Here is a 56,034-nt window from a genome sequence, read left to right as displayed (position 1 = left end):
ACGATCCGGTCGTCGAGCTGCACCTCGCCGGTCTTGCCGTCGATGTGCCAGCGCCGCTCCAGCCGCGCCGGGGCACCCTCCGTCATACGCACGTCAACGACGGCATGGCATTCGGCACCGCCATTTTCGCGCTTGTTCGACACGATGGTGGCCGGATGGGCGGCAAAGGCGCCGTGCAGCGGATATTTGCGACCCGCCGCATCACCCTCAATCGGTTCGGGATGCCGCAGGTGATCCGGGCCGCAGGTAAAGAGAAAGCCCTCGAGCGAATGGTCGATACGCGGATCACCGTCGTCGGGAATGGCCCGTCCCGGCGCCAGGTTCTCGCCGTGGACGATGCAGGCGCCGATATCCAGAACCGAGGTTGGATCAAGCGTCAGGCGCGGTCCCCTGGTGGCCGAAAATTCGATCATGATAATCCTCCCTTGCCCGCCGGAGCGGGCATCTCCACCCTGCGTTCGAACACGGTTCGAACCGCCATCCCAATCGCATAGTGGCTGCAGTGTCGTTGCGTCAATCGCAAAGGACGGCTTTCGCCGCCGTCACGCCTTTTTGCCAAGGCGTCGGGCAGGCATTGCGAGAATCAGCTGCAGTCACCAAATGCTAACCATAAGGACACGTGCCCGAAACCTTTGGCCACCACCCCGCGTTCGAGAGACAAAGACAAAGGTGTGCGACCATTCGGTCCCTGGTCATAAACACGCCGGATTCAAATTTAATGGAACGTTCACCACAGATTCATGATTTTCACACTAGGGTCAAATTTGGAGTGTCTGTGGCTTGGAAAGCGCTGCTTCGAGGATCGCCAAAACCGTGAGAAACGTTGTTAAAATTGCTGTATCTGCCGCCACCATGGTTTCGGTCATGGCGATTGCAGCCGCGGACGCGGAAGCCCAGCAGAGATACCGCCGCTATCAGAGCGAAACCGTGCTGGTCACGCCCGAAGGGTCCATCCTCGACTTCATGCCCGAGGAAAGCGAGGTCATGGTGCGGATCGACAGCCGTGGCCGCCGCGTGCTGATCGACAATTATGGCAACCTGGTCGCCACGGAAATGCCGGCCGATGTCTATTTCGCCCGCAACGAGCAGCCGCGCTACGAAGATCCCTACCGCGACAATGGCGAGGGCTTCGACAATGGTGAAAGCTTCGACGGTTTCGATGCCCGCGATCCGGGCACGATCACCGGCACCGTGCCGCGCCATGGCGACGTGACGCGCCTGCCGCTCGAAGAACAGTCCCTGCCCGGCTTCGAAAACGACAATGCCGACGGCGAACTGCAGAACACCGCCCCTGCCGACAACCAGGACGTCACCTCGCTCGACCCGCAGGCTACCCAACCGACTGTTCAGGACACCGAGCCGGCCATCGTGCTCAACAACAAGTCGCGCGCCGAAATCACCGCCCTGCAGGTCTTCCTCGATCGCGAAGGCGCATCGCCGGGCGTGATCGACGGCAAGATGGGCATGAACGTCACCAAGTCGATCCGCGCCTTCGAAAAGATCAGCGGCGAAACGCTCGATCCGAACGACACCGAAGCGATCCTCGAACGCCTGCGGCTTTCGGGTGGCATGCCGATCATCAGCTACACCATCACGCCGGCGGATGCCGCCGGGCCGTATGTCGCGGAAATCCCCGAGGATTATGCCCACAAGGCATTGCTGCCGCGCCTTTCCTTCACCTCCACGACGGAAATGCTCGCCGAGCGTTTCCACATGGACGAAGCCTACCTGAAGGAACTCAATCCCGGCATCGATTTCAGCATTCCCGGCACCATCGTCAAGGTGGTCAACCCCGGCGAGGCGCGTACCGGCATCGTTGCCCGCATCGTCGCCGACAAGGGCCGCAAGCAGGTGCTTGCCTATGGCGAAGCCGGCGAACTGATTGCAGCCTATCCGGCCAGCATCGGCTCGTCCGATACGCCGTCACCCTCCGGCACCGTGACCGTGGAGCGTATCGCTCTCGATCCCGGCTATACCTACAATCCGAAGATCAACTTCCAGCAGGGCAGCAACGACAAGATCCTCGAAATTCCGCCGGGTCCGAATGGTCCGGTCGGCACCGTGTGGATTGCGCTGTCGAAACCGACCTATGGCATCCACGGCACGCCGGAACCCTCGAAGATCGGCCGGACCCAGAGCCATGGTTGCATCCGCCTGACCAACTGGGACGCGACCGAACTGGCCAAGATGGTCAAGCCGGGCGTGACCGTCGAATTCATCGAGTAAGCCTCAGCTTTCGCAAGCATGGAAAAGCCCTCCGGAAAAACAATTCCGGAGGGCTTTCATTTTACGCACTACAGAAGGCGGATATCAGGCTGCGTCGGAGAGGCGGCGGAATGTCGGCCGGCCGCGGCGCAGCGGAACGTAGCGCGTGACTTCATCGGCAAACTGCCGGGCATTTTCCATGGCCTTGTCGAGATTGCTGACCTTTACCGGGTCCATGCCCGAAAGCGTACCGCCGCAATCGAAGATGTCGCGGAAGGCGGAGCGTTCGATGATGGGCGTGCCGAGCACGTGCACCTGGCGCTCGGCGAGCAGCATCTTCACCGAGAGAAGCGCGCGCGTCGTGACGAGTGAGTTGACGCGGGTGAGAACGACGGAGTGCGGGATCTCAATGCCCGCCTTGTCGGAAAGATATTTCAGCAGTTCCAGAACCTGTGCGCCGCCGCGGGCATCCATGGCACAGCCCTGGATCGGGATCAGCACGTGGTCGGACAGGCCGAGCGCGGTGGCAAGCAGCGGGTTGCGGGTGCCGGGCAGATCGATGATGAAACAATCGGTCCGGTCCTGGTTTTCGGTGATGTGCTGCTGGATCGACGCCATGGTGACGTAGGAGATCACCGAAAGGTTCGGGATGGAGCCCGAAATATCATGCCAACGCGAAATCCAGTGTTGCGGATCGGCATCGAGGATGGTGACGCGATATCCCTGGCGGGCAAGCTCGGTTGCAAGGATAAGCACCGCAGTGGTTTTGCCGGCGCCGCCCTTTGTGTTGGCAAATGTAATGACTGGCATGTTCGATCCTTGATGTGGCAGAGCAGTCCATCGCTCTGAAGCAGCACCTCGGAAGAGCATGGTGCGTTTCATACATCTTTTCCAAATATGGTTAATGAAGTGGAAATTTCCCGACCGGTTTTATCATCACAATTTCTTGGGTCGCTTTGGAGCGGCAAGAAAAAAGCCCGGAAACTCAAGAGCTTCCGGGCCAGGCCTATTGCAGGGGCAAAGGGTCTTCAGAAGCAATCGAGGAAAAGCTTCTTGGTATTTTCCGCTGTCATCTTAACCGGATTGCCGCCGACGCTCGGGTCTTCCAGCGCCATGGCGGTCAGTTCGTCGATGCGATCCGGCTTGATGCCCATCGCCGTCAGGTTTTCCGGCACGCCGAGTTCCGAGCGCAACGACAGGACGAAATCGTAGAAGCCGTCGAACCCGCCCGCGATGCCGAGATAGGCGGCCGCGCGCTCGATGCGGCTTTCGATCTCCGGACGGTTGAAGCGCAGCACCGGCGGCATCACCACCGCATTGGTCATGCCGTGGTGGGTGTTGTAGACCGCGCCGATCGGGTGCGACAGCGCGTGGATGGCGCCAAGCCCCTTCTGGAAGGCGACGGCGCCCATGGCGGCGGCCGACATCATGTTGGCGCGGGCTTCGAGATCCGTGCCTTCCTTGTAGGCGCGCGGCAAGAATTCCTTGACCAGCCGCATGCCTTCCAGCGCAATGCCGGCCGACATCGGGTGATAGAAGGGCGAGCAATAGGCTTCCAGGCAATGGGCGAAGGCGTCCATGCCGGTGCCGGCGGTGATCATCTTCGGCATGCCGACCGTCAGTTCCGGATCGGCGATGACGACGCCGGGCAGGAATTTCGGATGGAAGATGATCTTCTTCACATGGGTTTCGGAATTGGTGATGACGCTGGCGCGGCCGACTTCCGAGCCGGTGCCGGCCGTGGTCGGCACGGCGACGATCGGGGCGATGCCCTCGACATTCGCCCGCGTCCACCAGTCGCCAATATCCTCGAAATCCCACACCGGACGGGTCTGTCCGGCCATGAAGGCAACACACTTGCCAAGGTCGAGGCCGGAACCGCCGCCGAAGGCGACGACGCCGTCATGGCCGCCATCCTTGAACGCCTTGATGCCGGCTTCGAGATTCTTCTCGTTCGGGTTCGGATCGACATCGGCGAAGATCGCCCGGCCGAGGCCGGCTTCCTCCAGGATGTCGAGCGCCGTCTTGGTGATCGCCATCGAGGCGAGGCCCCGGTCGGTGATCAACAGCGGCTTCTTCATGCCGAGGCTCTTGCAGGCGTCGGCGAGTTCCTTGATACGGCCGCGTCCGAGCTTGAAGGCGTTCGGATAGCTCCAGTTGGCGGAAATGTTGAGGCTCATGCGGTCACCTTCTTGAGATGATAGGATTTTGGGCGGGTCAGGTTGTGGAAGCCGAGCACGGAGAGCGAGCCGCCACGGCCGGTTTCCTTGCAGCCGGTCCAGACCAGCGCCGGGTCGAGATAGTCGGCGCGGTTCATGAACACGGTGCCGGTCTCGATGTCGCGGCCGATGCGGGCGGCGCGCTCCGGATCCTTGGTCCACAGCGAGGCGGTGAGGCCGTATTTGCTGTCGTTCATCAGGTCGAGCGCTTCGGCATCCGACGTCACCTTCATGATGCCGACGGCCGGGCCAAAGGTTTCTTCGCGCATGAACTCCATGGAGTGATCGACGTTCACGAGGACCTGCGGTGCCAGATAGGCGCCGCCGTCATCGGCCGGGAAAAGCTTCGGATCGACCAGTGCCTTGGCGCCCTTGGCGACGGCATCGGCGATCTGCTCGCGCACCACCTTGGCGAAACGCTTGTTGGCCATCGGGCCGAGCGTCGTTTCGGCGTCGAGCGGGTTGCCGAGCTTGTAGTTCGATACCCAGGCCACCGACTTCTCGACGAAGGCATCATAGAGCGACTCGTGTACGTAAATGCGCTCGATGCCGCAGCAGCACTGTCCGGAGTTGAAGGTCGCACCGTCCATCAGCGTATCGACGGCGGCGTCGAGATCGGCATCCTCCATCACGTAACCCGGGTCCTTGCCGCCGAGTTCGAGGCCGAGGCCGGAGAAGGTGCCGGCGGCGGCACGCTCGATCGAGCGACCACCTTCCACCGAACCGGTGAAGTTGATGAAGTTGAAGTTGCTGGCGGCAATCAGCGCCGATGTCGTCTGGTGGTCAAGGAAGAGGTTGACGAAGACGTCGTCCGGCACGCCGGCCTCGACGAAGGCACGCACCATACGTTCGCCGACTAGCAGCGTCTGGCTGGCATGCTTGATGACGACGGTATTGCCGGCCATCAGCGCCGGAGCAATCGTATTGATCGCCGTCATGTAGGGATAGTTCCACGGCGCGATAACGAAGACGACGCCGTGCGGCTCGCGTTCGATACGGCGCTCGAAGCGGTCGCTTTCCTCGATGATCAGCGGCTTCAGTGCATCGGCGGCTATCGAGGCGACGTAGTTGGAGCGCTCGTTGAAACCGCGGAATTCGCCGCCGTACTTGATCGGCCGGCCCATCTGCCAGGCGATTTCCGGCACCACCTCGTCGACCATTTCGTTGAGGCGGGCAACGCCCTTCAAGACCAGCTGGACGCGCTCTTCGAGCGGCCGCTTGGCCCAGCTCTTCTGCGCCTTGCGTGCCCGGGCCACCGCAGCCGATGCGGCCTCCAGCGACATCACCTCGCGCTCGGCGTAAACCTCCCCGTTCACGGGGGAAATGCATTGGATCATTGTCATGATCTGTTCCTGTTCTCGTCTACAAATTCTTGCGGGGGCGCGGCGGCCCCTTATCGTCTCTTGAGCGCTTGGCGGCCCCTCATCCGCCTGCCAGCACCTTCTCCCCACATGCGGGGAGAAGGGGTTATGCCGCACCGTTTCCGGTTACTCGACGTCGGGTGTGGCAGGTCCCCTCTCCCCGCAGGCGGGGAGAGGGTTAGGGTGAGGGGCAAATCAGGCGTAAACCAGGAAAGCCTTACGCCCTTTCGAAGCCGCGTGCCACTTCCCAATCGGTGATGCGACGATCGTACTCTTCCTGCTCCCATTCGGCAGCGCGGGTGTAATGATCGATGACGTCATCGCCAAAGGCGTCGCGCAGCATCTTCGATTCCGTCATCGCCTTCGTCGCATCGCGCAGCGTGCGCGGGATTTCGCGAACACCCTTGCCGCCATAGGCATCACCGACGAAGGCCGGTTCCAGTTCCAGCTTGTTCTGGATGCCGTCGATACCGGCGGCGATCAGCGCCGCCATGGCTAGATAGGGGTTGAGGTCAGAACCGCCGACACGGCATTCGACGCGGATCGCCTTGGTGTCCTCGCCGCAGAGGCGGTAGCCGGCGGTGCGGTTGTCCTTGCTCCAGACCGCCTTGGTGGGCGCAAAGGTGCCGACCATGAAGCGCTTGTAGGAGTTGATGTAGGGCGCCAGGAAATAGGTGATTTCGCTCGCATGCGACAGCAGGCCGGCCATGTATTGTTGCATGGCTTCCGACATGCCGTATTTGCCCTTCTCGTCGAAGAACAGCGGCGTCTTGCCGTCGGCGGTCCACAGCGACTGGTGGATATGCGACGAGCTGCCGGCGGCATTGTAATGCCACTTCGCCAGGAAGGTGATCGCCTTGCCCTTCAGGAAGGCGATTTCCTTGCAGCCGTTCTTGATGATGACGTGGCGGTCGGCCATGGTCAGCGCATCGGCGTAACGGACGTTGATTTCCTCCTGGCCGGCGGACGCCTCGCCCTTGGAGTTTTCCACCGGAATGTCGGCGCCCTGCAGACCCTTGCGGATGGCGCGCATCACATCCTCTTCCTTGGTGGTCTGGAAGATGTGGTAGTCTTCATTATAGGCGCTGGCGAGCTTGAGGTCGCGATAGCCGGAGGCCTGCGCCGCTTCATAGCTCTGGTCGAAGAGGAAGAATTCCAGCTCGGTCGCCATGAAGGCCTTCGTGCCGAGCGATTCCAGGCGCTTGACCTGCTTCTTGAGGATGGCGCGCGGCGAATGCGGCACTTCCTCATGGGTATGGTGATCGAGAATGTCGCAGAGGACCAGCGCCGTGCCTTCCAGCCAGGGAATGCGGCGCAGCGTCGAAAGGTCCGGCTTCATCGTGTAGTCGCCGTAGCCTTTTTCCCAGCTGGTCGCCTTGTAGCCGGAGACGGTGTCCATCTCCATGTCGGTCGCCAGCAGGTAGTTGCAGCTGTGGGTTTCCTTATAGGCGCCCTCGACGAAAAACTCCGCCTGGAAACGTTTGCCCATCAGGCGACCCTGCATGTCGACCTGGCAAGCCAGAACGGTGTCGATGCGCCCCTCGGCGACATCCTTCTTCAGTTCGTCGAACGTATAGGTCATGGTCTATCCCTCTCGAGGTCGAAGGCCGATGCGCCTTCGCTCTTTTGTGTTTCTTGCTATGCCGTGCAGTCGGCACAGAACGGTCGGTAGAAAGCCGCCGCGCGGGCAGCGGCTTTCTCTTTTTGGATTTGATGCGAACGCTTTCAGTGCTCGCCAACGGCCTTTTCGGCAGCGGCGATTTCAGCCTGACGGCGGGCAACTTCGTCGCCGATCGGCGGGCCACGGAAGCGGCGGCTCTCGAAACCGAACCAGATGACGCCGGTCAGCACCAGGAAGCCGACGGTGATGTAGAGCGCCCATTCGTTCGGCGGCTGGATGCCGAGGACGAAGATCAGGATCATGGCGAGGACCGTCAGCACGGCAAACAGCTTGAAGACACCGCCCCCAAGGTTCCACGGACCCATCTTGTCCCACTTCGACGTGCCCCAGGCGAACAGGCCGAGCGTGATCGGGATCGCGAAGGAGAAGAACAGGAAGATGACCGTGCACGAGACGACGATGGTGTAGACGGGCGTTTCGCCGATCGAGACCAGCGACGAACCCCAGACGAACAGCACCGAAAGGATGGAACCCGTCCAGATTGCTGCAACCGGCGTACGATAGCTCGGGCTGACCTTGGCGAGCGCCTTGGAGGCCGGCAGGCCGCCGTCACGCGAGAAGGCAAAGATCATGCGCGAGACCGAGGTCACCGTCGCCAGACCGCACAACCACTGGCACACCAGGATCGCGAAGTAGAGGATGTCCTTGACGACCGCATTGACCTGCGTGTCCATCGCCCAGAAGAAGACGTTCCAGCCCTGCTTGGCGGCATCGTCCATGTTCGGCAGCATCAGCACGAAGGAGCAAAGCATGATGTATCCGAAGATCGCCGACCACAGCACCGAGCTCACCATGCCGCGCGGCACGGAATGCGCCGCCTTGATGGTTTCTTCCGAGGTATGAGCAGAAGCGTCGTAGCCGGTGATCGTGTAAATCGGCAGAAGCAGGCCGAGCAGGAACACCCAAGTGCCCGATGTCGTCGGCCAGACGTTGCCGCCGGCCTCGCCGGAATAGTTGGCGAACGTGAACAGACGGCCGATTTCGTAGCTCGGAGCGGCAATCAGGCACACGGCGGCAAGCGCGATCGCCGTGACGAAGATCAGGTAGCCGGAGAAATCGGTAAGCTTGGCCGTCAGGCCGATGCCCATGTGGTTCACCAGTGCCTGCAGGCCGGTGATGATCGCAAGGAAGACGATCCGCGTCACCGTGCTGTCTTCCATGCCGAAATATGGCGTGCCGAAGGAACCCATGAAGAAATAGTAGGTGCCGACGTTGATGGCGCCGAGCACGGTGACGAGACCAAGCAGGTTGAACCAGGCGGTCAGCCAGCCGGTGAAGCGATTGCCGAGGATCGAACCCCAGTGATAGAGACCGCCGGCTGTCGGATAGGCGGAGCTGATCTGCGCCATGGCGATGGCGAAGACGGCGGATACGAAGCATCCGAGCGGCCAGCCGATGCCGATCGCAGCACCACCGGCGCCGGATGTTGCCTGGGCGAGCGAATTGATGCCGCCTGACAGAATGCAAATGATCGAGAAGGAAACGGCGAAGTTCGAAAACGAACTCATGCGCCGTTCAAGCTCCTGGGCATAACCCATGGAGTGGAGGACGCTCATGTCCTCCTTCTTATCGGTATCGGTATAGTTTGACATCGTGCCCCTGCTCCTCGCGGCCTTGCGCGGAATTGCGCTGGCCGTCTCCAATTGATTGCCAAAAGACCCGCCGGCTTTGCCTTGACGGATCGACCGCAGCTTCCACTGCTCCCCGGGGTCGGTTGTTATGACAGGGCTGGCAGGCTTTCCTGCAGCAGTCCCGTCAGAAAATCGGCCGCGACCCCCTGGCCGTTTTCATCTCGAATAAGGTCGTTCCTGACCTCGATCATCACGTTCAACAGCCCGTTGGCGAGACCGTGAAGCTTGAGGCTGTGCGTGACGCCGTCCTGCGGGCCGTAAGGCTCGTTGCGGGCCACCCGGTAAAGATCCGTTCCAGCCGCGGCGTCGAGCATGGCATCCGCCAGCCTGCTGTCGGTGTCGTGAAGAATGCCTATCTCGACCGCGCGCGCCACGCCGTTGTAGACCGGCGTGAAGCTGTGCATGGTGACAATAACGGTTTTTTGCCCCCGCGCAGCGCGCTCCGCGACGATTGCGGCAATGCGATCGTGGAAAGGCCGGTAGAGCCCATCCGTGCGCTCGTCGCGCTGCTCGTCCGTCAGGTCGCGATTGCCGGGAATCTCGTAGATCTCGCTGGTAACCGGCATGGCGCCCGGTGCTTCCGGCGGCCGGTTGCAATCATAGGCAAGCCGCGAAAACCGCTGGTAGACTAGCGTCGCATCGAGGCTCTTCGACATGATCTGGGCAACGGCCAGCGCACCCGGATCCCAGGCGATATGGCTGACAAGCGCTTCATCCGAAAGGCCGAGCGTGCCGAGACGCTGCGGCAGGGTTCGCGATGCATGCTCGCAGACGAGGAGCACCGCACTGCGGGAATCCCCCCTGACCACGGCGACCGGGTCACCTTCCGCCTGCGTCAATAACCCGGATTGCACCAGCATCGGCAACGCTCACTCGAAACGTTAATAAAAACTTATAAAGAAGAGAATTCTTCACCGTGAGACAACTGTCAATCGAAATCTGAAAATTTCTCTTCAAAACACAGATTGACACCCGCATGACGGAGAGTGTTACAATTCCGTGAAAGCCGGCGAAGACCGGAAGGGGAACCATAGGCCTGTGCCAACGACACCAAGAACCGTATCGGACGTCATCCGTGCGCGCTACGACGCGTTGACGCGCGCGGAAAGGCGGCTGGCGGAAAGCCTTCTGGAAAACTATCCGGTCTCCGGTCTCGGCAGCATCACCGCCGTCGCCGAAAGCGCCGGCGTGTCGACGCCGACCGTTGCGCGCATGGTGCAGAAGCTCGGCTACAAGGGTTATCCGGAATTCCAGGCGAACCTGCGCGGCGAGCTGGAAGAAACCCTGTCCAATCCGATCGCCAAGCACGACCGCTGGACGGCAAGCGCGCCGAACGCCCATGTTCTCAACCGCTTCGCCGACGCGATCATGGCCAACATGCGCCAGACGCTTTCGGACCTCGACCCGCAAAGCTTCGACGAAGTCGCGGCCCTGCTTTCCGATCGCAAGCGCAGCGTCCACTTCGTCGGCGGCCGCATCACCGGGGCGCTGGCCGAATACTTCTTCACCCATATGCAGGTCATCCGGCCCAACACGATGTTGATGTCGTCGGGCGCCAGCACGTGGCCGCAATATGTGCTGAACATGAATGCCGGCGACCTTCTCGTCGTCTTCGACATCCGCCGCTACGAAACCGAGATGATCAAGCTGGCCGAAATGACCAAGGCCCGCGACGGCACGATCATCCTGTTCACGGACCAATGGAGTTCGCCGGTCGCGAAGTTCGCGCACCATATCTTCCGGATCCATATCGAGGCACCGTCAGCCTGGGATTCTTCGGTCGTCACCCTTTTTGTCGTCGAGGCGCTCATCGAGGCGGTGCAATCGACCACGTGGGACGAAACGCGCGAGCGCATGAAAACGCTTGAGGGTCTTTTCCAGCAGACGCGGCTGTTCCGCAAACCGAACGAATAGGAGGGCCGACACCGGAGCCGCTCGCATGAGCGGCGGACAGCAGAAATGCCTCTCTTGACCGGCAGGTCCGTTGCTGGTTGGATGTGTCACAATCCGGTAAGGAGGGGACAGTTCAAAGAGTATTTTCAAGCCTCTGACACCATTTTCTGCAGCGTCACAATCGGGACGTCGACAACAGGATGTGGTTAAGGATCGATTATCGTGATGGTCTCGCGCATTTTTCAAATCCGGGAGCAACCGCCCCGGCGATGAGCAAAAGATCGTCACACAAGCTTCATGTAACGTCATTAACAGCGTCGCCAGACGCTGAAAAAACCAAGAGGAGAAGACAGTGATCTCGACCATGACCCGCCTGCTTTCGCTTTCGACCGCAATGGTCATTGCGACCACCGCCATCGCAACTGCCGAGCCGAGCCAGGAACTGATCGATGCCGCCAAGAAGGAAGGCATGCTGACCACGATCGCCCTGCCGCACGACTGGTGCGGTTACGGCGACGTCATCGCCTCGTTCAAGGCAAAGTACCCGGAAATCACCGTCAACGAACTGAACCCCGACGCAGGTTCGGCTGACGAAATCGAAGCCATCAAGGCCAACAAGGACAATGCCGGCCCGCAGTCGCCCGACGTGATCGACGTCGGTCTCGCTTTCGGCCCGCAGGCCAAGGCCGAAGGCCTGATCCAGCCGTACAAGGTCTCCACCTGGGACGAAATCCCGGAAACCATCAAGGACGCCGAAGGCTACTGGTACGGCGACTACTACGGCGTCATGTCGCTTCTCGTGAACAAGGACCTCGTCGCCAACACGCCGAAGGACTGGGCCGATCTGCTGAAGCCGGAATATGCCGGTCAGGTCGCGCTCGCCGGCGATCCGCGCGCTTCGAACCAGGCCATCCTCGGCGTTCTCGCCGCTGGTCTCGGCAAGGGTGCGAAGTCGGGCAAGGAAGCCGGTGAAGCCGGTCTTGCTTACTTCGCCGAGCTGAACAAGGCCGGCAACTTCGTTCCGGTCATCGGCAAGTCCGGTACGCTGGCACAGGGCTCGACCCCGATCGTCGTCGCATGGGACTACAACGCCCTGAGCTGGGCCAAGACCCTCAACGGCAACCCGCCGACCGAAGTCGTCGTTCCGACGACGGGCGTTCTCGCCGGTGTTTACGTCCAGGCGATCTCGGCCTTCGCGCCGCACCCGAACGCTGCCAAGCTTTGGATGGAACACCTGTACTCCGACGAAGGTCAGCTCGGCTGGCTGAAGGGCTTCTGCCACCCGGCACGCTTCAATGCCATGGTCAAGGCCGGCAAGGTTCCGCAGGAACTGATCGACGCCCTGCCGCCGGCAGCATCGTATGAAAAGGCCTACTTCCCGACCCTCGAGGAAGTCGATGCCAACAAGGCTGCCGTGACCGGCGCCTGGGATAGCGTCGTCGGCGCGAACGTGCAGTAAACGACATCCTTCGTCGCCCCGGCCAGCGAGCCGGGGCGACGATTGCGGTATGCCAATAATGGCAACCCCTTCGAGGTTTTCCTAATGTCATCAGACAGTTCAGCTTCCCCACAGCCGACGCGCGCGCCTTTTCGCCTGCCGCTGCATTGGCTTGGCGCGTTGCCGTTCGCGATTTTCGTCCTGCTGTTTCTGATCCTGCCGACGATGCGCATCGTCTTCGGCGCCTTCCAGACGCCCGAGGGAAGCTTCACCCTGGAGAATATCCGGGGCCTGTTCACGACCTCGATCATGTCGGCCTACTGGATCTCGATCAAGATCAGCATCGCCTCGGCGCTGCTCGGTTGTCTGATCGGCTTTTCCGTCGCCGCTGCCGTGGTGCTTGGCGGTCTGCCGAAGTGGATCCGCGGGCCGCTGCTGACATTTTCGGGTGTCGCCTCGAACTTCGCCGGCGTGCCGCTCGCCTTCGCCTTCCTGGCAACGCTCGGCCCTGTCGGCCTTCTCACGGTCTTCCTGAGAACCGAGCTCGGCATCGACCTGCGTGCGCTCGGCTTCAACATCCTGTCCTTCTGGGGCCTGACGATCACCTATCTGTTCTTCCAGATCCCGCTAATGATCCTGATCATCACGCCGGCGCTCGACGGGCTGAAGCGCGAATGGCGCGAAGCGGCCCAGATCCTCGGCGCCACCAACGCGCAATACTGGCGCATGGTCGCCTTCCCGATCCTGCTGCCGTCCTTCCTCGGCACGCTGGCGCTGCTCTTTGCAAACGCCTTCGGCGCCGTCGCCACCGCCATCGCGCTCACCGGCTCGTCGCTCTCCATCGTCCCGATCCTGCTGTTCGCGCAGATCCGCGGCGACGTGCTCGGCAACCCGCACCTCGGCTATGCGCTCGCCTTCGGCATGATCGTCATCACCGGCATTGCCAACACGATCTACATCTGGCTGCGCGCCCGTAGCGAAAGGTGGCTGAAATGAAGAAGTTCTGGGCCTGGGGCGCCCTCATCATCGGCCTGCTCTATTTCACCCTGCCGCTGGTCGGCATGACCAACTTCTCCCTGAAGATGCGCCGCGGCGTCTATTCGCTCGATGCCTATGCCGTGGTGCTGGGCGATCCGCGCTTTCAGGAAACGTTCGTCTTCTCGATCCTGATGGCGCTGGCGACCATCGTCTTCGGCGTGCTGCTTGTGGTACCCACCGCCTACTGGGTGCGCCTCAAGCTGCCGGGCCTTCGCCCCTACATCGAATTCATCACGCTGTTGCCGCTCGTCATCCCAGCCATCGTCATCGTCTTCGGTTACATCCGGCTCTACAACACCTCGAGCTGGCTGCCGCTCACAGGCTCGGTCACCGGCACGAACATCCTGCTGATGTTCGGGTATGCGACGCTGGCCCTGCCCTACATGTATCGTTCCGTCGATACCGGGTTGCGCTCCATCGACATCGCCACGCTGACGGAAGCGGCCCAGAGCCTCGGCGCCGGCTGGACGACGATCCTGGCCAAGATCATCCTGCCCAACGTGCTCGTCGCCGTACTCTCGGGCGCCTTCCTGACCTTCGCCATCGTCATCGGCGAGTTCACCATGGCCGCCTTGCTGAACCGTCCGGCCTTCGGTCCCTACATGCAGCTGCTCGGCGCCAACCGGGCTTACGAACCCGCGGCACTTGCGGTGATGTCCTTCGCGCTGACCTGGGGCTGCCTCGGCCTGATCCAGCTAGTTTCCCGTTTCCAGAAGGGCGTGCAGAGCGCCGCCTAAGGATCTTTCATGAGCTTCCTCACCCTCACCCACGTTCAAAAATCCTTCGGCCCGGTGCAGGTGGTCAAGGATTTCAACATGTCCATCCAGAAGGGCGAGTTCATCTCTTTCCTCGGCCCGTCGGGCTGCGGCAAGACCACCGTCCTGCGCATGATCGCCGGCTTCGAGACGCCGTCCGGCGGCACGATCTCCATCAACGGCAAAAGCCAGCAGAACCTCCGGCCGAACCAGCGCAACATCGGCATGGTCTTCCAGGCCTACGCGCTGTTCCCGAACATGAATGTTGCCGAAAACGTCGCCTTCGGCCTCAAGGTCGCCGGCACCCCGAAGGCGGAAATTGATGCCCGCGTCAAGGAAATGCTCGGCCTGATCCGCCTCGATCACCTCGCCGATCGTTACCCCTACCAGATGTCGGGCGGCCAGCAGCAACGCGTGGCGCTCGCCCGCGCGCTTGCCCCCAAGCCGCAGGTGCTGCTGCTCGACGAACCGCTCTCGGCGCTCGACGCCAAGATCCGCGTGTCGCTGCGCGAGGAAATCCGCGCCATCCAGCAGAAGCTCGGCATCACCACCGTCTTCGTCACCCATGACCAGGAAGAAGCCCTGTCGATCTCCGACCGCATCGTCGTCATGAATGCCGGCAAGGCTGACCAGATCGGCACGCCGTTCGAGGTCTACAACACGCCGGCGACCCGGTTCGTCGCCTCCTTCGTCGGCACCCTCAATGTCATCGAGGCGAAGGTCGTCGATCCCGCAGCCAACCGCGTTGCCATCGGCGACCAGCAGCTGACCCTCAAGCATTCGATCGCCACCTTCAAAGCCGGCGACCCGATCTCACTTGCCATGCGCCCGGAAACCGGTTCTCTGGCCGAGTCCGCCACCGGCGACACGGCGCTGACCGGCAAGGTGGTCTCCGCCCACTTCCTCGGCTCGGTCATCCGCACCCGCATGGATATCGGCGGCAACATGATCTCCTTCGACATGTTCAACAACCCCGGCGCCGTGCCACCCGCCGCCGGCGAAATCGTCACGCTGCGTTTTGCCGCCAGCGATCTGCTCGTGCTGCGCGACTGATCCACGTCACGCGACACAGTGTTTACCAGCGCCGGACAATGTCCGGCGTTTTTCTTTTGATTTTTCGTTTTCACCCGGTCTATAGTCATGCCGTTCTCAGGGCGGGGTGCAATTCCCCACCGGCGGTATCGGGCGCGAGTCCGGAGCCCGCGAGCGCTTCCGGCACCCGCCGGAAGGTCAGCAGATCCGGTGAGATGCCGGAGCCGACGGTATAGTCCGGATGGAAGAGAGCACGCTGACCGATACCCGCGACACGTGGGATATCGCGTCCATGCTGTTCGCCCAAGGGATGCTTGGGATCGGACCGCCGTCTGCGGCAATCCGGTTCAAATCACAAACTTTGCACGGACCGCCAGGGAAGGCGGCGCCGGCAAACCCTTGAAAGGCAAGAGACTTATGACGATCGCCGTCAATCCGCTAGGAAACAAAATCGCCGTCATCCGTGCCCGCTGGCATTCCGATATCGTCGATCAGTGCGTCAACTCCTTCGTCGCCGAATGGGAAAAGCTCGGCGGCAAGGCCAGCGACATCGAGATCTTCGATGTGCCCGGCGCGCTTGAAATCCCGTTGCATGCCCAGACGCTGATCAAGACCGGCCGCTTCTCCGCCGTTCTCGGCACCGCCTTCGTCGTCGACGGCGGCATCTACCGCCACGATTTCGTTGCCGGCACCGTGCTCGACGCCATGATGCGCGTCAGCCTCGACACTGGCGTGCCGGTGCTCTCCGCCGTGCTGACGCCGCATAACTTCCAGGAATCGGAAGCCCATATCGGCTTCTTCAAGAACCACTTCGTCATCAAGGGTCGCGAAGCCGCCAACGCTGCCAAGCAGATCCTCGCCGAGCGCGGCAAGATCGCCCTCGTCAACGCCTGAGGTTTTTCGAGGGCTGCCGAACGCTCGGCAGCCCTTACCCCTCCTCCTGAGGCCGTCCCTATCCCGACGACTTCAAATTCCCCAGATACAGCGACAGCAATTGCGTCTGCGACGAGATACCGAGCTTGCGGTAGACGTTGCGCCTGTGAACCTTCACCGTCCCTGTCGAAATCGATAGCCTCAGTCCGATCGATTCGGATGAATGCCCCTGCAGCACCAGATCGATGATCGACGCCTCGCGGCTGGTGAGATTGAGGCTGCGCCAGATGCGGTCGGGCACCTCACCGCCTTGCCGGCGGGCATGATGGCGCGCATCGGCTTTTGCCGCATCGAAACGCTCCGCCGTCTGCCCCCAGAACTGCCGCACCATGGCATTGACCAGTGGTTCGGCCTGCTGCAGCAGCGCGAACTCCGCCGCCGAAAACACCCCCGTGGCTTCCTTGCGCATCAGCGACAGAACGATCGTCACGCCGTCGTCGTCGGGCACGAAGAAGCCGATCTCCTCGGCCAGCCCGGTCTTGATATAGTAGGTGCGATAATATTCGCCGGCAAAGAAGCGGTCAGGCGCCAGTTCCCGCATGCGAAAAACCCCCGCAAGGCTCTCACGGGCATTGTGATGGAAGGGATCGAGGAGATAGGCGCCGTCCTGGTACAGGCTGACGAAGATGACGTGCTCTTCCGGATTGAAGGTGCTGAAGAGTTCAATCGGCCGCTCCTCGCCGCGATTGGCGAAGACGACGACATGATCGAAATCGACCAGTGCCGCCATCAGGGCGCGGAACCGTTCGCCCGTGGCAGCGTCGTCGCCCGGCGGATCGGCGATCAGCGAGCCTGCAGCCCGGCATAACATGTTGAGATCGAGCCGCATTCTCCCCGCCTCCCGCAAACCCATGGCTGGGCGCCTTTCGGGATATATTCCTCCCACAGAACGAAATCAGTCAAAATACCACTTTCGGGGTATATATCTTTGGGGAGACGGGATTAGTCTTGTTTTCCAAGCGACGGTGGCAAGGCAGCGACAGACTGCCACAAAAAACCCAATCCAGCCGCAGGGAACAGAGAGTGACATCCGCGTCCGTTAACGACATCGAATTCCGTTCGGTCACCAAGCGTTATGGCGCGGTGACGGCGGTGACCGACATCAATCTCGCCGTGCCGAAAGGCGCGTTCGTGGCCCTGCTCGGCCCGTCCGGCTGCGGCAAGACCACCTGCCTGCGCATGATCGGCGGCTTCGAGCAGCCGAGCGAGGGCGAGGTGCAGATCGGCGGCGCAGCCATGGCCGGCATTCCGCCCTATCGCCGCCCGGTCAACATGGTGTTTCAGCACTATGCGCTCTTCCCGCATTTCGATGTCGAGGCGAACGTCGCCTATGGCCTGAAGCAGATGCGGCCGAAGATCGAAGCAGCCGAGATTTCCCGCCGGGTCGGCGCGGCGCTGGAGATGGTCCGCCTCAACGGTTTCGGCAAGCGCCGCATCCACGAGATGTCCGGTGGCCAGCAGCAGCGCGTGGCGCTTGCCCGCGCTCTGGTCAACAAGCCAAAGGTTCTCTTGCTCGACGAGCCACTCGCCGCGCTCGACAAAAAGCTGCGCACCGCCATGCAGATCGAGCTGCAGACGCTGCAGCGCGAACTCGGCATCACCTTCGTGCTGGTCACCCACGACCAGGAAGAGGCACTGTCGATGAGCGACAAGGTCTGCGTCATGAGTGCCGGCCGCATCGTGCAATTCGCCAGCCCCCAGGAGGTGTACGACCGCCCGGCCGACATCTTCGTGGCCGATTTCGTCGGCAAGACCAACCGGTTGTCCGGCACGCTCGAAAACGGCAATGCCGTGCGCCTTTCCTCCGGCGCCCTGATGCCGGTTCGCGATACGTTGCTGGCGCCCGGTACGGCCGTGACGCTTGCGGTCCGTCCGGAAGCGATCCGCCTCACCAAGGTTGCAGAAGCGGCGGGCGGTATCGCCGGCACCGTCACCCACCGCATCTTTCTCGGCTCCAGCGTCGAATATTCCGTTGCCGTTTCCGGTCTCGGCGACCTGCTCGTCACTGCGGAACGCCAGTCGCTTCTGGCGGACGGCCTTGCCGAACCAGGCGATGCCGTCCAGTTCGCCTTCGACCCCTCGGGTGCCCACGTCTTTCCAGCATGAAATCGTAAAGCAGCCAAAATATAAAAGGGAACAACGACATGAGCAAAGACTACAAGGATAACCTGCCGATCTCCGCCAGCCGCTTCATGGAGGAATTCATGCGGCTGAAACGCGGTTCGGTCAGCCGCCGCCATTTCCTCGGCGTCACCGGCCTGGGGCTGGCCGCCGCCGTCATGGCCCGCGCCCCCGGCCTGCAGGGCGGCATCGCCCATGCCCAGGATCTCGGCACGCAGATGTCGATCGCCACCTGGCCGAACTACCATGACCCGGCCACCTTCGAAGCCTTCACGGCGGCGACGGGCGTTGCCGTCGAGGTCAACGTCTTCGGCTCCAACGAAGAAATGCTGGCGAAGCTGCAGGCCGGCGCCTCGGGCTGGGACCTGTTCGTGCCGACCAATTATACGATCTCCACCTATGTGAAGCTCGGCCTGATCGACGAACTCGATATTTCCAAGGCGCCGAACTTCAGCCCGTCCACCCAGAACACCCGCTTCACCAACGAAGGCATGGTCGACGGCAAGACCTATGCGCTGCCGAAGAACTGGGGCACGACAGGCTTTGCCGTGAACACCGGCAAGATCAAGACGCCGATGACCTCGTGGAAGGATTTCTTCGAGCTCGCCCAGACCGAGGCCGACGGCCGCGCCATGGTGCATGACTACCAGCTGACCACCATCGGCAACGCGCTGGTTTCGCTCGGCCACTCCTTCAACTCCATCAAGCCGGAAGAACTTGCCAAGGCCGAGGAGCTGCTGATCAAGGTCAAGCCGCACCTCTATGCCATCAACAGCGACTACCAGCCCTCGATGCGCGCCACTGATGCCTGGCTCACCATGTGCTGGACCAATGACGGTGCCCAGCTCAACCGCGACATGCCGGAGATCGCCTACATTCTCGGCAAGGACGGCGGCGAGATCTGGACCGATTTCTACGCCATCCCCAAGGATGCGCCGAACAAGGCGGCCGGTTATGCGCTGCTCAACTTCCTGATGGACCCGGCCGTCGCCGTGAAGGAGCACATCGCCAACGGCGCGCCGACCACAGACAGCCGCGTTCTGGCGCTGCTGCCGGCCGAGGTGACGTCGAACAAGATCGTCTATCCGGATGAGGCAGCGCTGACCCCGCTCGAATTCGGCGCGGCGGTGACGCTGACCGATCCGGGCCGCGCCGAGTTGATGGCACGGTTCAAGTCGGCCTGACGCCATCCCGGATGCCGGGTTTCCCTGAAATCCACCGGCGAAACGGTCGAATAGGATGTTATCCTCGCCCGTTTCGCCGGTGAACCTCAGGAGCGGACCATGGTAGACGAACAGCAAAAGCAAAGCCTGAACCAGATCTATGGACTGACGGACGAAGAAAACCGGCTCTACTACCCGGAACTCATCGTAGAGGCTGCCCGGAAACCGATCGACCAGCTTGAACCGGAAGAGATACGCCTTCTCGTCGGCCAGCAGATTTTCCTGGAACCGGTTCTGCCGTTTGCCATGGCGATGCTCGAAGAAGACCCGCTTGCGGACACCGAATATTATGCCGGAGACCTGCTTTCCGCCTGCATCGGCATCGACGAAACGTTCTGGCAGAAACACCCGACGGTTCTGTTCAGGCTACAGGAACTGGCAACACAGGTTCTCCTCCATCAGAGGGATAGCATTGAGGGATACAAGAAACTTGAACTTGAAGACAAAATCCGCGCCTTCCTCAATCGTCTCCCTCCCGCCGTGCCCTGAACATGGCGGGGTCGTCGTGCGCAGCGACGTGGCGGCCGCCACGGACCGCCCATCTGCTTCCGGCGGCGTCTGGAAGATGATGGCCCGTGACGTCATCGCCCGGCTGATGTTCCGAACCCGCAAACCGGTACCCCTTCATTGCAAAGCCAGCCTGGAGCATGGACGATGCCCTTGACGCCTGCCACGAAACGAAACCTCGTCACCTCGGCGCTTGTCGCGCCGGCGGCGGCGTGGCTGTTCGTGTTCCTGGTGCTCCCTTTTATCGCCATCCTGGTCTTCGCCTTTGGCGAGCGCGCACCTGAGGGCGGCTATCAGGCGGCCTTTACCTTCGCGCAGTTCGCCAATCTCGGCTCGCGCGCCGCCGCCTTCCGCAACACGCTGATGATCGCCCCGGTCGGCGCCTTCTTCTGCCTGATCGTCGCCTATCCCGTTGCCTATTACCTCGCCGTCAAGGCCAGTCCGAAATACCGGCTGGTGCTGGTGTCGCTGGTGGTCGTGCCCTTCTGGACCAGCCTTCTGGTGCGCACCTATGCGTGGATGTACATTCTCGGCTCGCGCGGCCTGCCCAACCTGCTCGACATGGTGGGCATCAGCGACGTCAGGATGCTGAACACGCCCGGCGCCGTGCTGCTCGGCATCGTCTATGGCTACCTGCCGCTGATGATCATGCCGATTTATGTCAGCCTCGAAAAGCTCGACCTGCGCCTGCTGGAAGCCTCCGCTGATCTCGGCGCCAGGCCGCTCTCGACCTTCTTCGGCATCACCCTGCCCTTGTCCCTGCCCGGCGTCATGACCGGCACCGCGCTGGTCACCATCCTGCTGCTCGGCGAATACCTGATCCCGCAGTTGCTCGGCGGCGGCAAGGTGTTCTTCATCGGCAACGCGCTGGTCGATCTCTTCCTGCAATCGCGCAACTGGCCGTTCGGCTCGGCAATCGCCGTGACGCTGGTTGCCGTCGTCGTTCTCGTGCTGCTTGTCGCCATGCGCATCGCGTGGCGGTTTGCCGGCACCCGCCAGGTGGATCTCGTCTGATGCGCGCCCTCGTTTCCGCCGTCTACCTGTTCCTCTACGCGCCGATCGCCCTCGTCGTGCTGTTCTCGTTCAATGCCGGGCGCAATGCCAGCGAGTTCACCGGCTTCTCGACGCAGTGGTACGGCAAGGCGCTGTCCAACGGCTTCCTCACCGACGCCTTGATCAACAGCCTGATCATCGCCTTCACCAGCGCCACGCTCGCCGCCGTGTTCGGCACGATGGCGGCACTCGGTATGGAGCGGCTGACGCCACGTATGCGTGCCGTCTTCGACGGGCTGTTCGCCGCGGCAATCGTCGTTCCCGGCGTCGTCATCGGCATTGCGACGCTGGTGGCGCTGGTTGAGGTCTTCGCCTTCATCAATCCGGTGCTGGCGAGCCTCTGGCCGGGCGAACAGCCACCGAAGATCGGCCTCGGCTACGGCTCGATCATCGCCGCCCACGGGCTGTTCTCGATGGCGCTGGTGACGATGATCGTCAAGGCGCGTATCGCCAGCCTCGGCCGCGACATCGTCGAGGCCTCCGGCGATCTCTACGCCACGCCGCTGACCACCTTCCGGCAGATCGTCCTGCCGCAGATCCTGCCGTCGATCCTCGCTGGCTTCCTGCTCGCCTTCACCTTTTCCTTCGACGATTTCATTGTCGCCTTCTTCGTCGCCGGGTCGAAGACGACTCTGCCGATGTATGTCTTCGCCTCGATCCGCCGCGGCGTCACGCCGGAAATCAATGCCATCGCCACGCTGGTGCTCGTCGCCTCGCTGGTGATGATCGTCGTCGCCCGCGTACTGATGCGCGAACGCAAGGCGAAGACCGCCGCCACGGAGTAACCCCATGATCCTCAAAGACCGCGTTGCCCTCGTCACCGGCGCCGGCTCCGGCATCGGCCGCGCCTCCGCCGCCATTCTCGCCCGCGAAGGCGCGCATGTCGTCATCGTCGACCGCCAGGCGGAAAGTGCTGCCGCGTCGCTTGCCGTCATCGAGGCGGAGGGCGGCAAGGCCGAAACGCTGGTCGCCGACGTCACCGACGACGGTGCCCTCGAAGCCGGCATCAACGCCGTGCTCGCCCGCCACAGCCGCATCGATATCCTGCACAACCATGCCGGCGCGCAGGTGGAGGGCGACCTCGAAAGCGTGTCGCTCGACGGCTTCGACCGCTCCTGGGACTTGAACGTCCGCTCGCATTTCCTCGCCGCAAGGCTGGTGGTGCCGGCGATGAAGGCCGCCGGCAAGGGCGTCATCCTCAACACCTCCTCCTCCTCCGGCATCCTCTACGACCGCGAGATGATCGCCTATACGACCACCAAGCACGCCGTCATCGCCATGACCCGGCAGATGGCCGGCGACTACGGAAAATTCGGCATCCGCGTCAACGCGCTCTGCCCCGGCTGGGTGGACACGCCTTTCAACGACCCCTTCATCCGCCAACTCGGCGGCCGCGAGGCGCTGGAGGCATATATTCGTGATCGCGTACCCCTCGGCCGCTGGGGCAGCGTCGAGGAAATCGCCGAATCCGTGCTGTTCCTCGTGTCGGACCGCTCGTCCTATATGACGGGACAGGTGCTGGTGGTAGATGGCGGGGAAACGGTGGTGTAGCGAGGCGACGGAAAGCCGCCTCGCCTCAAAATTGTATGTAGTCTCAACCACATTGTTTCAATCCACGCCTCTTCCATCAGAAAAGGCGCCATACACAAACAACTAGCGTCTTGAAAGCAATACCAAGCCAACCAACATCGACAGAACAAAAAGCAACGCAATACGCAGACGGAACTCATATTCTTCGGATCGAGGAATACGCATGGCAACCTCCACCTGTGATTTACGATCTATATGAATACACGTAAAAGTCACTTTGTTCAATGTAGTTGATAAAGAAATCACCCCTGCAACCGCCGCCGCGTCTCCGATGCACTCTCCCTGAAATGCGCCTTGTAGCTGCGCGCAAAGGCCGAAGCCGAATTGAACCCCGTCGCAAGGGCGATGTCGGCAAAAGGGAGCCGGCTTTCGATCACCTTGCGACGCGCCGCATTCAGCCGCAGCGCCAGGTAATGGACATGCGGCGGCACGCCGATGCTTTCCTGAAAGAGCGCCTGCAAATGGCGAGCGCTGACGCCGATGCGGCGGGCAAGGCGGGCGAGCAGAAGCGGCTCGTCGATATGCTCCTCCATCAGCTTCACCGCCTGGGCGACGCGCTGGTCCACCACCCGCATGCTTCCGGTCGACGGCATGGCCGAAACATCATCGTGACGCCGGTCCGTCTGTTCGTAGATGAACTGGCGTGACACCTCCAGCGCCAGCGAATAGCCCTGCCGCCGCCGGATGATCTCCAGCATCAGATCGACGGTCGGCAGAGAACCGCCGGTGGTGATCCGCTTGCCATCGATGACGAAACGTTCGCGCACCATCTCGATCTGCGGGTAGGCACTGGCAAAGTCGTCGAAATCCTCCCAGTGCGTCGTCGCCCGCACGCTATCGAGCAGGCAGGTTTCGGCCAAAAGCCAGGTGCCCGATTCGATGCCGGCGACCATGATCCGGTGACGCGCCGTCTTGGAGAGTGCCATCTTGAGCCCCGGCGTCGTATTGCGTCGCCAGTTGTGGCTGGAAAGCACGAAGAGGGGCGCCGTCTCCTTTTCGGGACGGAAGGCGCCATCGACGGGAACGGGGATCCGGCTTTTCGTCTCGATCGTCTGCCCGTCCGGACTGAAGATTCGCCAGCGATAGAGGTCACGGCCGACGATGCGGTTGACCACGCGCAACGGCTCGATCACCGAAGCGACGAGGATAAGATTGGTGTCGGGCATGACAAGAATGTCGATGTCGAGCGTTTCGGGGATCGGGGAGAACATGGGGGCCGTCTCGGAAGGATTTCCGATAATGTAAAGCAGCGCTCCGGAAATGCAAAGCACGCCGGGCCGACTTGGCTCGTAATGTCTGGCAAAACACTGGGAGAAAATCATGCCGCTTGCTATGAATCGCGAAGTTTTCATCACCTGCGCCGTTACCGGCTCGGGTGACACGGCCGGCAAATCGCCGCATGTGCCGCGTTCGCCGAAGGATATTGCCGCAGCGGCCATCGATGCCGCCAAGGCGGGCGCCGCCATCGTCCATTGTCACGTCCGCGACCCGGAAACCGGCGCACCGAGCCGTCGCAACGACCTCTACAAGGAAGTCACCGACCGCATCCGTGATTCCGAGGTCGACGTGGTGCTCAACCTCACGGCCGGCATGGGCGGCGACATGATTTTCGGCAACGTCGAAAACCCGCTGCCGCTGAACCCGAAGGGCACCGACATGGCCGGCGCCACCGAACGCGTCTCCCACGTCGCCGAATGCCTGCCGGAAATCTGCACGCTGGATTGCGGCACGATGAACTTTTCGCTTGGCGACTACGTCATGACCAACACGCCGTCGATGCTGCGCGCCATGGCGAAGCAGATGACCGACCTTGGCGTCCGCCCGGAGATCGAGGCCTTCGATACCGGCCACCTGTGGTTCGCCAAGCAGCTGGTCGAGGAAGGCCTGATCGAGGATCCGGTGCTGATCCAGCTGTGCATGGGTATTCCGTGGGGCGCGCCGGACGACCTCAACACCTACATGGCGATGGTCAACAACGTGCCGTCCAACTGGACCTTCTCCGCCTTCTCCATCGGCCGCAATGCGCTCGCCTATCCGGCAGCCGCCGTGCTTGCCGGCGGCAACGTCCGCGTTGGCCTGGAAGACAATCTCTACGTCGGCAAGGGCCAGCTCGCCACCAACGCCCAGCTGGTCGAAAAGGCCGTCTCGGTGATTGAAGGCATGGGTGCGAAAATCATCGGGCCGGAAGAGGTCCGCAAGAAGCTGAAACTGACGAAGCGGTAACGACCGGAAGCGCCGAGGCAGCCCCCTCATCCGCCCTTCGGGCACCTTCTCCCCGAGGGGAGAAGGGAGTGGGCCGCAACGGCCGTGCTTTTTCGGTAGGCTTCCGCAGGATATCGCCCAGGTTATGGGCATTGTGCAGACGGCAAGCAGCAGGTTCCCCCTTCTCCCCTCGGGGAGAAGGTGCCCGGAGGGCGGATGAGGGGGCTTCGCAACAACACGAATTCGAATTTCAAAGGCGCGGAAAACATCATGACCAAGATCAACAAGGCCGCCTGCATCGGCGGTGGCGTCATCGGCGGGGCCTGGGCCGCCCGCTTCCTGCTCGGCGGCATCGACGTCGCCATGTTCGACCCGCATCCGGAGGCCGAGCGCATCGTCGGCGAAGTGCTGGCCAATGCCGAGCGCGCCTATGCGATGATGACCATGGCGCCGCTGCCGCCGAAGGGCAAGCTCACCTTCGTCAAGAGCATCGAGGAAGCCGTGCAAGGCGCTGACTGGATTCAGGAAAGCGTGCCCGAACGCGTCGACCTAAAGCGCGGCGTCATCACCCAGATCGATGCCGCTGCCGACCCCAAGGCGCTGATCGGCTCGTCTACCTCGGGCATCCTGCCGACCGACCTGCAGCGCGACATGAAGCATCCCGAGCGCATGTTCGTCGCCCACCCCTACAACCCGGTCTACCTGCTGCCGCTCGCCGAGCTCGTCGGCGGCCAGAAGACGACACCGGAAACGCTGGAACAAGCCAAGGCCAAGCTCGCCACCATCGGCATGAAGGGCGTCATCCTCAAGAAGGAAATCGAAGCCTTCGTTGGCGACCGCCTGCTGGAAGCAGTCTGGCGCGAAGGCCTGTGGCTGATCAAGGACGACATCTGCGACACCGAAACGCTGGATGACGTCATCCGCTACTCGTTCGGCATGCGCTGGGCGCAGATGGGCATGTTCGAGACCTACCGCATCGCCGGCGGCGAAGCCGGCATGCGCCATTTCATCGCCCAGTTTGGCCCCTGCCTCTCCTGGCCCTGGACCAAGCTGATGGACGTCGTCGACCTGACGCCGGAGCTGGTGGACAAGATCGCCGACCAATCGGACGCCCAGTCCGGCGCCCGCGGCATCCGCGAGCTGGAGCGCATCCGCGACCAGAACCTCGTCGGCATCATGCACGCGCTGAAGGGCGGCGACGAAGGCCGCGGCTGGGGCGCCGGCAAGCTGCTCGCCGAGTTCGAGGATTATCTCTGGGCCAATGCCAAAAAGGTCGACAAGGACCTGGGCGAAGCACAGCCGATCCGCATCATCGACACCAAGGTCAGCGCCGCCTGGGTGGACTACAACAACCACATGACCGAGCATCGCTACCTGCAGGTCTTCGGCGACACCTCGGACGGCATCCTGCGGCTGATCGGCGTCGATCTCGACTATGTCCGCGACGGCCACAGCTACTACACGGTCGAAACCCATATCCGCAATCTCGGCGAAGCCAAGCTGGGGGATGCGCTCTATTCCACCTGCCAGGTGCTGTCGAGCGACGAGAAGCGGCTGCATATCTTCTCGACCATCTACAACAAGGCGACGAACGAGGCGGTTGCCACCGCCGAACAGATGATGCTGCATGTCGACTCCAAGGCCGGCAAGGCGGTTTCGGCACCGGAAAGCGTGCTGTCGAAGCTGCGTGCCATCACCGAAGCGCATGCGACCCTGCCGAAGCCCGAAGGGGTCGGGCGTGCGGTGGGGCAGAAGCGGTAGTTTGCGCTTGCGGCTTTGCCCCTCGCTCTAACCCTCTCCCCGCGCGCGGGGAGAGGGGACTTGCCACACTCGACGGTTATTGTTTGAGGAATACGGTGCGGCATATCCCCTTCTCCCCGCTCGCGGGGAGAAGGGTCCGCAGGACGCAGGCGGATGAGGGGCATTCGCCAACGCCCACACAAGAATACGAGGGAGAACAAAAATGAATTTCGGATTGACCGACGAACAGGAAATGATCGTCAAGACCGTGCGGGATTTCGTCGAGACGGAAATCTACCCGCATGAGGACGAGGTGGAGCGCACCGGCTTCGTGCCGCCGGAACTCGGCCAGGAAATCGCCCGCAAATGCAAGGACATCGGCTTCTTCGGCTGCAATTTCCCGGAGGAAGTCGGCGGCGCCGGCCTCGATCACACGACGTTCACCCTTGTCGAGCGCGAACTGGGTCGCGGCTCCATGGGTCTCACCGTGTTTTTCGGCCGCCCCTCCGGCATCCTGATGGCCTGCAACGACGAGCAGCGTGAAAAATATCTGCTGCCGGCGGTCAAGGGCGACAAGTTCGACGCACTCGCCATGACCGAGCCGGATGCCGGCTCCGACGTGCGCGGCATGAAGTGTTTTGCCCGCAAGGACGGCGACGACTGGGTGGTCAACGGCACCAAACATTTCATCAGCCATGCCAACATCGCCGATTTCGTCATCGTCTTCATCGCGACGGGTGAGGAGCAGACGGCGCGCGGCCCGAAAAAACTCATCACCTGCTTCCTCGTCGACCGCGGTACGCCAGGCTTCGAAATCCGCGAGGGCTACAATTCCGTCTCGCATCGCGGCTACAAGAATTGCATCCTGACCTTCGACGAATGCCGCCTGCCCTCCTCGCAGATCCTCGGCGAGCTGCACAAGGGCTTCGACATCGCCAACGACTGGCTCTACGCCACACGCATCACCGTCGCCGCCACCTCGGTCGGCCGCGCCCGGCGCGTCTTCGACATCGCCCTGCCCTATGCGGCCGAGCGCAAGCAGTTCGGCAAGCCGATCGGCGCCAACCAGGGCGTTTCCTTCAAGCTCGCCGACATGATCACCTCAATCGATGCCGCCGACTACCTGACGCTCGCCGCCGCCTGGCGCCTCGACCAGGGCCTGCCGGCCAACCGCGAGATCGCCTCGGCAAAGGTCTTCGCCACCGAAATGCTCGCCAAGGTCACCGACGAAGCCATCCAGATTTTTGGCGGCATGGGCCTGATGGACGACCTGCCGCTTGCCCGCTTCTGGCGCGATGCCCGCGTCGAGCGCATCTGGGACGGCACATCGGAAATCCAGCGCCACATCATCAGCCGCGACCTGCTGCGGCCGTTCGGAGCGTAAGGCATGGTCAAGCAGCTTGCCCCCGGCTCCCTCGACCGCCTGATCCGCCCGAAATCCATCGCCGTCTTCGGCGGCAAGGAGGCCGGCCGCGTCGTCGAGCAATCCCGGAAGATGGGATACAAGGGCGATATCTGGCCGGTGCACCCGACCAAGGACGAAGTCCACGGTTACAAGTGCTATCGCTCCGTCGCCAATCTGCCGGCAGCACCGGATGCCGCCTTCGTCGGCGTCAACCGCAGCCTGACCATCGAGATCATGCGGCAGCTCTCCGAGCGCGGCGCCGGCGGCGCCATCTGCTACGCCTCGGGTTTTTCCGAAGCCGTCAAGGAACTGCCTGACGGCGACGAGCTGCAGGCGAAACTGGTGGAAGCCGCCGGTGATATGGCCGTCGTCGGCCCCAACTGCTACGGCTTCATCAACATGCTGGACGGCGCGCTTCTGTGGCCCGACCAGCACGGCATGGTGCGCACCGAGCGCGGCGTCGCGGTGCTGACGCAGTCCTCCAACATCGCCTGCAACATCTCGATGCAGATGCGTGGCCTGCCGCTCGCCTACCTGATGACCGCCGGCAACCAGGCACAGACCGGTCTCTCGGCGCTGGCCGTCGCGGCGCTGGAAGATCCGCGCGTCACCGCCGTCGGGCTGCATATCGAAGGGTTCGACGATCTCGAAACGCTGGAACTGCTCGGCCGCCGCGCCCGCGAGCTGAAGAAGCCGGTCGTGGCGCTGAAGATGGGCAAGTCGGAAGCCGCCCAGAAGGCAACCGTGTCGCACACCGCCTCGCTTGCCGGCAACGACACGGTCTCCGGTGCGGTGCTGGAACGCCTCGGCATCGGCCGGGTGAAATCGCTGCCCGAACTGCTGGAAACGCTGAAACTCCTGCATGTCGTCGGCACGCTGGAGAGCAACGCGATCTCCTCGATGAGCTGCTCCGGCGGCGAGGCTTCGCTGATCGCCGACAGCGCAGTTGGCCGCAACGTCGATTTCCGCGACCTGAAGCCGGAACAATACCGGCCGCTGCGCGACACGCTCGGCGCCATGGTGACGATCTCCAATCCGCTCGACTACCACACCTTCGTCTGGGGCAACGGCGAGAAGCAGACACACGCCTTCTCGACGATGATGCAGGGCGGCTATGCGCTGAACCTCGTCATCCTTGATTTCCCCCGCGCCGACCGCTGCGATCCGGTCGACTGGATGACCACCGTCAACGCCGTCATCGCCGCCCACAAGGCGACCGGCGCCAATGCCGGCATCGTCGCCTCCATGGGCGAAAACCTGCCGGAAGACGTGGCGACGACACTGGTCGAAAACGGCGTGGTTCCCTTCATGGGCATCGACGAGGCGCTTGCGGCAGCCGAGACGGCGGCGGCGATCGCCGTCGCCTGGGCAAAACCATCGCAGGAACCGCTTCTCAAGGTGGCATTGGTCGATGGCGACAGCATCACCCTGACGGAAGCCGATGCCAAGGGCGAGCTTGCCGCTGCCGGCATGCCGGTGCCGAAGGGCTGGATCGCCGAGACCCCCGAAGACGCCGCGCGCGGGGCCGAAATGATCGGTTTCCCCGTGGCGTTGAAGGGCCTCGGCGTTGCTCACAAGACCGAGGCGGGCGCCGTAAAGCTGAACCTGGCAACCTGCGAAGCCGTCCAGCAGGCAGCCGAGGCCATGAAGGGCGTCGCAAGCGGTTTCCTGGTCGAAAAAATGGTCGGCAAGCCGGTGGCGGAGATCATCATCGGCGCCATGCGCGATCCGGTCGCAGGGCCGGTTCTGACCGTCGGCGCCGGCGGAATTCTGGTGGAATTGCTGGAAGATGCCGCGCTGCTGACGCTCCCGACGGCACCGGAAAACATCCGCTCCGCCATCGCCGGCCTGAAGATTTCCAAGCTGCTGGGCGGTTATCGCGGCCAGCCGAAAGGCGATATCGACGCTCTTGTCGCTGCCGTCGCATCGGCGGCAGATTATGTCGTTTCAAACGCTTCAAACATCGAAGAACTGGATATCAATCCTATCATGGTATTGCCCGAAGGCCAGGGAGTGGTCGCGGCGGATGCCCTGATCAGGCGAAGGAGGAAAGCATCGTGACCGACCCCGTTCGCACCCGACGCGTCGGCGGCATTCTCGAAGTCACCATGGACCGGCCGAAGGCCAATGCCATCGACTTCCCGACCAGCCGCAAGATGGGCGAGATCTTCCGCGATTTCCGCGACGATCCCGAGCTGCGCGTCGCCATCATCACCGGCGCCGGCGAAAAATTCTTCTGCGCCGGCTGGGACCTGAAGGCCGCGGCCGCCGGCGATGCGCCGGACGGCGATTACGGCGTCGGCGGTTTCGGCGGCATGCAGGAGTTGCGCGACCTCAACAAGCCGATCATCGCGGCGATCAACGGCATCTGTTGCGGCGGCGGTTTCGAGATCGCCCTGTCCACGGACATGATCCTCGCTGCCGAACACGCGACCTTTGCCCTGCCAGAAATCCGTTCCGGCACGGTGGCGGATGCCGCCTCGATCAAGCTGCCGAAGCGCATCCCCTATCACATCGCCATGGACATGCTGTTCACCGGCCGCTGGCTGGATGCGCAGGAGGCCAACCGCTGGGGTTTCGTCAACGAGATCCTGCCCGCCGACAAGCTGATGGAGCGCGCCTGGGAACTCGCCCGCCTGCTCGAAAGCGGCCCGCCGCTGGTTTATGCGGCGATCAAGGAAGTGGTCCGCACCGCCGAAGGCTCGGATTTCCAGACGGCGATGAACAAGATAACGCAGCGCCAACTGCGCACTGTCGATATTCTCTATTCCAGCGAGGACCAGCTGGAAGGTGCGGTCGCCTTTGCGGAAAAGCGCGATCCCATCTGGAAAGGAAAGTAAACGAAAGCTTGACCCCGCAATAAATTTGCGGGCCTATTCACCGGCAAGTCGCCCGAAGAGAAGAGGAAATTCCTCGGGAACAACGGCTTGAAGGTGACCGATCAACATAAAAAGAACAGATCACCACGAAGAAAGGGAACAGGGAATGAACGATTTCACCAAGTATCTCGCAGGTCGCGTGACCGCCGGTGGCATGAACCGCCGCGAATTCATGGGCCGCGCCATGGCTGCCGGCCTGACGCTGACGGCGGCGACGCATCTCTTTGCCGCAAGCGCAGAGGCGCAGGAGCCCAAGAAGGGCGGCACGCTGAAGCTCGGCCTCGAAGGCGGCGCATCCACCGACAGCCTCGATCCGGCCAAGGCCGCTTCGCAGTTCCCCTTCGTCGTCGGCCGCTGCTGGGGTGACGTTCTGGTCGAGTCCGATCCGCTGACGGGTGCGGCCGTGCCGGGTCTGGCCGAATCCTGGGAACCCTCTGCAGATGCCAAGGTCTGGAGCTTCAAGATCCGCAAGGGCGTGCAGTTCCACGACGGCAAGGAACTGACCCCGGACGACGTCCTGAAAACCATGCAGCGCCACACCGACGAAAAGTCGGAATCCGGCGCGCTCGGCGTGATGAAGTCGATCAAGGAATTCAAGGTCGACGGCGACAACCTCGTCGTCACGCTCGGCGAAGGCAATGCCGACCTGCCGCTGCTGCTCTCCGACTACCACCTGCTGATCCAGCCGAACGGCGGTACCGACAACCCGACGGCAGGCATCGGCACCGGCCCCTACAAGCTGGTGAACTTCGAAGCCGGCGTGCGCGCCACCTTCGAGAAGAACCCGAACGACTGGCGCACCGACCGCGGTTATGTCGATTCGGTCGAACTGATCGTCATGAACGACGCTACCGCCCGTATCGCTGCGCTGTCTTCCGGCCAGGTACACTACATCAACCGCGTCGACCCGAAGACCGTCAGCCTGTTGAAGCGCGCCCCGAACGTCGAGATCCTCAACACGTCCGGCCGCGGCCACTATGTCTTCATCATGCATTGCAACACGGCGCCGTTCGACAACAACGACCTGCGTCTCGCCCTGAAATACGCCATGGACCGCGAAACCATGGTGCAGAAGATCCTCGGCGGCTACGGCAAGGTCGGCAACGACTTCCCGATCAACGAGACCTATGCCCTCTTCCCGGAAGGCATGGAACAGCGCGCCTACGATCCGGACAAGGCATCCTTCCACTACAAGAAGTCCGGCCACAGCGGCCCGGTCCTGCTGCGCACCTCGGAAGTCGCCTTCCCGGGCGCCGTCGATGCCGCCGTCCTCTATCAGGACAGCGCCAAGAAGGCCGGCATCAACATCGAGGTCAAGCGCGAGCCGGGCGACGGCTACTGGTCGAACGTCTGGAACGTCCAGCCCTTCTCCACCTCCTACTGGGGCGGCCGCCCGACGCAGGACCAGATGTATTCCACCGCCTATCTCTCGACGGCGGACTGGAACGACACCAAGTTCCTGCGCCCCGACTTCGACAAGATCCTGCTCGAAGCCCGCGCCGAACTGGACGAAGGCAAGCGCAAGGACATGTACCGCACCATGGCAACGCTGGTGCGTGACGAAGGTGGCCTGATCCTGCCGATGTTCAACGACTTCGTGAACGCCTCCACCAAGCAGGTGAAGGGTTACGTCCACGACATCGGCAACGACATGTCGAACGGCTTCGTCGCCAGCCGCGTCTGGCTGGAAAGCTGATCTGAAAGCGGGCTGCCAGGGCCCGCAACACCAGGAACACGTCTGCGGAGAACCTCTCCGCAGACGATCTTCGGTTTTCTTTCAGAGCGAGTGATCCGCCCATGACCATGACGTCAGAGCCCAGCGGCTTGCCTGCGCGGAAATTCCGGGAGCGTTATCCGCTTCTGGCGCTGATCCTTCAGCGCCTGGGGTTGAGCGGCGTGCTTCTGCTTGCCGTTTCCGTGCTTATCTTCGCCGGCGTCGAAGCGCTGCCCGGCGACTTCGCCACAACCTATCTCGGCCAGTCGGCAACGCCGCAGGCGGTCGAAAACATCCGCAGCCAGCTCGGCCTCGACCGGCCGGTGACGACCCGCTATTTCGAGTGGCTCGGCAACGCCCTGCAGGGCGATTTCGGCACGTCGTGGGCGAGCCGCAACTCGGTGAGCGAGCAGATCGGCAACCGGCTCGGCAATTCGCTGTTCCTCGCCTTTTTCGCCGCGCTGGTCTCGGTGCCGCTGGCGATTATCCTCGGCATGGTGGCGGTGCATTTCCGCAACCGTATTCCGGACAAGATCATCAACGTCATCTCGCTGGCGGCGATTTCGCTGCCGGAATTCTTCATCGGCTACCTGCTGATCCTGTTCTTCGCCGTCAATCTCGGCCTCGCCACCTTCCCCTCGACCGTCTTCGAAGGCATGGGTTTCCTCGACAGGCTGAAAGCCATCGCGCTGCCGGCGGCGACACTGGTGCTCGTGGTCCTCGCCCACATGATGCGCATGACCCGGGCGGCAATCCTGTCGGTGATGTCGTCGGCCTATATGGAGACGGCGGAACTCAAGGGCCTCGGTGCCTTCCGTGCCATCGTCAAGCACGCCGCCCCGAATGCCATCGCGCCGATCGTCAACGTCGTGGCGCTCAACCTCGCCTATCTCGTCGTCGGTGTCGTGGTGGTCGAAGTTGTCTTCGTCTATCCCGGCATGGGGCAATACATGGTGGACGCAGTGACGGTGCGTGACATGCCGGTGGTGCAGGCTTGCGGCCTGATCTTCGCCGCCTTCTACATCCTGCTCAACATGCTGGCCGATATCATCGCCATCGTCGCCAATCCCAGACTGAGGCACCCGAGATGAGATTGCGCGATATTCCCATCACTGCCTGGATCGGCATTGCCGGCATCGCGCTGGCCTTCATCTTCGCGATTTTCGCGCCCTGGATTGCGCCTTACGGCGAAGGCGAGATCGTCGCCGGCGTCTGGGAGCCGATGGGGGACATCTACCTCCTCGGCACCGACAATCTCGGCCGCGACCTGCTCTCCCGCGTCATCTACGGGGCGCGCACGACACTCTTCGTGGCGCTCGCCGCGACGATCATTTCGTTTTCTCTCGGCATCCTCCTCTCCTTCACCGCTGCCGTTTCCCGCGGCATCATCGACACCGTCTTCTCGCGTTTCAACGATCTGATGATGTCGATCCCGACGCTGATCTTCGCATTGGTGGTGCTGGCGGTGCTGCCGCAGAGCCTGCTGATCCTGATCCTCGTCATGGCGGTGCTCGATAGTACCCGCGTCTATCGCCTCGGCCGCGCCGTGGCGCTCGATGTCGCCGTCATGGAATTCGTCGAGGCCGCCAAGCTGCGTGGCGAAGGGCGGCTCTGGATCATCTTCCGCGAAATCCTGCCGAATACGCTGTCGCCCCTCTTGGCCGAATTCGGCCTGCGCTTCGCCTTCTCGATCCTGTTTCTCTCCACTCTCTCCTTCCTCGGCCTCGGCATCCAGCCGCCGGCCGCCGACTGGGGCGGCATGGTCAAGGACAACAAGGACGGCATCATCTTCGGCATCCCGGCGGCGCTCGTGCCCGGCGGGGCGATCGCGGCGCTCGCCGTCTGCGTCAATCTCGTCGTCGACTGGCTTTTGAAACGGACTTCCAGCCTCAAGGGAGGGCGCGGCGATGCCTGAGCTTCTGTCGATCCGCAACCTGAAAATCGAGGCGACCAGCTATCCGCCCGGCGAACCGCCGAAACGGGTGACCATCGTCGATGGCGTCTCGCTCGACCTGCAGAAGGGCAAGGTGCTCGGCCTCATCGGCGAATCTGGCGCCGGCAAGTCGACCATCGGCCTGTCCGCCCTCGCTTATGGCCGCGGCGGCGCCGAAATCACCGGCGGCGAAGTGCTGCTCGACGGCCAGAATATCCTGGCGATGGGCAAGGGCGGCATCCGCACGGTGCGTGGCGCCCGTGTCTGCTACGTGGCGCAATCGGCCGCGGCTGCCTTCAACCCGGCCCACAAGCTGGGAGACCAGGTGATCGAGGCCACCGTCAAACACGGCCTGATGACCAAGGAGAAGGCGCGCGAACGAGCGCTCTATCTGTTCCGCGTCCTCGGCCTGCCCAATCCGGAAGGGTTCGGTGACCGGTTTCCGCATCAGGTCTCCGGCGGCCAGTTGCAACGTGCCATGACGGCGATGGCGCTTTGCTCCAACCCGGCGCTGATCGTCTTCGACGAGCCGACCACGGCGCTCGACGTCACCACCCAGATCGACGTGCTGGCGGCCATCAAGCACGCCATCGAAGAAACCGATACCGCCGCTCTCTACATCACCCACGACCTCGCCGTCGTCGCGCAGATCTCCGACGACATCATGGTGCTGCGCCATGGCAAGACGGTGGAATACGGCACGGCGAAACAGATCATCGAGGAACCGCGCCAGGATTATACCCGCGCCCTCGTCAATGTCCGCCAGACCGGCAAGGAGGAAGCGCAGGACCAATCCGGTACGCTCTTGAAGGTCGATAACGTCACGGCCGGTTATCCCAACGGTTTCAAGGTGCTGCACGACGTCTCGCTGCATCTGCCGAAGGGCCAGACGCTGGCCGTCGTCGGCGAATCCGGCTCCGGCAAGTCGACGCTCGCCCGCGTCATCACCGGCCTTCTGCCGCCGCTTGCCGGCACCGTCACCTTCGATGGCAAGCCGATGTCTTCGGCCCTCTCCGGCCGCTCGCGCGACGACCTGCGTCGCATCCAGCTGATCTACCAGATGGCTGATACGGCGATGAACCCGCGCCAGACGGTGCGCGACATCATCGGCCGGCCGTTGACCTTCTATTACGGTCTGCGTGGCGCGGCAAAGACGGCCCGCGTCAAGGAGTTGCTGGAGCAGATCGAGATGGCCTCCGGCTTCGTCGATCGCTATCCGGCCGAACTGTCGGGCGGCCAGAAGCAGCGCGTCGCCATCGCCCGGGCGCTGGCCGCCAAGCCGGAACTCATCCTCTGCGACGAACCGACCTCGGCGCTCGACCCGCTGGTGGCGGAAGGCATCCTGAAACTTTTGATGCGACTGCAAGCCGAGAGCCAGCTCTCCTACGTCTTCATCACCCACGACATCGCCATCGTCCGGGCGATTGCCGATTCCGTCGCCGTCATGCATCGCGGCAAGCTGGTGCGCTTCGGGCCGAAACGCACCGTGCTCTCGCCGCCCTTCGACGACTACACCGACCTGCTTCTGAAATCGGTGCCGGAGATGGAAATCGGCTGGTTGGAGCGGGTGCTGGCAACGCGGCGCATGGAGAGCGCCGGAAATTGACGTTCGAATACCAAAGTCGTATATATGACCATAGTAGTCATCGAAGGATTTAGCATGAGAGAAATTCAGCTAAAGGACGCGAAGGCCACTCTTTCCGCCGTGGTCGATGATGCCGTCAAAGGCAAGGCGGCGATCATCACGCGACACGGACAGCGCACGGCCGTGGTCATCTCGTATGAAGAATACGAAAAACTGAAAAAAGTGCCGTCTTTTGGATGGCTGCTCGCCAATGCGCCGCTGGAAGAGGACGACCTTCCAGAGCGTCAGCCGGCGCGTGCCACCAGCGACAACCATTTCTGATGTATCTTCTGGATACCAACGTACTGTCGGTGACGGCCCCGGCGCGGGCGAACGACCCACAGCAGATGCGGGTCAAGCAATGGCTCGACCGCGCTTCCGCGGCCATATTCCTGTCGTCGATCACGGTCGCCGAAATCGAAAACGGCATTGCCAAGGCCGAAAGAACAGGAGCAGTCCGCAAGGCGGAGGGGTTGGCCCGCTGGCTCGATCTGATCATCTATCTCTATGGTGAGCGCATCATCCCGGTCGACGTACCGATCGCCAAGACTGCCGGCCGATTGCTCGACCAGGCTGTCGGGCGCGGCGGCAATCCCGGCTTCGAAGACGCCGCCATCGCCGCGACGGCGCAACAGCACGAATTGACCGTCGTCAGCAGAAACGCGCGTCATTTCATGCTGATGGACGTGGCGTTCATCGACCCCCACGATCAACTGCCTTCCGACTGAGGCAACGGATGGCGCACAGGCAGAAAATGGAGAGGCCGTGCAGCTCAATTCGTCGTGCAGGTCACGTCGCCAAGCCCCTGCGACGCCTTGTCTTCGACGGTGATGTCGTTGCTCGGCTTGACGGTGCAATTGCCCTTCTCGCCGGTGCTCGGCTTGAATTGCACCATTGGCTGGCCTTCGATCATAACGCTCTGGACGATCTGGTAACTCTCCGGCGGGCAATTGATGACGTCGCTCAGCCGCAAGGCGGGTTTGCCGTTGAACATCACGCTCGTCGCCCCGCTCATGGCGCAGGCGGGGATGGGAGCCGGGGCATCCTCCGCCCAGACGGGCGTCAACATTGCCATCGACATCGCCGCCGCCAAAACCGCCAATTTCCGCATCATATTCCCTCCGCTTTCAAAACCCGGCGCTCATTCGAGCCACCATACCTCTATTGCCCGAAATGGACACGACCATGACCGAATGCAGCTTCACCGTGCTTGAGAACGAATGGATCACGCTGAAGGACGGCACGCGGCTCTCCGCCCGTATCTGGATGCCTGACGGCGCCGGTCAAGACCCGGTGCCCGCCGTTTTCGAATTCCTGCCCTACCGCAAGCGCGACGGAACCTGCCTGCGCGACGAATCCACCTATCCGGTCTTCGCCGCCGCCGGCATCGCCGGTGTGCGTGTCGATATCCGCGGCTCGGGTGAATCGGACGGCGTCATCGACGGCGAATACACGCCGCTGGAACTGGCGAATGCCTGCGAGCTGATCGCCTGGATCGCCGCCCAGCCCTGGTCGAACGGCTCGGTCGGCATGATGGGCATTTCCTGGGGCGGCTTCAACTGCCTGCAGGTCGCAGCGCTCCGCCCGCCGGCGCTGAAGGCGGTGATCTCCATCGCCTCCACCGTCGACCGCTATAACGACGACATCCACTACAAGAACGGCACGCATCTTTCCGCGCAGCTTTCCTGGGCAGCGACCATGCTCGCCTACCAGTCGCGCTCGCCGGATCCGGAACTGAGCGGCAACCGCTGGAAGGAGATGTGGCTGGAGCGGCTGGAAAACGAACCCTTTTTCCTGGAGGAATGGCTCACCCACCAACGTCGCGACGAATTCTGGAAACACGGCTCGATCGGTGAGAATTTCGACGACGTCACCGTGCCGGCCATGGTCATCGCCGGCTGGGCCGACGGTTATCGCAACACGCCGATCCGCGCCATCGAGGGTCTTGGCGACAAGGCCAAGGCGCTGATCGGCCCCTGGGTACACAAATATCCGCATTTTGCCTGGCCGAAACCACGCGCCGATTTCACCGGTGAAGCCATCGCCTGGTGGAACCGCTGGCTGCGCGGCGAGGAAAACGGCATCGACACCCTGCCGCAAATGCGCGCCTATATTCTCGACAGCATCCGCCCTGCCCCGCGCCGCGATTTCGATCCGGGCTTCTGGATCGGTAAGGATCGCTGGCAGGCGCCTGACATGATGAATTTTTACGCCGACCAGTTCGGCATGCTGATCCCCGGCAACCCCATCCCCGGCGCCCACGATCATGACCGCTACATCCGCTCACCACTCGATACCGGCACGGCATCAGGCGAATACTTCACCCTGAAACCCGATGTCGAAATGGCCATCGACCAGCGTGGCGACGATGCCGGCTCGCTCGTCGTCGAAGGCGAGGTGCTGGAGGCCGATCTCGATGTTCTCGGCCGGCCGGTGCTGGCGATGAGCGTTTCCTGCGATGCCGACTGGGCCAATCTTTGCGCCCGCCTCGTCGACGTCCATCCCGATGGCACGGCGACACGCGTTTCCTTCGGCGTCCTCAACCTCGCCCATCGCGACAGCTATGCCGAGCCGAAGGCCGTGCCCAAGGGCGAGAAGGTCTTGATCCGCATCGAGCTCGATGCCTGCGGCTACCGCTTCCGCAAGGGCCATCGCATCCGCCTGTCGATCTCGACGTCCTACTGGCCGATGATCCTGCCGCCGCCCAGCGACCCGGGCGTCACTATCGACATGGCCTCGCTCGGTTTCGCCCTTCCGAAACTCGGCGGCCACGAAAAGATAACCGTGAAGGAACCGGACAATCCCGATCCGCTGCCGAAATATATCGAGCATGCCCCGGGAGCGACGCAGCGCAGCGTCACCCGCAATCTCACGGAAAACCGTACCGAATATCGCATCCATGAAGACACCGGCCTTTTCGAGCACCCCGGCAATGGTCTCGCCACGCGGCAGTTGCGCGAAGAACTGTGGTCGATCAGCCCGGATGATCCCTTGTCGATGACCGGGCTTTCGACCTGGACCTGCGACATGCGGCGACCGAACTGGTTCGTGCGCACCATCTCGACTGCCCGCATCGCCTGCACCGCCACCGAATGGCTGATCAGCGGCGACGTGAAGGCCTATGAAGAGGAGACCCAGATCTTCGAAAAGACCTTCGAGAAACGCATTCGGCGCGACTTCATGTAGCCGCCGACAGCGCTTTCAGCGCCATAACCGCCCGCTCGGCATCCGCCGCCGGGATGAAGATGTGGTCGTGATAATACCCCGCGACCACATTGGCGCTGATGCCTTCTTGTGTCAGTGCCGCGGAAAAGGCGGCGGTCAGGCCGACCGCCTCCAGCGCCGAATGGACGTTGAGGGTGATCCAGCGCATCGGTGTGCCGATCGCAAGTCCCCGTTCCCGCGCAACCTCGACCGGCAGGATCACCGTCACACCCTCGACCTCGCGAAACAGCCCGAGCGGCCGCAGCGGCTGGCAGGCCGCAAACGCCTCTTCCGACAGCGTGCAGAAGGCAAACTCCCCCTCCTGCAGCACCGGGTCCATCGTCGCCAGCAATGTCGCAAGATCGGTCACGGCAGCCATATTTTCCCTTTCGAACAGATGAAGCGCGGCGCGCCGGCAAACGGTCCTCACATGCACGTGTATCACGGCGTTGCGATTTGACCGATGACGAACGATGCGGGAGTTTCGGCGCAAATGAGGAGGCCGCCATGATCAGACCCGTATCCCTCGCCCTGTCCGCAGCGTCCCTCGCGGTGCTGTTGTCCTGCGTGCCGGCAATCGGCGCGGAAGAGGCCATCGTCATCCCGCCGCCTGTCCTCGACGAGGCCCGAACGGCCGGACAGGAAAAGGCCGTGTTTGCCGGTGGATGTTTCTGGGGCGTACAGGGTGTTTTCCAGCACGTCAACGGCGTCACCGCGGCAGTCTCGGGCTACTCCGGTGGCCGGCAGGAGGATGCGGATTACAGCATGGTCAGCACCGGCACGACGGGCCATGCGGAAGCCGTCGAGGTCAGTTACGACCCGGCGAAGGTGAGCTACGGCCAGTTGCTGCAGATCTTCTTTTCCGTCGCCCACAATCCGACCCAGCTCAATTACCAGGGGCCGGATCACGGCACGCAATATCGCTCGGCCTTGTTCGTGATGAACGACGAGCAGGAAAAGATCGCCAAGGCCTATATCGCCCAGCTTGAAAACATCCACGTCTTCGCCGGGCCTATCGTCACCGAGGTCACCGATATCAGCGGCTTCTTCCCCGCCGAAACCTATCACCAGGATTTTCTGACGCTCAACCCGACCTACCCCTACATCCTCTTCAACGACATGCCGAAGATCGAGAACCTGCGGATGCTGTTTCCCGGCGCGTTCCGCAGCGAGCCTGTCCTCGTGTTGAAGGCCAAGGGCTGACGGTTACGGAAAACCAAACCGTCAGAGCGTGCCGGCAAAGCGGCTGACGGCAACCACCAGCGCACGAAAACCGGCCTTGGCACCGTCGCTCATGTGCCGCGCCCGCAACCAGGCATGCACCATCTGTGGTTCGTCGCGGTACCACACTTCCACACCCGCCTTTGCCAGCCGTGCGGCATAATCCGCCCCGTCGTCGCGCAGCGGATCGAAATGCGCGACGGTGATGTAGGTTGGCGGAAGGCCGGCGACTGAGGCCGTGCGCAGGGGGTGGGCAACCTCGGCATCGGCCGGTGCCTTGAGGATGTCGCGGTAATATTTCACATCCGCCGTCGTCAGGCCGGGCGCCTCCGCCATCTCTTCGTAGGAGCCGGAAACGAGATCGCCGCCGAGCGCCGGATAGATCAGTGCCTGGCCGACGATGCCGGAAAGCCCGTCCGCCCGCGCCCGTAATACCAGCCCTGCCGCAAGATTGCCGCCGGCGCTGTCACCGACCAGCACGACCTGCAGCCCTTCGCCGAGCAGGTGTTTCAGGACCGCGTAACAGTCGTCGGTCTGGGCAGGCCACACGTGCTCCGGTGCCAGCCGGTAGTCGACGGCGGTCAGCCGTGCGCCGACACCGTGGCAAAGCTCGGCGCAGATCGCATCATGGCTTTCGAGCGATCCGACGACAAAACCGCCGCCATGCAGGTAAAGCAGCCGCGTCTCGGTGCGCACCTGCGCCGGCGTATAATGGCGGACCGTCACACCGCCGAGGCTTTCGTCGCGCTTCGACAGGCCTTCCGGCAAGGGCGGGGAAAAATCGGCGCAGAGCGCATCGTACCAGCCCCGTTGCTGCTCGATCGTGCCGTTGACCGCATCCGGCGGATAAAAAGCGTCGCAACGCTTGAGGAAAGCCAGAATGCCCTCCTCCGTCGGCATCGGCCGCACCGTCTTGTCCAGCATGTGTTTCTCCCCGTTTGCAAAACGATGCCCGTTTTTCTCTGGAGAAACAAGAGGCTGGCGCGGCGGGCTGAATCAGCTTGCAAACGTGTTGATTCACTGTCGCAAGCCGTTGAATCAATGTCTCAGCAAAGACGGATCGATGTTATTTCGCAGCACCCTCACCGCTCTTTCGAGCCTGCGGCACGATGTGCAGCGCCGGCGCCTCCGCCGGCGAAGCGCCTTCCACCATGACGGTGTTGCGGCCGTTGACCTTGGCGGCATAAAGCTGCTTGTCGGCCCGGGCGATGGCATCGTGCGGCGAGTGATCGCCGCGCGCCACCGCAGCGACACCAAAACTTGCGGTGATCTGGCGATGGAAACCGAGGTCGCTCCAGTCCCGCGCCGCGAGGTTGAGGCGCAGCAGATTGGCCAGTGCGCCGGCTTCTGCGAGGCTATGCTCGGGCAGAAGCACAACGAATTCCTCACCGCCGAAACGGGCAATCGAGACGCCCGCCGGCAGATGTCGGCTCAGAAGCTCGGCAAGGCCGGCAATCACCCGGTCGCCGGTCGCATGGCCATAGGTGTCGTTGATGCGTTTGAAGTGGTCGATATCGCAGATGATGGCGGCGCCCGATTGACGCCAGTCGGCATCGAGATTTGCGATGACCCGCTCGAAGCCGCGGCGATTGAGGAGGCTTGTCAGCGGGTCCTTCTCTGCGGCATCGCGATAATAAAGAATGACGTCAAGCGCGACGCCGGCAAGCGCCGTCAGCCCCAGGACGAGGCCCAGCACGCTTGCCGTAACCTGCATCAGGAAGGCATAATCGGAGGCAAGGAAATCCTCGAAGCTATCGGTCGCATCGGTGATCAGGAAAATCGCAAGACGCGTCAGCGTTTCCAGAACGATGAGCCCTATGACGACGAGCAGAGCCTTGTCGATCATCAGGCGGGCCTTGGGCGCCGAAACGACAAGCGGGAAAGCCAAGAGCAGGATGCAGGCAATGTCGGAAAGCAGCAACTCGGCCCGCAGGCTGTGCTCGACGAAGATCGCATAGGAGATGGCGGCGAAAACCGCTACGGCAAAGCCCGCCCGCAATGCACCATACCGCTTCGCCTCGAACCGCCGCAGCAAGGCTTCTCCGTAGAAATAGAAGCCCGCCAGGAACAGCACGTTGCTGATCGCGGCCTGATAGGGAAACGGCAGGCGAGAGAAGATAATCGGCGTAGCGAATGCAAGCGAAACCAGCAGGAACGCCCATCCCCACGACAGCGCCGGCTGGGCACGCCAGCGGCCAATGATCATGAAGCTGCAGCCGAATGCCAGCATGATAAAGGGCAGCAGATAAGCGAAATTATCCGTTTCCATCTTTTCCCTGCTGTCAACGCGGTCAACGAGATACGGCAATACTTGAAAGGCAGCCTAGGGATAAAACATTAAAAAACCTGCACCCGCCTGACCGGCCGGGCACTGGCCGCCGCCGGAAAATCCGGCAGCGGCAGTGATCAGGCAGCATCATCGACCACGGTGGAAACGGGCACGTAGTTCAGGACCGGCCCCAGCCAGCGCTCCACTTCGGGGAGCGGCATGCCCTTGCGGGCGGCATAATCCTCCACCTGATCACGCTCCACCTTGGCCACGCCGAAATAGTAGCTGGCGGGATGGCCGATATAGAGGCCGGAAACGGACGAGCCGGGCCACATGGCATAACTTTCCGTCAGCGTGACACCCGTCGCCGCCTGGGCGTCGAGCAGCCGGAACAACGTTTCCTTTTCGGTGTGGTCCGGCTGGGCCGGATAACCGGGCGCCGGGCGGATGCCGGCATAGGATTCTGTCACCAGTTCTTCGGCGGTAAAATTCTCGTCCGGTGCATAACCCCAGAATTCGCGACGCACGCGTTCGTGCATCCGCTCGGCGAAAGCCTCGGCGAAGCGGTCGGCAAGCGCCTTGACGAGAATCGACGAATAGTCGTCGTTCGCCCGCTCGAAACGTTCGGCGATCGCAACTTCCTCAATGCCGGCCGTGACGACGAAACCGCCGACATAATCCCGCACGCCGCTTTCGACCGGCGCGACGAAATCCGACAGGGCGACATTCGGCCGGCCATCGCGTTTGGAAAGCTGCTGGCGCAGCGTGTAGAAGGTGGCAAGCTCCACTGAGCGGCTTTCATCCGCAAACAGACGGATATCGTCACCGACAGCACCGGCCGGCCAGAAGCCGACGACGGCGCGCGGGCGGAACCAGTTTTCCTCGATGATCTTCGCCAGCATGGCCTGCGCATCGGCATAAAGCTGGCGGGCCGCCTCGCCCTGCTTTTCGTCGTCGAGGATCGCCGGGAAGCGACCCTTCAGCTCCCATGTCTGGAAGAACGGCGTCCAGTCGATGTAGCGCGCCAGTTCGGCCAGGTCGTAGCTTTCGAAGATGCGGGTGCCGAGGAACTGCGGCGGCGTCGGCTTGTAGGCAGCCCAATCGACCTTTTCGGCGTTTTCACGCGCCCGGGAGAGCGGCAGGCGCACCTTCTCCGCTTCGTTGCGCGCATGCGCCGCCGCCACCTTGGCATATTCCGCCCGGATGGTCTCGATGTAGCCGTCGCGGCTGTCGGGCGAAAGCAGCGCCGAGACAACACCAACGGCACGTGAGGCGTCTGTCACATAGACCGCCTGCCCTTCCTTGTAACCCGGATGGATCTTCACGGCGGTATGCACCCGGCTGGTGGTCGCTCCACCAATCAGCAGCGGAATGTAGAAGCCTTGCCGCTCCATCTCGGCGGCGACATGCACCATCTCGTCGAGCGACGGGGTGATCAGTCCCGACAGGCCGATGATATCGACCTTCTCGGCCACCGCCGTCTCGAGGATCTTCGTTGCCGGCACCATGACGCCGAGGTCGATGATCTCGTAATTGTTGCAGGCGAGCACGACGCCGACGATGTTCTTGCCGATATCGTGGACATCACCCTTCACCGTCGCCATCAGCACCTTGCCGGCCGACTGGCGTTCGCTGCCGCCATTCTGGCGCTTCTCCTCTTCCATGAACGGCAAGAGCACGGCAACGGCCTGCTTCATCACGCGGGCGGACTTCACCACCTGCGGCAGGAACATCTTGCCGGCGCCGAACAGGTCGCCGACGACGTTCATGCCGGCCATCAGTGGTCCCTCGATGACATGCAGCGGCCGTTCGGCGGCAAGGCGCGCCTCGTCGGTATCGGCCTCGATATATTCGGTGATGCCGTTGACCAGCGCATGTTCGAGGCGTTTCGCCACCGGCCATTCGCGCCAGGCAAGATCCTGCGCCTTGGCTTCGCGCGTACCCGCGCCACGAAAACGTTCGGCGACTTCGAGCAGACGTTCCGTGGCATCGGCGCGGCGGTTCAGCACCACGTCTTCGCAGGCCTCGCGCAGCTCCGGGTCGATGGTGTCGTAGACGGCCAGCTGCCCGGCATTGACGATGCCCATGTCCATGCCGACCTGGATGCAGTGGTAGAGGAACACGGCATGCATCGCCTCGCGCACCGGCTCGTTGCCGCGGAAGGAGAAGGACAGGTTGGACACGCCGCCGGAAATATGGACGAGCGGCATCGTCTCGCGGATCGTGCGGGTCGCCTCGATGAAGTCGACGCCGTAATTGTTGTGCTCCTCGATGCCGGTCGCTACGGCAAAGATGTTGGGATCGAAAATGATGTCTTCCGGCGCCAGCCCCGCCTCTTCCGTCAGAAGCTTGTAGGCGCGGCTGCAAATCTCCACCTTGCGGGCATAGGTATCCGCCTGCCCCGTCTCGTCGAAGGCCATGACGACGACGGCGGCACCATAATTACGCACCAGCCGCGCCTGCTTCAGAAACGCCTCTTCGCCTTCCTTCAGCGAGATCGAGTTGACGATCGGCTTGCCCTGCACGCATTTCAGCCCGGCCTCGATGATCGAAAACTTCGAGCTATCGATCATCACAGGCACGCGGGCGATATCCGGCTCGGCGGCAATCAGGTTGAGGAACTCGACCATCGCCTTTTCGGAATCGATCAGCCCCTCGTCCATGTTGATGTCGATGACCTGTGCGCCGCTTTCCACCTGGTCGCGGGCGACGTCGAGGGCCGCGGTATAGTCGGCATTGGTGATCAGCTTGCGGAATTTCGCCGAGCCGGTGACGTTGGTGCGCTCGCCAACATTGACGAAAGGAATATCCTTGGTGAGCTCGAAGGGTTCGAGGCCGGAGAGCGACATGAACGGCCGGTGTTCCGGAACCTGCCGGGGTTTGCGGCCGGCCACCGCCTCGGCAATGGCGCGGATATGTTCGGGCGTCGAGCCGCAGCAGCCGCCGACGACGTTGACGAGCCCATCGGCAGCAAACCCCTCGATCTGCCGTGCCATATCGTCGGGGCTTTCGTCATACTTGCCGAACTCGTTCGGCAGGCCGGCATTCGGATAGGCGCAGACGAAAGTGTCGGCGACGCCCGACAGTTCCTGCAGGTGCGGCCGCATGGCATCGGCGCCCAGCGCGCAGTTGAGGCCGATGGTGAACGGGTTGGCATGCCGAACCGAATTCCAGAAGGCCGAGGGCGTCTGGCCGGAGAGCGTGCGGCCGGAAAGGTCGGTGATCGTGCCTGAGATCATCACCGGCAGGCGGATGCCCTTTGCCGCAAAACGTTCTTCGCAGGCGAAGATCGCCGCCTTGGCGTTCAGCGTGTCGAAGATCGTTTCGATGAGAATGATATCGGCGCCGCCGTCGATCAGCCCGTCGAGCTGTTCGCCATAAGCAAGCCGCAGATCATCGAAGGTGACGGCGCGGTAGCCGGGATTGTTGACATCAGGGGAGATCGAGGCGATGCGGTTGGTCGGGCCGATGGCGCCGGCGACGAAACGGCGCTTGCCGTCCTCACGCTCCGCCCGCATCGCCGCCCGCCGGACGAGCATCGCGCCGTCGCGATTGAGGTCGTAGACCGCCTTCTCCATCTCGTAATCCGCCTGGGCGATACTGGTCGAGGAAAAGGTATTGGTCTCGAGGATGTCGGCGCCGGCCTTGGCGTAACGATAATGGATTTCCTCGATGGCATCCGGCTGGGTCAGGATCAGCAGGTCGTTGTTGCCCTGCTGGTGGCAGGCGCAACCGATGAATCGCTCGCCGCGAAAATGCTCCTCCTGGAAACCCAGACCCTGGATCTGCGTGCCCATAGCGCCATCGAGGATGAGAATCCGCTCGCGGGCTGCCTGGCGCAGTGCCTGCATGATGTCTGCGCCGTCACGCTTCTTCGTCGGCTCGAACAGATGGTCAAACATGGCATACCTCGCTTCTCGAATGAGGTCGGAAAATCACATAAAGATATCTTTATGTCAACATATCTATATATCTACAACAGAATTTCATTCTTGGCTTCGTTGCGAGGGCAGATGACATTGCCGGAGCGGCCAGCTATAGGCATTCAAACGATTAGCATCGGGACGGCACGGGAGGGCTTCGATGACGGACAAGGCGCAGGCGGCGAACGCAACGGCAAAATGGACCGAGCGTCCCTATCATCGCCGCTGGCTCTGGCAGCAGGCCGATGGACTTTTCGATTTCTTCCAGCACCAGGCCGTCAATGCCAAGGGCGGCTTCAACGATCTCGACAAGGCCGGCAAGCCGTTGAACCCGGAAGGCCAGGTGCGCGGCATCCATTCGACGGCACGCATGATCCACTGCTTTGCCATCGGCAGCCTTCTCGGCCGGCCGGGTGCCGACGACATCGTCGACCACGGCATGTCCTATCTCTGGGACCGTCATCGCGACGGCAAGAACGGCGGCTACTTCTGGACCCTCGGCAACGACGGACCGGCCGATTCGAGCAAGCAGGGTTACGGCCATGCCTTCGTGCTGCTGGCTGCCTCATCCGCCAAGACCGTCGGCCACCCGCTTGCCGACCGGATGCTGGCCGACGTCACCGAAATCCTCAATGAAAAATTCTGGGAACCGCATCACGGCGCCATCGCCGAAGAGTTCAACGCCGACTGGTCACCGATCGACGGTGGCAGTTATCGCGGCCAGAATTCCAACATGCACCTGACCGAAGCGCTGATGGCCGCTTTCGAGGTGACCGGCGAACGCGCCTATCTCGACAAGGCGGAAAGCATCGCCGACCTCGTCATTCGTCGCTCGGCCGGCTCGGTCGGCTGGCGTGTCGCTGAACATTTCGATCGCGACTGGACGCTCGACAAGAATTATCGCGGCAACGAGATGTTCCGCCCCTCGGGCACCACGCCCGGCCACTGGCTGGAATGGGCGCGCCTCGTGCTGCAGCTCTGGTCGCTCGGCGGCAAGCGCCACGACTGGATGCCGGAGGCGGCCAAGGGGCTGTTTTCGCAATCCATGGTGCTCGGCTGGGACGACAAAAAGGGCGGCTTCTTCTACACGCTCGATTGGGAGGACACCCCCGCCAAACGGGAAAAACTGTGGTGGCCGGTCTGCGAGGGCGCCGGTGCGGCGCACTTCCTCAACGAGCATGCCCCGAGCGCGTTCCACGAAACCAGCTACCGCAAGATCTGGAACAGCGTCGCCACGGCCTTCCTCGACCATGAAAACGGCGGCTGGCATGAGGAACTGACGGAAGACCTGAGGCCGGCAAACAGCATTTTCCCCGGCAAGGGCGACATCTACCACGCGCTGCAGGCCTGCCTTATCCCGCTCTATCCCGCGGAAGGCAGCCTGACGAAGATGATCCAGGAAACCGGCGGCAAGCTGTAATTCGGCCGCCGGAATACGTCGTTATATGGCGGGACGGATCTCCCTCCCGCCATCGGCAAAACAGCTGCGGCTCACTCCGCCCGCAGCTTCAACCCGTCATGATCCTTGCCGAGCAAGGCCGACAGAGCCTCGACCACCATATTGTGGTCCTCGCGCTGCGGCAGCCCCGAAACGGTAACGGCGCCGATGCAGCCGGTGCCACGGACGTTGATGGGGAACGAACCGCCATGCGGCGCAAAATCCGCCTCCGACAGGCCGTTATCCTCCACCGTCTTGCCCTGCTTCTTCAGCTGCAAGCCACAGGCGTAGCTGCTCTTGAAATAGCGCAGCACCAGGTTGCGCTTGCGCCGGATCCAGTTGGCATTGTCCGGCGTCGAGCCCGGCAGCGCCGCATAAAACACCGGCATCGAATGCAAGGTGACATCGATGGCGACACCGAGGCCGCGTTCCACCGCCATGTCGCGCAGATGCTTGCCGAGGCGCCAGCCGGACCGCAGGTCGAAATGGTCGAAGTGGAGGATCTCCTCCTGCTCGGCAATATCCTTCAAGTCCTGGTCGATCGTCATGCTGCTCAACTCTCCTTTTCTCCACCCGCCCCCAGAGCGGTCGGCGAAAATCATCGTGAACAGGTGAAAATGTAAAGCGGAATCTAGCAGTACCCTCAGGAACGATGCTGCCAGCTCTCCACCGTCGCCGTCAAAGGCCGGTTCCGCGTGTCATCCAGCATCTGGTAGGCGGCAACGCTGCCGAGAATGAGCGCCCAGATGATCAAAGCTTGCAGTGTAAGGATCGGTTCGTGCGCCATGTCAGCACCCTCGCAAACAATGTGATGAGGCGATCATCGCGCCGATTGTTCACTTTCGATAGACCAGTTTCGGTGAACACTGCTTCCAGAAGTGAACGACCTCTTCTTGCAACCCGCATTGAAAAAAGCGGATCGATTTCCGGACTCGTGCGTTTCTTATGGGCAAATCCAAGGAGGATCTCATGATCAATGCATCGCAGATCAAGGAACATGCGGAAATCATCGGCGCCGACGGCGTTCATGTCGGCACCGTCGACCGCGTCGAAGGCAACCGCATCAAGCTGACGAAAAGGGATAGCGGCGAAGGCTCCCACAAAGGCCACCATCACTTCATCCCGCTGGATCTGGTTGCCGACGTGGCAGGCAATCGTGTTCGCCTGTCCGCCAACGGCGCGGTGGCGTTCCAGATGGAACAGGAAAAAGACGGCAAGATGCAGCACTAAGTTGGTGCGCTAAAGACAAACAAAATCCGTCGCAAAGCCGTTCGCGAGGCCGACTTTGCGACGCTTCCATATCAAGAGCTAGATCGGCTGGCCCACATCGATGCGGTTGCCGTCAGGATCTTCGAAAACGAAGGCCCGCAAGCCATAATCCTTGTCCTGCAGGCTTTTGATGATCCTCAGGCCATGTTGCTGGCACAAGGCATGCAAGGCATCGACATCATCGACCATCATGTGCGCAACGTTAAAATGCGCCTGCTTGTGCTGTGGCTGGAGCGTCAGATGCAGTTCGCCAGCATCCCGCTTCAGGATCATGAAGCCGACGGGATTGCCGTTCTCGAACGTCTTTCTGAAGCCAAGCACATTGCAATAAAAATCATGTGCCCTGATCATATCCTTGACGGGCAGCATCACTGCAATTCGCCCGAACTTGACACCATTTTCGGCGATATCGTTCATCGCACAACCTCTCATCCGTGAAGTCGCAGTCACGCTCCAGACGGTGCTTGGTTGGCCATGATGCGTTTCGTTGCTGGAAAACAGGACGGTGCCCGCAAACGCACGTTAACCTATCGATCGCGCTGGGAAAATGGGTGAAGTAAAATTCCGCCAAAAGAAAACCCCGCCTCACAAACGCCAGGCGGGGTTCCTTTGATGCGATCAGCCGGATCAGATTTCCGGGCAGCCGCGCCGGTTGGCAAAGGTCATCCGTTCCGGCCCGGCACGCGTCATCCCTTCGATGACGATTCGACGCTCCGTGACGCGCACGATCTCGGCCCGGCGAAGGCCGGCGTCGCGCGCCAGCGAGCGCGCATATTCGGGATTGCAGCCGCGGCGGCGATCACGATCGAGATCGTCTTCGCGATCCCGGTCGCGAATGCGCGGCTGGATGCCGTCCGGCCCGATCTCCAGTTCGATATCCTGCGCGAAACTCTGACTTGCCGGAACGACGAAGGCGCCAATGCTGATGACAGCGGCCAGACCGCATGTCGAAAGAAGCTTGAACATGATATCCTCCAGTATCGCCTGGGCCACAACCCGTTTGCGGCCCCGAGGCCTTGCTTGGAAATTCCGGACTGCAAACGAAAAACCGCGCGATATTGTTCCATGAGCAGACGCTGCAATTCATGACATCCGGGCCTTCCGCGCGGAACATTTTTCCGCGCGCGGTGTTCGATGTCGGGTAGAAATCCCGAGGAGGAAGTGATGCAACAGCAAGAACGTCCCGAAGCCAGCCAGATCGTCTGGCTCATTCCCGTCGATCTGCATATTGAAGGACAGGGACACCGCATCCTGCGCGGCCCTTGCGACGCGCTGTGCTACCTGGTTCACGAATGGTCCAGCATTCACGGCCTCTATTACGAACGGGCAAAACAAAGCTGCATCGAAGCCCTGCACCATACCCGCGGCGTGGAAGAAGCCCGCAGGGATGTTCTCTCCGCCGTCGAGCACAGTGTGGACCAGACCAGCCACTAGAGCATTTCCAGCCGAAGCGGAATCGCTTCGGCGGAACGGCACGCCCGCCTTGACAACCGTCTCGCGATGACGGAGGCCGAGGCGTGTCAGACGACCGGGAGACCGCCATGCCGCAGACCATGCTCACCCTTTCCACCCGGGGCCAGGGACTCTACGAATTCACGGAGAAGGCCGCCGCCTTCGTCGCGGGGGCAGGACAGGAAGAAGGCCTGCTGACGCTTTTCGTCCAGCACACCTCGTGCTCGCTGCTGATCCAGGAAAATGCGGATCCGGACGTGAAGCATGACCTGAAGGCCTTTTTCGCCCGCATCGTGCCGCCAACCTCGGATCCTGCCATGGGCTGGGTCACCCATCGGGACGAAGGACCGGATGACATGCCGGCACACATCAAATCCGCACTGACGCAGGTTTCCATCGGCATTCCGGTCAGCGGTGGCCGGCTCGCACTCGGCACATGGCAGGGCCTATACCTCTTCGAACACCGCGACCGCCCGCATCGTCGCAACATCATCCTCCACCTCGGCGCCTGATCCGGACCGGATAAACGCAGGATGAACACCCGGTTCCGGGGGCATTCAGTTTCGCCGGCCTATTCTCCAACTCACAATGAAGATCCCGATCACATCAGGGGTCTCGAGGATGGAGAGTTGACATGCCGGTATTATCCGCCAAGACAGGCTTGGCGTTGGTGATCGCGATCGGATCCGTCTGCCTCGGAACCGCCGCCGCGGCCCAGGAAAGCAGCCGCTGGATCGGCATGGTCCTGCCGGGCTTTACTGCCGAGGGCGCCGTCGTCGCCGACCAGCCACGCACCGGGCCTCACCTGGAACGCCGGCGCGGCATCCGTCGCAACTGCTCACCGGAACAGGCCGTCGACCAGGCCCGCGGCCAGGGCCTGCGCCAGGCGGAGATCACCGGCATGGGCCGCCGCCGCATCGTCGTCGAAGGACGCGGCCTCTATGGCTGGGGACGCATGGTTTTCGCCAACATGCCCGGCTGCCCGCTCATCGCCCGTTAACCATCATCGTGAATTTTAGCCGCCGATCGCCGTGTTTCGCCACGATCGCAGCCTAACCAGCAACCATTCCAACCACGGAGGATATCATGTTCAAAATCATCACCAAGACCGGTCTCGCAGCCCTGATCGCCGCCGGCACACTGACCGGCGCCTTCGGCGTCGCATCCGCCGCCGAAGGCTTCCGTGTGACGATCGGTACCGAAATCGCACAGGAAGACTACTACAGCCGCCGCCCGGATCGCCGCCGCGGCTGCTCGCCCCGCCTGGCTGAAGACATTGCCCGCGACTACGGCATGCGCCGCACCCAGGTCGTCGACGTGACTCCGCGCCGCGTCGTCGTCGAAGGCCGCGTTCGCGGCGGCTGGGACCGCATGGTTTTCGCCAATGTCCGCGGCTGCCCGCTCCTGCGTCGCTAAAGCGGCCCCAGGACCGTTGAGCTGAGGCGCGCAAACCCTCGGCCGATGACGGCAAAACGCCAACCGGCCGCAATTCTTGCGTCCGCCTTCCGCCCGGTGGACGGATGCAAGACGCCCCTCGCCCGACCCGTCAGAGGTTCGAGCGGGGGGCGCTTCTTTTTGTCTTACTGTTCCAGCGCGAAGGTGACGTTGACCGTTACCGAATAGCTGTTTTCGCCGGCTGCCATCGGAACGGAGGCATCGGACATTTCTTTCGCCATCGCCGCGGCGCGGTACAGCGGCTGCGGTGCACGCGGCATCGATTCGGAAATCTCGACGATGCGGCCAAGCTTGACCCCGGCGGCTTCCGTCAGCACCTTTGCCTTGTCGAGCGCATCGGCAACGGCCGCCTTGCGGGCTTCGGTGATCAGCGGCTGCGGCTTGTCGTTGGTGAAGGCGACATCGCCGCCCTGGTTGACGCCGAGCGTCACCGCCTGGTCGATGACGGCACCGAGCTTGGTCAGGTCTCGCACGCGCACGGTGAGCGTGTTCGTTGCCTGGTAGCCGATCAGCTCCGGCGGCAGCGCCCGGCCGCCGGTATCGGTCGGGTAATTGAATTGCGGCATGATGCCGAAACCGGAGGTCTGCAGGTCGCGATCGGCGATGCCCGACTGTTTCAGTGCCGACAGCACGTCGCCCATCGCCTTGTTGTTGTCATCGAGCGCCTCGCGGGCGGTCTTTGCCTGTCGAACGACGCTGAGGCTGATCAGCGCCGTATCCGGCACGGCTTTCGCCTCGCCTTCGCCGGAGACCACAATGGTCGCTTCGCGACGCTGCTGGTTATCCTCGGCCCGGGCAACGCCCGCCGCCGCCAGCATTGAAAGGCCGAGAAAGGCGATCGCGGCAAAATCCGCAGTTTTCCGAAGGCGCATGGTCGATCCTCATGGTTGGTGTTGCATTGGCTTCTTGTCTTTTGATTGTGAAGGGAATGCGGCAAGCGCTTGTGGAGAACGGCAAATTACGCTAGAGCGAAGGCCGCTCGCGGGGAAGCCATTGTCCCTGCAGCACAAAGCCGGACCCATCCGGCCGGGGCCTGTAGCTCAATGGTTAGAGCCGGCGGCTCATAACCGCTTGGTTGGGGGTTCGAGTCCCTCCGGGCCCACCATTTCGTTTAAAATCAATGACTTAGATAGTGGTTTTTCTTGGGGAGACATCCAAGGGGAACATTGGTTTGTTCAATCCGGCCTATCTCGTGAAGTCACGATGCGGTGTTTTCTACCTGCGTTGGCCTCTACCGAAGCAGCTACATCCACAGAAAAAAGCATCCACGCTCAAGCTTTCGCTACAGACCCGCGACCCACGAAAGGCATTGCGCTTGTCCCGCTCTCTGAGCCAGATAGGCGAACGATTGAACGAGTATGGAATTGCCCACGGGATGCGGTACGAGGTTGGACGAAGCTAAGACAGAGATGAACGATGCGGGGCCTCTGAGCGAGCTTGACCGGCAGATTTACGAGACCAGCAAGCTTGTCGCCAAGCAGGCAAGGAAAACAGATGCCCCGCTGTCCCTCGTCAAATCCGACGACGATCTATTGGCCCGCTTCATCGAGAAATACGACCTAGACATACAGGAAGGCAGTTCGGAATACGGTTGGTTAGACCGAGAAATGAAGCTGTCCTTCCATGGCTTTACGAAGGCCGTCCTTGCCTACGATAAGTCGCTGCGGCGTTATGATTTCGCAAGCGGCCCAATGTCGCCTACCGGTGACATTCTGCGATCAACGAAAACTGGGGGTATGAACATTGCCGACGTTGCCGCCGCCTACAGCAAAGAAAGACAGCGCGGCGATGCATGGGCCGCAAAGACCATCATCGAGAAAGCGGACCACATCAAGCTACTAGAGGAGATCCTTGGCGGGGATACGGACGTACGCAGAATCACGGCTATGGAAGCCAAGCGGGTGAAAGACACTCTACTTTCTTACCCGCGCAACCGCTCAAAAAACCCGCTTACGCGAGGCAGACCGCTTGCCGACGTTCTAAATCTTCCCAATGTCGAGATTATACAGGTCGCGACCATCAACAAGTACCTGCAAACCTACCACGAGCTGTTCGAGTGGGCGAAACAGAACCATCATACAAATGATAACTTCTTCTCCGGCCTTACGGTCAAGCAGACCAAGAAAAGCAAAGACGGCGACCGGGACGCTTACACAGACGACCAAATCCGCCTGATATTGCGAGCCGTCCTGCAGAATGACGACGGACTAGTTTCCAAGCCCTACCAGAAATGGGCGACCCTCATCGGCATCTACACAGGGGCCCGACTAGGCGAGATCGCGCAGCTACATCTCAAGGACATTCGTCAAGAGAACGGCATATGGGTCTTTGACATGAATGAGGAAGGCGACCGTAAGAGCCTAAAGACGTCTGCCGCTCGTCGTCTTGTGCCAATACACAGCAAGCTTATCGAGGCGGGGCTGCTCGGCTACGTACAGGCCATGAGCGACAAAAAGGCTAGTAAGCTCTTCCCCGACTTCACCTACGATCCGAAGAACGGATGGGGACGTCACCAAAGCCGATGGTTCAACAACACCTTGCTGGTGAAGCTAGGGTTGAAGACTAAGACCCGTGTCTTTCACAGCCTACGACATACGGTCAATACCCGCCTATTGCAGGCTGGGGTGGCTGATCCGTTGGTAAAGTCTATCATCGGCCACGAGCAAGATGGCATGACCCACCGACAATATTTCAAGGAAGGCTTCACGTTGCAGCAACGCAGCGAGGCGATGCAGAAGCTCGACTATGGCATGCCAGCAACCTGAGCCTGCCATGCAGGATTGACAGTGATTCCCGAATGCGGGAAACAGCCCTTGGGGCCGTACGTGCGGCTTCAGGGGCGTAGTAACCCCTACAGCTAGGTATCGTGCTGCCAAATCAGCACCACTCTTCGACCTTATATGGTCGGGGAGCCTGCGGCGTATGTCCAGGTTCTCCGAACTAAAGGCCGTGGGGCCGTCGCTGTACGGTTACTAACTCCCCGATCACCAGAGGATCGAAGGGCTATTCGCGGGGACGAACCGCGCCTACCGCCCTTTGTACGGGGCTCAATTCATGTCAATATTCTTGATCGCCGCCGCCTGCTTTGCTGGCTTTATGTATTTTCGTTGGCGCGGTCCGGTTATCTATGAGGCGGCACGCAGCTATCTTTACCTTGAGGCGCTACGGGCTGGCGCAACTAACCATGAAGCCAATGACCTTGCCGCCCTTAAAGAGAAGGACGTTACCCACGTCATCGCACATCACGCGAAATTCCATCGCTGGAACGCCTACAGGAAACAGGTGCTGGGAAGCTACATCTGGCCGCAGATCGGCGAAGCCTATCGAAGAGGCATGTCCCCGCCGCTCTTACCCGACACCCTTTGGCAGACTGTCTACAATTGGTCGCGTAAGGAAAAGTACCCTTTTCCACCAGTGCTGAGAGCCAAGCTTATCGTCCGTGATGAGACACCATACGAAGCCTACTATTCGAACATATTGACGGCGCTGGCTGCACAGACCGGGATGGATTTCACATATCTAGCAGAGCTCGTTGGACGTATCGATGACGAAGGGTGCCGCAACGCGTTCAACAACCAAGTTCCGGCAACAGAGTGGGCAAACACCTTACACGATATGTACATCCG

At 62.0% G+C, this 56,034-nt stretch carries 54 protein-coding genes, 1 tRNA gene and 1 riboswitch (1 of these 56 only partly in view); of the genes, 36 read left to right on the top strand and 19 right to left on the bottom strand.

Annotation, left to right across the window (positions count from 1 at the left end; genetic code table 11):
• Positions 1-413, bottom strand: the beginning of a protein-coding gene (locus ACSQ3I_RS25680; RefSeq protein WP_436003658.1) for an aldose 1-epimerase family protein. 421 nt of this gene lie to the left of the window's left edge; only the first 413 of its 834 coding nucleotides appear in the window; the start codon lies at positions 411-413; its stop codon lies off the left edge, out of view.
• A gap of 451 nt (positions 414-864) precedes the next feature.
• Between ACSQ3I_RS25680 and ACSQ3I_RS25675 the strand changes: the two genes are divergently transcribed.
• Positions 865-2,226, top strand: a complete 1,362-nt coding sequence (locus ACSQ3I_RS25675; RefSeq protein WP_436003656.1) for a L,D-transpeptidase family protein — start codon at positions 865-867, stop codon at positions 2,224-2,226.
• A gap of 84 nt (positions 2,227-2,310) precedes the next feature.
• On the opposite strand, the gene ACSQ3I_RS25670 is transcribed toward ACSQ3I_RS25675, so the two are convergent.
• The 6 genes from ACSQ3I_RS25670 to ACSQ3I_RS25645 form a co-directional block, all read right to left on the bottom strand.
• Positions 2,311-3,015: a ParA family protein gene (locus ACSQ3I_RS25670; RefSeq protein WP_436003654.1), complete on the bottom strand. Its 705-nt coding sequence runs from the start codon at positions 3,013-3,015 to the stop codon at positions 2,311-2,313.
• 218 nt (positions 3,016-3,233) lie between these two features.
• A complete protein-coding gene (locus ACSQ3I_RS25665) occupies positions 3,234-4,385 on the bottom strand; it encodes an iron-containing alcohol dehydrogenase (RefSeq protein ID WP_436003652.1) in 1,152 nt (383 codons plus the stop codon).
• Positions 4,382-5,767, bottom strand: coding sequence for an aldehyde dehydrogenase family protein (locus ACSQ3I_RS25660; protein ID WP_436003650.1), 1,386 nt, complete (start codon positions 5,765-5,767; stop codon positions 4,382-4,384). The genes ACSQ3I_RS25665 and ACSQ3I_RS25660 overlap by 4 nt, the downstream gene beginning before the upstream one ends.
• Before the next feature lie 235 nt (positions 5,768-6,002).
• Entirely contained in the window at positions 6,003-7,367 is a 1,365-nt protein-coding gene (locus ACSQ3I_RS25655) for a glutamine synthetase family protein (protein ID WP_436003648.1), read from the bottom strand.
• A 143-nt stretch (positions 7,368-7,510) separates the two neighbouring features.
• Positions 7,511-9,058, bottom strand: a complete 1,548-nt coding sequence (locus ACSQ3I_RS25650; RefSeq protein ID WP_436003646.1) for an amino acid permease — start codon at positions 9,056-9,058, stop codon at positions 7,511-7,513.
• A 125-nt stretch (positions 9,059-9,183) separates the two neighbouring features.
• Positions 9,184-9,957 (bottom strand): N-formylglutamate amidohydrolase, encoded by a 774-nt coding sequence (locus ACSQ3I_RS25645; protein ID WP_436003644.1) that lies wholly within the window; start codon positions 9,955-9,957, stop codon positions 9,184-9,186.
• Between the two features lie 178 nt (positions 9,958-10,135).
• Between ACSQ3I_RS25645 and ACSQ3I_RS25640 the strand changes: the two genes are divergently transcribed.
• From ACSQ3I_RS25640 to ACSQ3I_RS25615, 6 genes are all read left to right on the top strand, one after another.
• A complete protein-coding gene (locus tag ACSQ3I_RS25640) occupies positions 10,136-11,011 on the top strand; it encodes a MurR/RpiR family transcriptional regulator (RefSeq protein ID WP_436003642.1) in 876 nt (291 codons plus the stop codon).
• 331 nt (positions 11,012-11,342) lie between these two features.
• Positions 11,343-12,449, top strand: coding sequence for an ABC transporter substrate-binding protein (locus ACSQ3I_RS25635; protein WP_436003640.1), 1,107 nt, complete (start codon positions 11,343-11,345; stop codon positions 12,447-12,449).
• Positions 12,450-12,533: 84 nt separating this feature from the next.
• Positions 12,534-13,424: an ABC transporter permease gene (locus ACSQ3I_RS25630; RefSeq protein WP_436003638.1), complete on the top strand. Its 891-nt coding sequence runs from the start codon at positions 12,534-12,536 to the stop codon at positions 13,422-13,424.
• Positions 13,421-14,203, top strand: coding sequence for an ABC transporter permease (locus tag ACSQ3I_RS25625; protein ID WP_436003636.1), 783 nt, complete (start codon positions 13,421-13,423; stop codon positions 14,201-14,203). Before ACSQ3I_RS25630 ends, ACSQ3I_RS25625 begins: the two co-directional genes overlap by 4 nt.
• 9 nt (positions 14,204-14,212) lie before the next feature.
• Complete coding sequence (locus tag ACSQ3I_RS25620; RefSeq protein WP_436003634.1) at positions 14,213-15,274, top strand: ABC transporter ATP-binding protein; 1,062 nt, start codon at positions 14,213-14,215, stop codon at positions 15,272-15,274.
• Positions 15,275-15,362: 88 nt separating this feature from the next.
• A riboswitch (FMN riboswitch) is annotated at positions 15,363-15,510 on the top strand.
• A gap of 160 nt (positions 15,511-15,670) precedes the next feature.
• Positions 15,671-16,147 (top strand): 6,7-dimethyl-8-ribityllumazine synthase, encoded by a 477-nt coding sequence (locus ACSQ3I_RS25615; RefSeq protein WP_436003632.1) that lies wholly within the window; start codon positions 15,671-15,673, stop codon positions 16,145-16,147.
• Between the two features lie 58 nt (positions 16,148-16,205).
• On the opposite strand, the gene ACSQ3I_RS25610 is transcribed toward ACSQ3I_RS25615, so the two are convergent.
• On the bottom strand, positions 16,206-17,015 hold the full coding sequence (locus ACSQ3I_RS25610) for a LuxR C-terminal-related transcriptional regulator (RefSeq protein WP_436003630.1): 810 nt from the start codon (positions 17,013-17,015) through the stop codon (positions 16,206-16,208).
• Positions 17,016-17,209: 194 nt separating this feature from the next.
• On the opposite strand from ACSQ3I_RS25610, the gene ACSQ3I_RS25605 reads away from it, so the two are divergent.
• The 6 genes from ACSQ3I_RS25605 (at position 17,210) to ACSQ3I_RS25580 (ending at position 22,641) form a co-directional block, all read left to right on the top strand.
• The gene (locus ACSQ3I_RS25605; protein ID WP_436003628.1) at positions 17,210-18,292 is read left to right on the top strand and encodes an ABC transporter ATP-binding protein; all 1,083 of its coding nucleotides are present in this window, start codon (positions 17,210-17,212) and stop codon (positions 18,290-18,292) included.
• A 38-nt stretch (positions 18,293-18,330) separates the two neighbouring features.
• Positions 18,331-19,491 carry a polyamine ABC transporter substrate-binding protein gene (locus ACSQ3I_RS25600; protein ID WP_436003626.1) on the top strand — a complete coding sequence of 387 codons (1,161 nt, stop codon included), beginning with the start codon at positions 18,331-18,333 and terminating at the stop codon, positions 19,489-19,491.
• 99 nt (positions 19,492-19,590) lie between these two features.
• Positions 19,591-20,019 (top strand): contact-dependent growth inhibition system immunity protein, encoded by a 429-nt coding sequence (locus tag ACSQ3I_RS25595; RefSeq protein ID WP_436003624.1) that lies wholly within the window; start codon positions 19,591-19,593, stop codon positions 20,017-20,019.
• Between the two features lie 165 nt (positions 20,020-20,184).
• On the top strand, positions 20,185-21,051 hold the full coding sequence (locus tag ACSQ3I_RS25590) for an ABC transporter permease (protein ID WP_436003622.1): 867 nt from the start codon (positions 20,185-20,187) through the stop codon (positions 21,049-21,051).
• A complete protein-coding gene (locus tag ACSQ3I_RS25585; RefSeq protein WP_436003620.1) occupies positions 21,051-21,875 on the top strand; it encodes an ABC transporter permease in 825 nt (274 codons plus the stop codon). The genes ACSQ3I_RS25590 and ACSQ3I_RS25585 overlap by 1 nt, the downstream gene beginning before the upstream one ends.
• 4 nt (positions 21,876-21,879) lie before the next feature.
• A complete protein-coding gene (locus ACSQ3I_RS25580) occupies positions 21,880-22,641 on the top strand; it encodes an SDR family NAD(P)-dependent oxidoreductase (protein ID WP_436003618.1) in 762 nt (253 codons plus the stop codon).
• A 281-nt stretch (positions 22,642-22,922) separates the two neighbouring features.
• On the opposite strand, the gene ACSQ3I_RS25575 is transcribed toward ACSQ3I_RS25580, so the two are convergent.
• Positions 22,923-23,891 (bottom strand): GlxA family transcriptional regulator, encoded by a 969-nt coding sequence (locus ACSQ3I_RS25575; RefSeq protein ID WP_436003616.1) that lies wholly within the window; start codon positions 23,889-23,891, stop codon positions 22,923-22,925.
• Between the two features lie 109 nt (positions 23,892-24,000).
• Between ACSQ3I_RS25575 and ACSQ3I_RS25570 the strand changes: the two genes are divergently transcribed.
• The 11 genes from ACSQ3I_RS25570 to ACSQ3I_RS25520 all read left to right on the top strand — a co-directional run bounded on the left by ACSQ3I_RS25570 (position 24,001) and on the right by ACSQ3I_RS25520 (position 36,905).
• Positions 24,001-24,903 carry a 3-keto-5-aminohexanoate cleavage protein gene (locus ACSQ3I_RS25570; protein WP_436003614.1) on the top strand — a complete coding sequence of 301 codons (903 nt, stop codon included), beginning with the start codon at positions 24,001-24,003 and terminating at the stop codon, positions 24,901-24,903.
• Positions 24,904-25,152: 249 nt separating this feature from the next.
• A complete protein-coding gene (locus ACSQ3I_RS25565; protein ID WP_436003612.1) occupies positions 25,153-26,643 on the top strand; it encodes a carnitine 3-dehydrogenase in 1,491 nt (496 codons plus the stop codon).
• Between the two features lie 202 nt (positions 26,644-26,845).
• Positions 26,846-28,006 carry an acyl-CoA dehydrogenase family protein gene (locus ACSQ3I_RS25560; RefSeq protein WP_436003610.1) on the top strand — a complete coding sequence of 387 codons (1,161 nt, stop codon included), beginning with the start codon at positions 26,846-26,848 and terminating at the stop codon, positions 28,004-28,006.
• 3 nt (positions 28,007-28,009) lie between these two features.
• Positions 28,010-30,088 (top strand): acetate--CoA ligase family protein, encoded by a 2,079-nt coding sequence (locus ACSQ3I_RS25555; RefSeq protein ID WP_436003608.1) that lies wholly within the window; start codon positions 28,010-28,012, stop codon positions 30,086-30,088.
• Positions 30,085-30,867: a carnitinyl-CoA dehydratase gene (locus ACSQ3I_RS25550; RefSeq protein WP_436003606.1), complete on the top strand. Its 783-nt coding sequence runs from the start codon at positions 30,085-30,087 to the stop codon at positions 30,865-30,867. The genes ACSQ3I_RS25555 and ACSQ3I_RS25550 overlap by 4 nt, the downstream gene beginning before the upstream one ends.
• A 145-nt stretch (positions 30,868-31,012) precedes the next feature.
• Positions 31,013-32,602 carry an ABC transporter substrate-binding protein gene (locus tag ACSQ3I_RS25545; protein WP_436003604.1) on the top strand — a complete coding sequence of 530 codons (1,590 nt, stop codon included), beginning with the start codon at positions 31,013-31,015 and terminating at the stop codon, positions 32,600-32,602.
• Positions 32,603-32,709: 107 nt separating this feature from the next.
• Entirely contained in the window at positions 32,710-33,711 is a 1,002-nt protein-coding gene (locus ACSQ3I_RS25540) for an ABC transporter permease (protein WP_436003682.1), read from the top strand.
• Entirely contained in the window at positions 33,708-34,535 is an 828-nt protein-coding gene (locus ACSQ3I_RS25535) for an ABC transporter permease (protein ID WP_436003602.1), read from the top strand. Before ACSQ3I_RS25540 ends, ACSQ3I_RS25535 begins: the two co-directional genes overlap by 4 nt.
• Positions 34,528-36,159 carry an ABC transporter ATP-binding protein gene (locus tag ACSQ3I_RS25530; RefSeq protein ID WP_436003600.1) on the top strand — a complete coding sequence of 544 codons (1,632 nt, stop codon included), beginning with the start codon at positions 34,528-34,530 and terminating at the stop codon, positions 36,157-36,159. The genes ACSQ3I_RS25535 and ACSQ3I_RS25530 overlap by 8 nt, the downstream gene beginning before the upstream one ends.
• A 54-nt stretch (positions 36,160-36,213) precedes the next feature.
• The gene (locus tag ACSQ3I_RS25525) at positions 36,214-36,459 is read left to right on the top strand and encodes a type II toxin-antitoxin system Phd/YefM family antitoxin (protein WP_436003680.1); all 246 of its coding nucleotides are present in this window, start codon (positions 36,214-36,216) and stop codon (positions 36,457-36,459) included.
• A complete protein-coding gene (locus ACSQ3I_RS25520) occupies positions 36,459-36,905 on the top strand; it encodes a type II toxin-antitoxin system VapC family toxin (protein WP_436003598.1) in 447 nt (148 codons plus the stop codon). The genes ACSQ3I_RS25525 and ACSQ3I_RS25520 overlap by 1 nt, the downstream gene beginning before the upstream one ends.
• 44 nt (positions 36,906-36,949) lie before the next feature.
• Here ACSQ3I_RS25520 and ACSQ3I_RS25515 read toward each other — a convergent pair whose 3' ends face one another.
• Positions 36,950-37,291 (bottom strand): hypothetical protein, encoded by a 342-nt coding sequence (locus ACSQ3I_RS25515; RefSeq protein ID WP_436003596.1) that lies wholly within the window; start codon positions 37,289-37,291, stop codon positions 36,950-36,952.
• A gap of 71 nt (positions 37,292-37,362) precedes the next feature.
• On the opposite strand from ACSQ3I_RS25515, the gene ACSQ3I_RS25510 reads away from it, so the two are divergent.
• Entirely contained in the window at positions 37,363-39,363 is a 2,001-nt protein-coding gene (locus tag ACSQ3I_RS25510) for a CocE/NonD family hydrolase (RefSeq protein WP_436003594.1), read from the top strand.
• Here ACSQ3I_RS25510 and ACSQ3I_RS25505 read toward each other — a convergent pair.
• On the bottom strand, positions 39,356-39,760 hold the full coding sequence (locus ACSQ3I_RS25505; protein ID WP_436003592.1) for an ACT domain-containing protein: 405 nt from the start codon (positions 39,758-39,760) through the stop codon (positions 39,356-39,358). The genes ACSQ3I_RS25510 and ACSQ3I_RS25505 overlap by 8 nt on opposite strands.
• A 128-nt stretch (positions 39,761-39,888) precedes the next feature.
• Here ACSQ3I_RS25505 and msrA point away from each other — a divergent pair, with 128 nt between their 5' ends.
• Positions 39,889-40,584, top strand: coding sequence for a peptide-methionine (S)-S-oxide reductase MsrA (gene msrA / locus ACSQ3I_RS25500; RefSeq protein ID WP_436003590.1), 696 nt, complete (start codon positions 39,889-39,891; stop codon positions 40,582-40,584).
• A 21-nt stretch (positions 40,585-40,605) separates the two neighbouring features.
• On the opposite strand, the gene ACSQ3I_RS25495 is transcribed toward msrA, so the two are convergent.
• From ACSQ3I_RS25495 to metH, 3 genes are all read right to left on the bottom strand, one after another.
• A complete protein-coding gene (locus ACSQ3I_RS25495) occupies positions 40,606-41,526 on the bottom strand; it encodes an alpha/beta hydrolase (RefSeq protein ID WP_436003588.1) in 921 nt (306 codons plus the stop codon).
• A gap of 142 nt (positions 41,527-41,668) precedes the next feature.
• Positions 41,669-42,871: a diguanylate cyclase gene (locus tag ACSQ3I_RS25490; RefSeq protein WP_436003586.1), complete on the bottom strand. Its 1,203-nt coding sequence runs from the start codon at positions 42,869-42,871 to the stop codon at positions 41,669-41,671.
• A 137-nt stretch (positions 42,872-43,008) separates the two neighbouring features.
• Positions 43,009-46,773 (bottom strand): methionine synthase, encoded by a 3,765-nt coding sequence (gene metH, locus ACSQ3I_RS25485; protein ID WP_436003584.1) that lies wholly within the window; start codon positions 46,771-46,773, stop codon positions 43,009-43,011.
• Between the two features lie 181 nt (positions 46,774-46,954).
• On the opposite strand from metH, the gene ACSQ3I_RS25480 reads away from it, so the two are divergent.
• Positions 46,955-48,214: an AGE family epimerase/isomerase gene (locus ACSQ3I_RS25480; protein ID WP_436003582.1), complete on the top strand. Its 1,260-nt coding sequence runs from the start codon at positions 46,955-46,957 to the stop codon at positions 48,212-48,214.
• A gap of 71 nt (positions 48,215-48,285) precedes the next feature.
• On the opposite strand, the gene ACSQ3I_RS25475 is transcribed toward ACSQ3I_RS25480, so the two are convergent.
• Positions 48,286-48,780 carry a heme-degrading domain-containing protein gene (locus ACSQ3I_RS25475; protein ID WP_436003580.1) on the bottom strand — a complete coding sequence of 165 codons (495 nt, stop codon included), beginning with the start codon at positions 48,778-48,780 and terminating at the stop codon, positions 48,286-48,288.
• A 95-nt stretch (positions 48,781-48,875) separates the two neighbouring features.
• A complete protein-coding gene (locus ACSQ3I_RS25470) occupies positions 48,876-49,019 on the bottom strand; it encodes a hypothetical protein (RefSeq protein ID WP_436003578.1) in 144 nt (47 codons plus the stop codon).
• Positions 49,020-49,201: 182 nt separating this feature from the next.
• On the opposite strand from ACSQ3I_RS25470, the gene ACSQ3I_RS25465 reads away from it, so the two are divergent.
• Positions 49,202-49,462, top strand: a complete 261-nt coding sequence (locus tag ACSQ3I_RS25465; RefSeq protein ID WP_436003577.1) for a DUF2171 domain-containing protein — start codon at positions 49,202-49,204, stop codon at positions 49,460-49,462.
• 78 nt (positions 49,463-49,540) lie between these two features.
• Here ACSQ3I_RS25465 and ACSQ3I_RS25460 read toward each other — a convergent pair whose 3' ends face one another.
• Complete coding sequence (locus ACSQ3I_RS25460; protein WP_436003575.1) at positions 49,541-49,918, bottom strand: VOC family protein; 378 nt, start codon at positions 49,916-49,918, stop codon at positions 49,541-49,543.
• A gap of 210 nt (positions 49,919-50,128) precedes the next feature.
• Positions 50,129-50,467, bottom strand: coding sequence for a hypothetical protein (locus ACSQ3I_RS25455; RefSeq protein ID WP_436003573.1), 339 nt, complete (start codon positions 50,465-50,467; stop codon positions 50,129-50,131).
• Positions 50,468-50,665: 198 nt separating this feature from the next.
• Here ACSQ3I_RS25455 and ACSQ3I_RS25450 point away from each other — a divergent pair, with 198 nt between their 5' ends.
• The 4 genes from ACSQ3I_RS25450 to ACSQ3I_RS25435 all read left to right on the top strand — a co-directional run bounded on the left by ACSQ3I_RS25450 (position 50,666) and on the right by ACSQ3I_RS25435 (position 52,369).
• On the top strand, positions 50,666-50,935 hold the full coding sequence (locus tag ACSQ3I_RS25450; RefSeq protein ID WP_436003571.1) for a DUF982 domain-containing protein: 270 nt from the start codon (positions 50,666-50,668) through the stop codon (positions 50,933-50,935).
• A 107-nt stretch (positions 50,936-51,042) separates the two neighbouring features.
• On the top strand, positions 51,043-51,465 hold the full coding sequence (locus ACSQ3I_RS25445) for a secondary thiamine-phosphate synthase enzyme YjbQ (RefSeq protein WP_436003678.1): 423 nt from the start codon (positions 51,043-51,045) through the stop codon (positions 51,463-51,465).
• A gap of 122 nt (positions 51,466-51,587) precedes the next feature.
• The gene (locus tag ACSQ3I_RS25440; protein WP_436003569.1) at positions 51,588-51,953 is read left to right on the top strand and encodes a hypothetical protein; all 366 of its coding nucleotides are present in this window, start codon (positions 51,588-51,590) and stop codon (positions 51,951-51,953) included.
• An 86-nt stretch (positions 51,954-52,039) separates the two neighbouring features.
• Positions 52,040-52,369, top strand: coding sequence for a hypothetical protein (locus ACSQ3I_RS25435; protein ID WP_436003567.1), 330 nt, complete (start codon positions 52,040-52,042; stop codon positions 52,367-52,369).
• Positions 52,370-52,533: 164 nt separating this feature from the next.
• On the opposite strand, the gene ACSQ3I_RS25430 is transcribed toward ACSQ3I_RS25435, so the two are convergent.
• Positions 52,534-53,280 (bottom strand): SIMPL domain-containing protein, encoded by a 747-nt coding sequence (locus tag ACSQ3I_RS25430; protein WP_436003565.1) that lies wholly within the window; start codon positions 53,278-53,280, stop codon positions 52,534-52,536.
• A gap of 157 nt (positions 53,281-53,437) precedes the next feature.
• On the opposite strand from ACSQ3I_RS25430, the gene ACSQ3I_RS25425 reads away from it, so the two are divergent.
• The 4 genes from ACSQ3I_RS25425 to ACSQ3I_RS25410 all read left to right on the top strand — a co-directional run.
• Positions 53,438-53,513 (top strand) — tRNA-Ile (locus tag ACSQ3I_RS25425).
• 27 nt (positions 53,514-53,540) lie between these two features.
• The gene (locus ACSQ3I_RS25420; RefSeq protein WP_436003563.1) at positions 53,541-53,810 is read left to right on the top strand and encodes a DUF6538 domain-containing protein; all 270 of its coding nucleotides are present in this window, start codon (positions 53,541-53,543) and stop codon (positions 53,808-53,810) included.
• Positions 53,797-55,173 carry a site-specific integrase gene (locus tag ACSQ3I_RS25415; RefSeq protein WP_436003561.1) on the top strand — a complete coding sequence of 459 codons (1,377 nt, stop codon included), beginning with the start codon at positions 53,797-53,799 and terminating at the stop codon, positions 55,171-55,173. The genes ACSQ3I_RS25420 and ACSQ3I_RS25415 overlap by 14 nt, the downstream gene beginning before the upstream one ends.
• Before the next feature lie 289 nt (positions 55,174-55,462).
• Positions 55,463-56,034: hypothetical protein (locus ACSQ3I_RS25410; protein WP_436003559.1), on the top strand; the 572-nt coding region annotated here is incomplete at its 3' end.

This window comes from Rhizobium sp. LjRoot30 (assembly GCF_964253915.1).
Lineage (GTDB): Bacteria > Pseudomonadota > Alphaproteobacteria > Rhizobiales > Rhizobiaceae > Metarhizobium.
Note: the sequence above shows the minus strand (reverse complement) of the source record. Positions and strands in the feature narration are given on the sequence as shown.

Coding starts and splice junctions, on each gene's coding strand:
- ACSQ3I_RS25675 (WP_436003656.1), top strand. CDS start 865: ATGGCGATTGCAGCCGCGGACGCGGAAGCCCAGCAGAGATACCGCCGC.
- ACSQ3I_RS25670 (WP_436003654.1), bottom strand. CDS start 3,015: ATGCCAGTCATTACATTTGCCAACACAAAGGGCGGCGCCGGCAAAACC.
- ACSQ3I_RS25665 (WP_436003652.1), bottom strand. CDS start 4,385: ATGAGCCTCAACATTTCCGCCAACTGGAGCTATCCGAACGCCTTCAAG.
- ACSQ3I_RS25660 (WP_436003650.1), bottom strand. CDS start 5,767: ATGACAATGATCCAATGCATTTCCCCCGTGAACGGGGAGGTTTACGCC.
- ACSQ3I_RS25655 (WP_436003648.1), bottom strand. CDS start 7,367: ATGACCTATACGTTCGACGAACTGAAGAAGGATGTCGCCGAGGGGCGC.
- ACSQ3I_RS25650 (WP_436003646.1), bottom strand. CDS start 9,058: ATGTCAAACTATACCGATACCGATAAGAAGGAGGACATGAGCGTCCTC.
- ACSQ3I_RS25645 (WP_436003644.1), bottom strand. CDS start 9,957: ATGCTGGTGCAATCCGGGTTATTGACGCAGGCGGAAGGTGACCCGGTC.
- ACSQ3I_RS25630 (WP_436003638.1), top strand. CDS start 12,534: ATGTCATCAGACAGTTCAGCTTCCCCACAGCCGACGCGCGCGCCTTTT.
- ACSQ3I_RS25625 (WP_436003636.1), top strand. CDS start 13,421: ATGAAGAAGTTCTGGGCCTGGGGCGCCCTCATCATCGGCCTGCTCTAT.
- ACSQ3I_RS25620 (WP_436003634.1), top strand. CDS start 14,213: ATGAGCTTCCTCACCCTCACCCACGTTCAAAAATCCTTCGGCCCGGTG.
- ACSQ3I_RS25615 (WP_436003632.1), top strand. CDS start 15,671: ATGACGATCGCCGTCAATCCGCTAGGAAACAAAATCGCCGTCATCCGT.
- ACSQ3I_RS25610 (WP_436003630.1), bottom strand. CDS start 17,015: ATGCGGCTCGATCTCAACATGTTATGCCGGGCTGCAGGCTCGCTGATC.
- ACSQ3I_RS25600 (WP_436003626.1), top strand. CDS start 18,331: ATGAGCAAAGACTACAAGGATAACCTGCCGATCTCCGCCAGCCGCTTC.
- ACSQ3I_RS25595 (WP_436003624.1), top strand. CDS start 19,591: ATGGTAGACGAACAGCAAAAGCAAAGCCTGAACCAGATCTATGGACTG.
- ACSQ3I_RS25590 (WP_436003622.1), top strand. CDS start 20,185: ATGCCCTTGACGCCTGCCACGAAACGAAACCTCGTCACCTCGGCGCTT.
- ACSQ3I_RS25585 (WP_436003620.1), top strand. CDS start 21,051: ATGCGCGCCCTCGTTTCCGCCGTCTACCTGTTCCTCTACGCGCCGATC.
- ACSQ3I_RS25580 (WP_436003618.1), top strand. CDS start 21,880: ATGATCCTCAAAGACCGCGTTGCCCTCGTCACCGGCGCCGGCTCCGGC.
- ACSQ3I_RS25575 (WP_436003616.1), bottom strand. CDS start 23,891: ATGTTCTCCCCGATCCCCGAAACGCTCGACATCGACATTCTTGTCATG.
- ACSQ3I_RS25570 (WP_436003614.1), top strand. CDS start 24,001: ATGCCGCTTGCTATGAATCGCGAAGTTTTCATCACCTGCGCCGTTACC.
- ACSQ3I_RS25565 (WP_436003612.1), top strand. CDS start 25,153: ATGACCAAGATCAACAAGGCCGCCTGCATCGGCGGTGGCGTCATCGGC.
- ACSQ3I_RS25560 (WP_436003610.1), top strand. CDS start 26,846: ATGAATTTCGGATTGACCGACGAACAGGAAATGATCGTCAAGACCGTG.
- ACSQ3I_RS25555 (WP_436003608.1), top strand. CDS start 28,010: ATGGTCAAGCAGCTTGCCCCCGGCTCCCTCGACCGCCTGATCCGCCCG.
- ACSQ3I_RS25545 (WP_436003604.1), top strand. CDS start 31,013: ATGAACGATTTCACCAAGTATCTCGCAGGTCGCGTGACCGCCGGTGGC.
- ACSQ3I_RS25540 (WP_436003682.1), top strand. CDS start 32,710: ATGACGTCAGAGCCCAGCGGCTTGCCTGCGCGGAAATTCCGGGAGCGT.
- ACSQ3I_RS25535 (WP_436003602.1), top strand. CDS start 33,708: ATGAGATTGCGCGATATTCCCATCACTGCCTGGATCGGCATTGCCGGC.
- ACSQ3I_RS25530 (WP_436003600.1), top strand. CDS start 34,528: ATGCCTGAGCTTCTGTCGATCCGCAACCTGAAAATCGAGGCGACCAGC.
- ACSQ3I_RS25525 (WP_436003680.1), top strand. CDS start 36,214: ATGAGAGAAATTCAGCTAAAGGACGCGAAGGCCACTCTTTCCGCCGTG.
- ACSQ3I_RS25520 (WP_436003598.1), top strand. CDS start 36,459: ATGTATCTTCTGGATACCAACGTACTGTCGGTGACGGCCCCGGCGCGG.
- ACSQ3I_RS25515 (WP_436003596.1), bottom strand. CDS start 37,291: ATGATGCGGAAATTGGCGGTTTTGGCGGCGGCGATGTCGATGGCAATG.
- ACSQ3I_RS25510 (WP_436003594.1), top strand. CDS start 37,363: ATGACCGAATGCAGCTTCACCGTGCTTGAGAACGAATGGATCACGCTG.
- ACSQ3I_RS25505 (WP_436003592.1), bottom strand. CDS start 39,760: ATGGCTGCCGTGACCGATCTTGCGACATTGCTGGCGACGATGGACCCG.
- msrA (WP_436003590.1), top strand. CDS start 39,889: ATGATCAGACCCGTATCCCTCGCCCTGTCCGCAGCGTCCCTCGCGGTG.
- ACSQ3I_RS25495 (WP_436003588.1), bottom strand. CDS start 41,526: ATGCTGGACAAGACGGTGCGGCCGATGCCGACGGAGGAGGGCATTCTG.
- ACSQ3I_RS25490 (WP_436003586.1), bottom strand. CDS start 42,871: ATGGAAACGGATAATTTCGCTTATCTGCTGCCCTTTATCATGCTGGCA.
- metH (WP_436003584.1), bottom strand. CDS start 46,773: ATGTTTGACCATCTGTTCGAGCCGACGAAGAAGCGTGACGGCGCAGAC.
- ACSQ3I_RS25480 (WP_436003582.1), top strand. CDS start 46,955: ATGACGGACAAGGCGCAGGCGGCGAACGCAACGGCAAAATGGACCGAG.
- ACSQ3I_RS25475 (WP_436003580.1), bottom strand. CDS start 48,780: ATGACGATCGACCAGGACTTGAAGGATATTGCCGAGCAGGAGGAGATC.
- ACSQ3I_RS25470 (WP_436003578.1), bottom strand. CDS start 49,019: ATGGCGCACGAACCGATCCTTACACTGCAAGCTTTGATCATCTGGGCG.
- ACSQ3I_RS25465 (WP_436003577.1), top strand. CDS start 49,202: ATGATCAATGCATCGCAGATCAAGGAACATGCGGAAATCATCGGCGCC.
- ACSQ3I_RS25460 (WP_436003575.1), bottom strand. CDS start 49,918: ATGAACGATATCGCCGAAAATGGTGTCAAGTTCGGGCGAATTGCAGTG.
- ACSQ3I_RS25455 (WP_436003573.1), bottom strand. CDS start 50,467: ATGTTCAAGCTTCTTTCGACATGCGGTCTGGCCGCTGTCATCAGCATT.
- ACSQ3I_RS25450 (WP_436003571.1), top strand. CDS start 50,666: ATGCAACAGCAAGAACGTCCCGAAGCCAGCCAGATCGTCTGGCTCATT.
- ACSQ3I_RS25445 (WP_436003678.1), top strand. CDS start 51,043: ATGCCGCAGACCATGCTCACCCTTTCCACCCGGGGCCAGGGACTCTAC.
- ACSQ3I_RS25440 (WP_436003569.1), top strand. CDS start 51,588: ATGCCGGTATTATCCGCCAAGACAGGCTTGGCGTTGGTGATCGCGATC.
- ACSQ3I_RS25435 (WP_436003567.1), top strand. CDS start 52,040: ATGTTCAAAATCATCACCAAGACCGGTCTCGCAGCCCTGATCGCCGCC.
- ACSQ3I_RS25430 (WP_436003565.1), bottom strand. CDS start 53,280: ATGCGCCTTCGGAAAACTGCGGATTTTGCCGCGATCGCCTTTCTCGGC.